A 57,184-nucleotide genomic window follows, 5' to 3' on the forward strand; every position below is an offset into this window, starting at 1 on the left:
CAGTGAACTCTGCGACCATCTCACTGCCACAGAAACCCGCTATCCCGGCACAAACCAAATCCTGCGATTCGAAACCAAAAACCGTGAAACGTCGCCACCAAATTAAATACCTATGTCAAGAGTCCTGGTGCCATAAGCAGGTTTTACCCCATTCATATGGTCTAACTATGCGACTGAGCGGCGTTAGAGTCTTTGTACCTTGTTCTGCCAGTCTGCCGGTCTGTCTGCCGTGGCCGGCAGTCCGCTATTTGAGCAGGTCCCGCATGACGGGTGCGTTTTTGTCGTTATCAGTCAGGGAGGCCAGACCCCACAGGCTTTCAACAGTGTGCAGCAGGGAGTAGTGGTTGTAGGGAAGGGGGGATTTGTAGGAATGTCGGGCCGTTGGTCCGGCAAAAATTGTCGAGACGGTATTGTCCTTGCCTTCGCCTTCGTCCCAAGTGATCACCAGGAGGGACTTCTGGGTCGTGAAGGCCGGTGAGGTCAGAATGTCGGGCACCTGGTGTGCCAGCCAGGTGTCGCCAGCCAACACCGGGCAGTCATGCATGTCATTGCAGAGATTGGGACTGATAAATACGTAGTTGGGCAGGCTTGAGGCGGCTTTCAGATCTTGGCTGAGCTGGGTCAGGGGAACGACGTGGGCCGCGCATGAGTCGTGGCTGTCGGTGACGCTGGGGTAGTACATAAACGGGTTGTGCTTCACCGCGTAGGGATAGGAGTTTTCCGCCGCGCAGGGAGCGGGCATACTCTCGGCATACATCTTCCAAGTTCTCCCGGATTGCCCGATTACATCCGCGATGGTCGGTACCCGCGCAGTGCAGCGGCCGCCCGGGCTGCAGTCGTCCGTGATCCCGGCCGTGGTCCCGCTGGTTAGCGCCAGGTAGTTGGGTAGGCTCGGGTGGGATACGGCCTGATAATTGGTCGCCAGTGCGTTTTCGGCGGCCAGTTTGTTGATGTAGGGGGCGGCAGCGTTGCCCAGAATGCTGGCGGCCGGTTTGTTCTCCTCGACAATAATGACGATGTGGTCGATCCCGGGAGGCGTTCCTCCAACCGGGGCTGGACTGCCTACCGGCAGGGTCGGGGCTGCGGCTTTTTGAGGCGACGGGGCAGGGCTGGCAACGGGTGTCGGGGCGGCGCATCCGGCCATGGAGAGCCCGAGCGCGGTGATGCCAATCGCGAATGCGACGGCAAAGCGGCTCTTTTGGCTCATTACTCGATGCTAACCGTAGGTCTCCCACCCGGCCATGCTTTCCGTGGACCACCGCTTGTGCCGCCAGAATGGGTCCACAGATCGCTGCGTCTCTCGAGGCCACCTAGCCCGCAGAACATCTTGAGGACTTTGCGCTGGGCTTGCGCGGCCGACGTCCATTCCCTTCGGACGCGGAGAACGTTCTATAAGAGTTAGCGGGAGATTTGTTGCAGAGCCCAGGAGTTGCCGTCGGGGTCGTTGAAGTACGCGTACCGGACGCCTCCGCCCATGTCGCTCACCTCGGAGACGTCAATGCCGTTGCCAAGCAGTGCTCGCCGGACGGCATCGAGGTCTTCCACCACTAGATGCAGTCCGTGGACGGGTGCGGCGTCGGGGTCACTGATTCCCACGCCAATGACAATCGAGCAGGCTGACCCCGGTGGTGTTAGCTGGACCACTCGCATGCCGTTGCCCGGCTCAATGTCGTGGTCGAGGTTGAAACCGACTTGGTCCAGGTAGAAGGCTTTGCTCCGGTCAACATCGGTCGACGGTAGCGGAACCAATTCCAAACGCATGTCCAAGGGGACTCCTTCTTCCCGCACTGTTCGCGGATAATGGCAGGCCGGCGACCTGTACAACTGCCATGATACTCACCATTGCGTTAGCCGCTGAGTTGAAATTTCCCCGGTAATCAGTGCCCCTTTCCCGGCGGTGGTCTTGACCTCGCCGCCGGTTGGATACACGCTAAAGTATTTTCATCTAAACCATCGGCACGACTGTCAGGAGCCCTCAATGCCAAAGCCCGATATCGCCCCAGGTGATCCCTGCTGGATTGATCTGATGACCTCGGATCCCGAGAAGTCCCGCGATTTCTATGCCGGTCTTTTCGGCTGGACCTACGAAATTGGTGATGAAGAAATGTATGGCGGCTACGTCACTGCATTTGTCGAGGGCGCTCCCGTAGCGGGCATGATGAAGAACGACGGCGAGTCCGGGTATCCGGACGTGTGGACGACGTATCTGCGGGTAAAAGACATCAACACGACCGCCGAGTCGGTCGTGGCAGCCGGTGGTCAGGTATTGATGCCGCCCATGGAAGTTCCGGACCAGGGACACATGGCGATGTTCAGCGACGCAGGAGGCGCAGCCGTCGGTGCCTGGCAGTTCGGCGGCCACACCGGTTTTCAATTGAAAAACGAGCCCGGAGCCCCGTTTTGGCATGAACTTCACACCCGGGACTACGCACCCTCCGTGAAGTTTTACCAGGACGCTTTCGGCTGGGACACCGCCGTCATGAGCGACAGCGAAAACTTCCGCTACACGACGCTCGGATCCGGAGATAACTCACGCGCCGGCATTATGGACGCTGCTTTTTACCTCCCTGACGGGGTTCCGTCGAACTGGCAGATCTATTTTGGGGTAGCCAATGCCGATGCCGTCGTGGAAACAGCGAAGACTCTTGGCGCCCAGGTGATCCATCCCGCTGAGGATTCCCCCTTCGGCCGTATGGCTACGTTGACAGATCCGACGGGTGCGGTTTTCAAGATCGCCCAACGGCCCGAAGAGGCCGCCTAACCACCACCGCTCGTCAACTGGAACCACGATTTTCCGGGCATCGTGTGACTGGGAACATCAAGGCAAAATTAACGGTGGTCCTCGTGCCGGAAGGAAATCAAGAGTCCAGGGCCGGGGACGACGACGTAGGCGCTCGACTTCGAGGAGGGTCATGCTCGTGCCGCGACCGTGGCCAATACGCTGAGAATGGTCAGCCAGGTGGGGGCCGAAATCGGCGCCACGCGCTGACCGCTTACTGGGGGATCACCTTACGATTTTCTGTCGCATCCCAGCGGACGATGGCAGGATTGGGACATGACTCCTGCCCACGGTTTTTCCGGCCTCCCCCGGCGTCCCCAGCCCATCAAACCCAAGGCCGGCCAAGAATCGGTGTGGGACTACCCGCGGCCGCCCAGGGTCGAGCCGCGATCGGAACGCATCATCGTCCGCCTTGGCGGCCAGGTGATTGCCGACACCACCGATGCAGTGCGCGTCCTGGAGACGAGTCATCCGCCCGTCTACTACCTGCCATTGGACTCATTCCCGGCCGGTGTACTCGTCCCGGTCCAGGGCACCAGCTTCTGCGAGTTCAAGGGAGAAGCGCACTACTTCGACGTCGCCGCCGGCGGAGTCGCCGTTTCCCGGGGCGGGTGGACCTACCCAGAACCCACCCGGGGTTTCGAGGCGCTCAGTACCCGCGTGGCCCTCTACCCGGGTCACCTGGGCTCCTGTGAGGTCAACGGGGAGCAGGTGACCTTCCAGGATGGTGACTTCTATGGCGGTTGGATCACCACACAGATCGTCGGTCCGTTCAAGGGTGGTCCGGGCACGGCCGGGTGGTGAGAGGTTGCCTCTGCCCGCTCTGCCCGCTCTGCCCGGTGCTCAGGGCTTTACATGTTCCGAAATTCATCCGTGTCTCTTAGCGCCGCCACGAACTTCTCGGCCAGGTCTGCCGGAGCGTCTTCTGCGCACAGCGCCATGAGCTTACGGGTCGGGCTTCAACTCCGCACTTGCTGAACTGGCTGTCCACGCTCTACATCTGGAACCTCGCCGCGTATTTTGCCGAGACCGTCCGCGCCGGCATCCAGGCCGTGGACGCGGGCCAGACCGAGGCCGCCTACGCCTTGGGCATGACACCGGTCAAACGCATGCGTGTCATTGTCCTGCCGCAGGCGCTGCGTATTATCATCCCACCCACGGGCAACGAGTTCATCTCCATGCTCAAAACCACCTCACTGGTTTATGTGGTGGCGGGTAACGACCTCATGACCAACGCCAGCCAGATCTACAAGCAAAACAACCTGATTATGGAACTGCTGATCGTAGCGTCCCTGTGGTACATGGTGATGACAGCCATTGCCACGTTCTTCCAATCTAAGTTGGAGGCCCGCTACGGAGCCGAAGCCGTCCGTCTGGTGCGACGGCCCGGTCTCATACAGCGGATGTTTCTCAAGCGCAGTACGCCGCAGCTGCGCACCGGCGCTGCGGCCGCAGTATTAGGGGAAGACGACTCTGTCAAGGTAGGGAAGGAACGCTCATGAGCCACAAATTACACGTTCAAGCCACCGGGGTCACCAAGTCCTACGGCAGCCACCTGGTACTGGCCGGCGTGGACTTCACTGTCCGGACCGGGGAGGTGAGCTGCATTGTGGGACCGTCCGGATCCGGTAAGTCCACATTCCTGCGCTGCCTGAACGCACTGGAGTCCTACGACGACGGAACGCTCCTGGTGGAAGATCGTCACGTGGGGTACGAATACCGGGACGGGCGCTACTACGAATGGAACACGAAGCAGTTCGCCGGATTCCGATCCAGGATCGGAATGGTGTTCCAGCGCTTCAACTTGTTTGGGCACCTGAGCGCGGAGGAGAACGTGGCCTGTGCCCTGGTTCAGGTGCGTGGCTGGGGAAAGGCTGCGGCCAGGGCCCGTGCCGGTGAGGAACTGGCCCGCGTAGGCCTGACCCAGCATGCGCACAAGCGTCCCCACCAGCTCTCCGGCGGCCAGCAGCAGCGCGTCGCGATCGCCCGGGCCCTGGCCTTGGACCCGGAGATTATGCTCTTTGACGAGCCGACGTCTGCTTTGGATCCGGAGCTTGTTGACGAGGTGCTGGAGGCCATGAAGGAGCTCGCCCGCCAGGGCATGACAATGGTGGTGGTCACGCATGAGATGGGCTTTGCCCGCGAGGTCGCCGACACCGTGCATTTCTTCGACGCCGGTGTCATCGTCGAATCGGGGACCCCGGCAGAGGTTCTGGGAAATCCTCAGAGGGACCGAACCAAGGCATTTTTAGCTAAGGTGCTCTGACTGGAACGGCCATAAGGACCAGCGGTACAGCGGTTGGCGCTAAGCAGTCCCGGCCCCCGGCACAATGCCCGCTATAGGCTCGCCCACGGAGGTACGAAAAGAGCCATCGAGGGTGCTGTCGAGGCGACAGCACCGACGACTGCCGAGGGGACTCGAGACGAAAGGTCCAATGCTTGGGCGCGGGCCGACGGCGTATCCGAGAAATGCCTCCCTAAAGACACGGTATATAAGGGCGGCCGAAGCGCCGAGTCCGGGGCCGGAACTGGAGATGATTGTGAACGCATGAATGAGTGTGTGTGGCAGGGAGATATCTCCGGCAGGCCCCAACAGACACAACTCTGTACATCTAAAGTGTCAGGGTGCCAGTATGTATGGTCGGCCATTTTGCCCCACAAGCGGTCACCTGTCGCCCCCGCACCATGAAGCGCGGCGGGGCTTTTCGCGTTGGTCGTGATGGATCCCGATGCTCGGGCTACTATTCGTGACGCCTTCTCCAGCCGCGACAAAGTAACAAGCGCTGTTTGTCCGTGGAACGCTTCGCGGTGCTGATCAGCCTGGTGGCCATAAGGATCTCGAAAAGGTCCAGGGCATCGCCGATCGCCTTGGCCTCCAGCTGGCGGATCACCGCGGTGAGTATCGCGGCGCGTTTGGGCTCTGCCGTCTGCTCCAACTTCGGGGCCTTGGTGCCCAGCCCGTACAAGGCAAGCACGGAGAGCCGGTTCGGCGGTATCTGCTCCAGCTTCAGCCCGCCCAGCCCGAAGACGGCTATGTCCTCAACCCGCTGCAACGCACCCTTCATCGCGGTTCCAGGGGTCCGCGTTAGTGGACGACGCATCTGCTCCAGTTCCGAGTACAGCGTGCCCGCAGGCGTCGTCAGCGCGGCAACCAAGTTGCCAGGTAGCGCCGGATCCGCCCGCAGGGCAGTCTAGGCGACCTAAACTTCCGACCGAGGGCAGCGTCCTCATACTGGTGAGCCGTACACATCGCGGATCTCCCACGCGTCCTCATACGCCGTCTTTGGCCGCTCGGTGTACTCCTTCACGCAGGAGACATCCTCAATTTCCAGCTGCTCTGCCAGATGCTCAAAGACCACCCACGGCACAGCCAACGGATTCTCAAGAAAAGCCGGGTATACCGGACCGTGCACCTGTGCAGGGCAAAACCAAGGCGATTGTGGTCACCGCGCCGCTTCGCGATCAGGTTCCGGTCCTCGTCGTCAAGGAAGAAAAAATGCTCCAACTCAGGCCGCGTCGGCTCCTCGATAAATCGTCCATAGGCCTCAGCCTGCTGCTGTCCCGGCGCTGCGGTTTAGCTAATCGGGCTGTAACAATCAACCCTGGGTGGGGTGGGAGCTAGCACCGGGGGAGGACAGCCAACACAACTGCTCAAGGGCCACGGTCAAGCGCATGGCCACGGTCAAAGATGCTAATTCGATGCGGTGAGCCAGATCCGCAGATGAGTGCCCCGTCCAGGCTGGGCATGATCGGGTTCCAACCCTTTTCGTTACGTGTCCGTGTTTGTAGACTAGAGGAAAATTGACCAGTTTGTTTGGCACGGGACGGGCGCGACGATGGCCACTTTTCTAGAGCTTCACCACATGGGGGTGCCACTGCTGCTGCCCAATGCATGGGATGTTGGCTCCGCTCTGGCTTTTGCGACGGCAGGCTTCCCCGCCGTCGCCACCACTAGCTTTGGCATTGCGGCGAGTGCCGGTCTGCCCGACGGCGGCCGGTCCAGTAAGACCGGAACCGCCGCACTTGCGGCACAGCTGTGCCGCCTGCCAGTGCACATCACGGCGGACGTCGAGGACGGCTACTCCGACGACCCTGCCGAGGTTGCGGATTTTGTGGCCCGGCTGGCGATCCAGGGCGTGGCCGGCGTCAACATTGAGGACAGCCGAGACGGACACCTGGTGGATCCAGCGGTCTGCGCGTCTAAGATTGCTGCCATCAAGGCAAGCGGCCCTGGCGTGTTCGTCAATGCACGGGTGGACAACCTCTGGTTTGACGAAGAAGCCACAGTGGACGCTATCGTGCTCCGTGCCCGCATCTACGCCGAAGCCGGGGCGGACGGGATCTTTGTTCCCGGATTGGTGGCCCCGGAGGAGATTCTGAGCATCACCGAAGGGATTAAACTGCCTGTGAACGTGCTGGCACATCCCTCGCTGACTGTTGCCGAATTGGGCGAATTGGGGGTCAGGCGGGTGAGTTCCGGCTCCCTGCCCTATCGGACAGCCGTGGATGCGGCGGTGGATAGTGTCAACGCCCTGCGCGACGGCAAGCAGATTCCGGTCGCCACCTCGTATTGGGAGATGCAGAAGCGCCTCCAAACCTTCAGCCCCGGCGCCGCGGACTGACCGCGGTCAACGCGAGCCTGACCAGCAGGGCGCGGCAACCGCACGCCGAAGGTGCTGGGCCCGGCCCGCCCATTAGCGACAACATGGTGAGGCCGCCCGCACCGGCACGTACATGGGAGACTGCGGTGCCCCGCAGCAGTGCGGGCAGCACCAATGCGCTCGCTGGGAGGAACGCCGCGACACCTGGTCGATCGCCGAGCAGTCAGGTGGGGCCTGCTTTGAGTGCCGGGATCGCCGCTGCCGCGGTGATCACTGCCATGGCGCAGATGGGCAGGGACGTCGTATGCATCCAAACGGCATCCTCGCTCGATGCCACGCCGAACTCACGCCGATGACCGCGGGCAACCCGAACCCGGGCACGATGGTGAGGAGCCGGGTCAGCCGCTCAGGTCCCCATGTCCCTCGGCGCGCCCGAACCGTCGTCCGGGATCGGCATGTTCATAGCTCAAGGGCGGCCTCCTTTACCAGGGATGCGATCGCATCGGGGGAGAGCCCCAGGCCCCGTGCGGAGCGGGACAGCGCGAGGATCTCGGAGTGCAGGGATGCTAACGGCCCGGCGGCATCGGTGACCACCGCGCCGCGGCCGCGGCGCATATCGACCAGCCCTTCCGCACGCAGGTCCTGGTAGGCGTGAAGCACGGTGTGCAGATTGACTCCCAGGGATGCCGCCATCTCCCGTGCCGCCGGGAGCCGATCACCTGGCCGTAACCTGCCGGCGGCGGCAGCCGTGCGAACCGAAGCGGCCAACTGCGCGAACAGTGGCGCCTCGCTCAAGGGGTCAATACGGAACATAATATGATTATTCTATAACATTTATAACAGTGCTAGTGTGCGGATATGAGAAATGTTCTCGTGTGGGTCTCTGGTTCCGGTGTTGTGCAGGGGGTCATCATCGGCGCTGCGCTGGCATTCTTGACAGCGATCATCATCATGAATTTGGTGGGCAGACGGATCACAACCACGGTCAATGGATGGAGTGCCATCCGGCAATGCGGCCAGCCCGGCAACGGGATCCTCGTGCGGGCCGCCTGCGCCAAAGCTCTGCCGGTCGTCAACGTGTTTGAAGAGGCCGCCTACTGGACAACCGCCAAGGATGCCTCACGGCAGGCGCTCAGCGGAAGGCATGAGTACAGCTTGCATTTTCCAGCCGGGGAACTCCCGCCGAGTGACGCCTTCTGGTCCCTCACTCCCACCGATGTCGCCGGATACATGGTGAACAATCCTACTCATCGCAATAGCGTTGGCGACCGTTCGAATCTGGCCAAAAACGTCGACGGTTCAATCGATGTCTACCTCCTGCCAACGTCACCTGGAGAGCACCAGCAGAACTGGCTCCCGACTCCCTCCGGCGCCTTCAAGCTGATACTTCGCGCATATCTGCCCGGCGCAGCGATTCTCAATGGAAGCTACCGCCTGCCGCCAGTCGTGAGGGCGCAGTGATATGAACCGCCTCATCATGAAATATGCGTATCCCATGACCGCAGTGATACTGGCGATTTTCGTCTGGGTCATCTACCGGCGGATCTCGCACGGATGGAGTGACGTCGTTGTCCTGGCCATGGCGGCAGGCATCGCCTACGCGCTCGGCGTGCCCGCCATCCTTTACCTCTGGCCGCGCCTCGGGGTCAGTGGCTACAAGAGGGCGATTCTCAAGCGTGGGCTTGGTGACGGCCCGATCCCCATCAACACGTTATACGCCGTGCCCAGCACTTCCTCCCCTGGTGTGCCCGGTGGGAGTCTCATGGCAACCGGAGCCGATGACCTGCTTTATATCGGTGGCTGGCTCGACTTGAGGAAGGGTCCGCAGGGTTCTGCACGTGCCCGAAATGGCCGGGCGGTACTACAGCGTGCAGTTCACCGACCCGGCGAAGAATTTCAATTTTGCCTACGTCGGCAAACGCACCACGGGAACCAAAGCCGGCGACTATGTTCTCAGCGGTCCCGGCTGGACGGGAATCGTACCGAGCGGGATGATTCAGATTTCGTCACCATGCGCGTGCGCACTCGTACTTGGGCGAGTCTTCGTCGGCAGTGGCGGTGATCTTCACAGCGCATACGAACTTGCGAAACAAGTAAACCTTGAACCGCTCACACTCTAGCGGTCGATCATTCCATATTGCGCCTCGCGGCTGTCGCCCAAGAGCCGTCGTTGCCCAGTTGCGCGAAACAAAAGGAGAACAAAAATGTCCGCAACGCTGAAGCTGACACATAAAACCATCGGGGTGGAGGTTCGCCGCGGCACTTACGACGTCATGGTCGACGGGAAGCCTGTCGGGAGCCTCGAACTGAACCAGACCATCGACATCCCAGTCAACCCCGGGCGGCACTCACTGCAAGTGCTTGAGGGTCGAAACACGAGCCGAACGAAGACCTTCGACGCTGTCGACGGGGAAACCGTCAGCTACCGATGCAGTGGAAAGAGCGTTTTACCGATCTTTCTTCTATCCTTTCTGGTGCCCAGTCTGGCACTCTCACTCAAGCGCGAGTAGGAGCAGTAAGGCAAAAATAGGCCGGGGAGCTCGGACGAGCTACGGCAGCGGGTTTCAGGATTGTAATTTGGTCCAAGGTGAACGGAAAGGCTCAGGCGGCAACAGTCAGCGTCCGGTACGTCGTCCACGGCCTGGACGACGTCATCGCGTTCTTCGGCCGGCATCCCGGTTTTCACGAAGTGATGCGCCCTGCTCCGGCCCTCGCCATGCTCTCCAGCGGTGATCTGGGCCTCGTGCTTGGCCGGCCCGGAGCCGGGCCGGGAGTGCCTCCGTTAATGGACGGTTTCGCTGACGGATCCTCGGATACCGGGAAACCGAACGGACTCTCCTGTAAGGGAACCTCCTGCAGGACGCGACCGCGGGTGCCGGTTTTACCCGGGCGTTTCCCCAAGGGCCCTTCGCCACGTTGCTGCGCGGGTTCGATCAGCGGCTACAGCGCTGTGTCCTCGCGGGAGGTTTTCCAGCCTTCCGGACCGTTGGAACCCGCCGGATACTCCTGGATCGGCACGTCATTGGTGGCCCACCCTTCAACCCCCGGTTCGATGATCCGCCAGCACTCCACGACGGTGTCGCCGCGGACAAAGAACATGGCACTGTGCGTCAGCACCGCCCTGAGCACTTCGCCGTAGGTGAGCAGATCGGTGCCATCGATGGCAAGCTGCAGTTTCGCCGGCACAGTCCCATCCGGACCCGGGTCGCTGTTTTCCGTTCCGGTGAAACCGGCAGGCAGGTAGCGAGCGGCTTGCGCGATCCGCCCCTTACATCCTGTTGAGTCCTTGCCGCCGTCCTGGTAGTTGGTGGGCGAGTACCCGGTCAGTCGATATTTTCCATGCTAGAGCGCTGCCAACGAGGTGGCTAGACGGGATGAGACTGGGCTGCGGCGAGTGCTACAAGGGCGTCGGCAACGGTCTGCGCCAGAACGGCTGCGGAGTCGGAGATCGTCTGCGGCACGCTGGCGGAGAGTTGCGCGATGGGGTGATTTCCCCGTGAACGTTCCGCTAGCACCGTGCTGAGCGTGCCGACGTCGTTCGCTGCCGCGACAAGGAAGCCGGCCAGCCCGTCAGGCTTCTCTCCTGTGCCGGAGCGGGTTCCTTCCGTAGAGGCGTAGGTGAGCAGCAGGACGGCAGCCACCAGCACGTCCAGGTGGTCGAGCCGGTCCTCAAGGTGGCGCAGCCGGGCTGCGCGGCGCAGCCCCCGGAGCGTCCTGGTCCGGATCCGCCGAGCAATAACGCGCTGAGCGGCCAGATCGCTCAGGTCACTTCGGGCGTCGCGGGCCCGTTCGACGGCGTTCTCTGCCAGGATGGTGTCCTTGCGCTCAAGGCCTGCAGCGCTTCCACGAAGCGCTGCCTCAAGGCTGTCCAGGACGCGCTGCGCTGCGACGGAAACCAACATCACCGGATCGGGCGTGAAAAGAATCTGGCTGCCGATGAGACCCAGGACCCCGCCGATCCCCGCGTCCACAATGCGGCTCCCCGGGTTCTGCAGGGGAGGCAGGACCAGCACAAAAAGCGCGGACGCGGCGCCCTGGATGTAGGCAAGCCGACGGGAATCCAGAGCCGCAGCTGCGCTCATCCCCAGGACAACGGCGAGCACAGCCTGCAGCAGGCTGCTGCCTGGGTTCCACCAACGAATCAGTTCGCCGACCGCGACTCCCGCGATGACGCCGGCCAGCAGGTCCACCGCCTGTCGTCCCCTTTCGCCCTTGCCGCCGCCGAGGCAAATGATCGCCGACGTCGCTGCAAATACAGGATTCCGGTGGCCCAATAGAGCCGTTGCCAGCAACCACGCCACCCCGGCCGCGAGTCCGCACTGTGCGATGACGGGAAGCCCCGTCCTCAGCCGACGCCAGGTGGAGGTGGGGCCTGCTACCTTGGCCGTGGTCCTCACTACGCGCTGGAGCGGGACCCGCTGCTTCTTCATCCGCGCACTCTCCGCCCTCTCCGCCGTCCGCTGCCACCGCAGCCGAACTTCATCACATCATGTCATTGCGGCCCGGTGTAGGGCGTGCGTAGGGTAGGGGAAAAGCAGCAGGCTTATCATTCCGGGAGGTTTGTGGTGGAGAACCAAAAATCGGAGCAGGGCGGAGACGGCGACGAGCCGTACACCTCAATTGACCGCAGACACACCACACGCGTGGTTCTGATCTCGATCGGCGCCGCTGTGGGTGGATTCATCTTCGGGTTTGACAGTTCGGTGATCAATGGCGCGATCAACGCGGTCACTGACCAGTTTGCACTCTCCGCAGCCGTCACTGGATTCGTGGTGGCCATTTCCCTCCTTGGCGCCGCGGTAGGTGCATGGTTTGGTGGCCCGGTCGCGAACAAGTGGGGCCGAACAAGGGTGATGCTGCTCGTGGGCATCCTGTTCTTGGCCGGTTCGGTGGGCTCCGCGTTCGCCTTTTCTGCCTGGGACCTGGCGGCTTGGCGTGTTATCGGCGGGTTAAGCATCGGTGCGGCCTCTGCCATTGTTCCGTCCTATATTTCAGAAATTTCACCGGCCAAGCTCAGGGGCCGCCTGACGTCTTTGCAGCAGATGGCCATTGTGCTCGGTATTTTCGTGGCGCTGTTGATGGATGACGTCCTTACCGGTGCCTCCGGTGGCGCCGGTGCCGAATTCTGGTGGGGCCTGGAGACTTGGCGCTGGATGTTCCTTGCCGGAGTTGTTCCCGCCGTCGTCTATGGGGCGCTGGCGCTGAGGTTGCCGGAATCCCCGCGCATGCTGGTCTCCAACGGCGACTCGGACAAGGCTATCGAAGTGTTGAAGCATGTTCACGGACGCAGTGAGAGCGAAACAAAGACCCTGGTCGACTCCATCCGCAAGTCCATCCGAAGTGATTCCAAGCCTTCCTTCAAGGACCTTAGGGGCGGCACGCTGGGCCTGGTACCCATTGTGTGGGTCGGCGTCATCATTGCGGCCTTCCAGCAGCTGGTCGGCATCAATGTGATTTTCTACTACTCAAACTCGTTGTGGCGATCGGTCGGATTCAGTGCGGACTTCGCTTCCAATGCGTCGGTGATTACGGCGATCACCAACGTGGTGATAACTGTGGTGGCGATCTTCCTGATCGACAAACTTGGCCGCCGTCCACTGCTGTTGATCGGTTCCTCAGGCATGACCATCAGTCTGGTGCTCATGGCAATCAGCTTCACTCAGGCATCCATTGTCAACGGTCAACCGGAGTTGCCGGAGCCATGGGGGCCGGTGGCACTGGTGGCTGCGAACGCGTTTGTCGTTTCTTTCGCTGTTTCCTGGGGACCAGTGATGTGGACGCTGCTGGGCGAAATGTTCCCGAACCAGATCCGCGGGCTCGCGGTTGGCATTGCAACGGCGGTGAACTGGCTTGCTAACTTCGCCGTTACCGTCACGTTCCCGGCGCTGAGCCAGATGTCGTTGCCGTTTACGTACAGCATGTACGCGTTCTTCGCCCTGGCGTCGCTGGTGTTCGTATTCTTCAAGGTTCCCGAAACCAAGAACATTCCGCTGGAGAAGATGTCGGACAGGTATAAGCGGGAGCGCCGCAAGGCTGGTAAGTCCACTTCCGGATCTTCCGACGGGTCCTCCGGGTCTTCCGGTAAGGCCGAGGCCCGGGGCTAGCCCGCCGGTCGGCAGCAATCTAAATTCCGCGTGTTTTCAAGGAGATGAACTTATGGCTTACGTCCCGGCAGTCATTGTCTTTGACGTCAATGGCACGCTCTCTGATATTGGTCCACTAGGGGCTGCTTTCACGCGCTGCGGAATGCCTGCTGATTCGGCGCAATTGTGGTTCACGGAAATTCTCCGGGACGGATTTGCCCTGGCTGCAGCGGGTGACAACGTGGCCTTTGCCGATATAGCCAGCGATAGTCTCCAGCGTATGTTAAACAATAAGAGCGCCACGAGCGCCCGGAACAACACCGGTAACACCACGGAGCAGGCGAAGCGGATCATGACGGCGCTCAATGACCTGGCGCTCCACCCCGACGCAACTGACGGAATCGTGGCGCTCGGCCGCATCGCAGAGCTGGTCACGCTCAGCAATGGCGCCGCCTCAGTGGCGGAAGCGCTTCTGACACGCGGCGAAGTGCGGGATACGTTCTCCCTGTTACTGAGCGTTCAGGATGCACCGCGATGGAAACCGGCGCTTCAGGCTTATGAATACGCTGTCCGGAAATGCGGGAAGACGGCTCAGGAGATGCTGCTGGTGGCGGTTCATCCGTGGGATATACACGGTGGGCACGCCGCCGGCATGCGCACAGCCTGGATCAATCGGTCCGGCGCTGCGTATCCGTCCTATTTCGCGGAACCAGACATCGTAGCAAACGACTTGGTATCCCTGGCTGAAGGTCTCTGTGCTACTCGGTAGCTTCGGCGCAAGGGCTGAACAGACGTAGCCTTAGACGAGGTGGTCGCTGGCTCAGCGTCCCGCGTTGGACGGAACGTTCCAGGTTCCGAGTCACTGGACCGAAGGCAAATTTGGGTACGGGAAACCAACCGTACCAACCGGGGCTTAGGAGCACACCCGTGGTGCCCCTTGCCAGGCCCGAGCATCTGGGTAGGCTGGGGGTCAGAGGACCTGGTTCCCTCTCCCGACCGGTCTCGTCCAGGCCGGGCGCCGTCAGTTCCAGGCATTTATCCATTTCAAGTACACGAGCGTTGAAATCCGTAACCCCGGGAGGAATGCCAGCGTGGATACTGAAAGCGTCCGTACAGCCGAACAAATCATGAGCACACCGGTCATTACCGTCCCCCCGGATACCCCGGTCGCGGACATTGCAGGGCTGCTGCGCCGACACCATATCAGCGCGGTCCCGGTCGTCGATCCGGCCGGGCATGTGCTGGGCCTCGTCAGCGACTATGACCTGCTGGCCAGGACGGGCGACACGGCGGCGTTGGTCATGAGTACGGCCGTGATCAGCGTCAGCGCCGACACGGAAATTTCGGACATCCGCCGATTGTTGATTGATCAGCGATTCGGCCGACTGCCGGTGTTGGCTGGTGGTCGGCTGGCAGGCATTGTCAGCCGCGGCGACTTGGTGGCGATGCTGATCACCGAGTGGGTATGCGCCGACTGCGGCGAGCCGGTCCGCGGGGAGAGAGCGCCGGATAGCTGCCCCAAGTGTGGTGGAAGCAGTGCCGGATTTACCTTTCAAGAGCAGCCTCCGGGCCCGTAAACACCGGCCGGCGCCAACGAGAGCAGGAGGAACAAGATGGCTGAACGACGCAGAGCGGCAGCGGTGCAGGTGTCAGAACCTGCGGCGCCAACAAAGGCAGAAACCACCGGGGCATTCCCCGCGGACGAACCTGCCGAACGGCTCGTGGACTACTACGCTGACATGGTTCTGATCCGCAGGTTTGAGCTCAGCGCGGACCAGATGTACAAACGCGCCAAGATCGGTGGTTATTGCCACCTAAACCTCGGCGAAGAGGCCACCGTCGTCGGACTGATGGACGCGCTGGCGCCTACCGATTATCTGTTCACCAACTACAGAGACCACGGGTATGCCTTGATGCGCGGTCTGGAACCCGGACGGGTGATGGCCGAGTTGTTCGGCAAATCAGCAGGGGTGTCCAAGGGGCGCGGCGGTTCAATGCATATGTTTGACGCCGGAGCGCGGCTGATGGGTGGTTACGGCATTGTCGGAGGCCAGATTCCTCCAGCGACGGGCGCCGCCCTTGCCCTGACCTACCGGGGCAAGCCCGGACCGGATGCTGAGGTCGTGATGTGTCAGATGGGCGATGGCACCACCAACATTGGTGCGTTCCACGAATCCCTGAATCTGGCCGCCGTTTGGCACCTGCCTATCGTTTACGTGATCGTCAACAACCGCTTAGGGATGGGGACCACCGTTGAGGCGGCCGCCGGCGAACCAGACCTGTATAAGCGCGGCTGTTCCTACAGAATTCCGGGCGAGCGCGTTGACGGCACGGATGTCGTGGCAGTGCGCGAGGGCGCCCGGCGTGCCTTGGATCGTGCGCGGCTGCAGCGCGAGCCGGCGCTGCTTGAGGTGATGAGCTATCGGCTGCGGGGGCACTCGGTCGTGGATCCGGCGCGGTATAGCTCAGCTGCCGACGTCGAAACGGCCCAGGCCGCTGATCCGGTGCCGGCCATGCGGCGCCGTCTGCTGGCGGCGGGGCTGCTCAATGACGCGAAGGCACGGCACATCGAGGCCGACGCCGACGCGAAGGTCGCAGCCGCCGTCGCCTTCGCCGATGCCAGCCCCGATCCAGCACCCGGCCGGCTTTTCGACTATATATACGCCACACCGGTGGCGAACACCTCCCACTCCCTGCCTGGCGATCCCGCGGTGGTGATCCCATGACCAGTGATCCCATGACCAACCATCCCATGCACGTTGAGGGAGCGGCCACGCCCGTGGTCACCTACCGTCAGGCACTGAACGACGCCCTGCGTGCTGAGCTGACCCGCGATAAGAACGTCATCCTGCTGGGCGAGGAGATCGGAATCTTCGAGGGCTCCTACAAGATCACCGCGGGGCTGCTCACCGAGTTCGGACCGGAGCGCGTCCGCGATACGCCAATCGCCGAGGAAGGCTTCGTCGGCGCTGCGATCGGCGCCGCGATGCTGGGCATGCGTCCGGTGGTGGAGATCATGACGCTGAACTTCAGCCTCATCGCCATCGATCAAATCGTGAACCACGCAGCGAAAATCTACGGCATGTTCGGCGGCCAGACCCCGGTGCCCATGGTGATCCGGATGCCCGGCGGCGGCGGCCAGCAGTTGGCCGCGACACACTCGCAGAACCTGGAGGTATGGTTTGCACACATCCCCGGGCTCAAGGTCGTAGCGCCCGCAACCCCTGCCGATGCCAAGGCACTGCTCCTGGCCGCCATCCGGGACAACGATCCGGTGATCTTTCTGGAGAACCTTTCGCTGTACAACACCAAGGGTGAGGTGCCGGAGGGCGACCTGCCCGCCGAAATCGGCAGGGCCGCCGTTGCCCGGGAAGGGACCGACCTGACGGTGATCACCTATTCGCGCGCGACGACGGTGGCCCTCCAGGTGGCACGCCAGCTGGCGGAGGAGGGGATCTCCATCGAGGTAGTGGACCTGCGCAGCCTCCGTCCGCTTGACCGTGAAACGGTCTGCGCCTCCGTCCGCAAGACCAGCCGGGCAGTGGTCCTGGAAGACGACTGGCTCAGCTACGGGGTAGGCGCGGAGATTTCCGCCACCCTCATGGAAGGTGCCTTCGATTATCTGGACGCGCCGGTGCGCCGTGTGGCAGCCGCCGAAGTTCCGCTGCCGTATGCCAAACCCTTGGAACTAGCAGCATTGCCGGATGCGAACGACCTGATCAAGGTCATCCGCGAGCTCCTCGACGCCACCCGCTTCACCCGCCAGCAGCAGAATCGATAGACATTGTTACCCGATAGGGGGATTCCATGCCCGAAGTAGTTATGCCCAGGCTTTCCGACACGATGGAGGAGGGCATACTCAGCCGCTGGCTCAAAAAGGAAGGGGACGCGGTCCGGCAGGGCGACGTGATCGGCGAGATCGACACCGACAAGGCCACGATGGAGTTGGAAAGCTTTGACGACGGAATCCTGGAAAAACTGCTGGTTCAGGAGGGCACCACGGTCGCGATCGGCCAGCCGCTGGCCGTGATCGGTAACGGCACCGGCAGCCCGGGCCCTGCGTCGACCGGTGACGGCACCGCGACTGCTACCGCGGCCGCGGCGGCACCGGATGGTACAGCCCCGGAGATGATGACCGCCCCCGCTCCAGATCCGGCGGTCCCAGCCCCGCTGCCTTCGAAAACTGTCGCGGCTTCCGACCACGCGCAGCCGGATGCCGGTTCGCAACGGCTGTTGAGCTCCCCGCTCGCACGGCGCGAGGCTGCGCGGCATGGACTGAATCCGGCAACCATCATCGGCACCGGCCCAGGAGGACGGATTGTGCGTGCGGATGTGGAAGCCGCAATAGCCGCGGCGGAAGCGGCCCCCTCGCGGCCTGAACGGCAAGCACAGCAGACGGGACCGGGAGCGCAAGCTGAGCAGCCGCCGTCGTCGGCCCCGGAATCCGTCGAAGTCCCGCTGACGCGGATGCGCAAGGTGACAGCGCGCCGACTCACAGAAAGCGCGGCCGTGCCGCACTTCTACCTGACCGTCGTTGTGGGCGTCGACGCTCTGTTCCGCTTCCGAAGGGAGGTCAATGAACGATTCGCCGACCAAGGTCTCAAGGTGAGCGTCACAGACCTGCTGGTGCGGGCCTGCGCCGTCACTCTGAGGAGCTACCCGCAGGTCAACTCGTCCTGGGGCGAAGACAGTATCTTTGCGCACCGACGGATTAACATCGGCGTGGCGGTGGCCCTGGATGACGGTCTGATCGTCCCCGTGGTGACCGACGCTGATGCCAGGAGCTTGGATCAGACAGCCGCGGAAACCCGCTCTCTGGCGGAAAAAGCCCGTGCCGGAACACTGAAGCTGAAGGAACTCAGCGGCGGTACTTTTACCATTAGCAATCTGGGCATGTTCGGCATTGATAACTTCACCGCGGTGATTAACCCACCCGAGGCTGCCATCCTCGCCGTCGGGGCGGCCACCAAGGAACCGTTCTTACAGGATGGGGAGCTGCGCAGCCGGAGCATCATGAAGATCACCATGACTTCCGACCACAGGGTACTGGACGGTGCAACCTCCGCCGCCTTCCTGCGGGATCTCAAGCGCACCCTCGAGGAACCGTTGAGGATGGTCCTGTGAAGGGACGATTGTGAGTGCCGGTCGCTGCGTTACGGAATACAGCCATGCGGTTCCATAGTCGTCCCGAGCACGTTGTTGGCGTGTGTACGAATCAATGCCTTCGCCGGTGAAGGGGCGCATAATGAAGCCAGGGGCACACCGTGCGCGTCGTGTCGACTGTTACGTACTTCGCAGCGACACGGCACGTTTTGGCACGGGGGCCGCGTCAGCGAGGAGGCTGAACAATGGCAAAGACAACGGACGTCCAAGTACGCCGGGTTTATGACGCGGTTAATGACGACGACGGAGCACGGGTCCTGGTTGATCACATCTGGCCCCGTGGGATGACCAAGACCAAGGCTGCACTTGATGAATGGTGCAAGGACGTCTCCCCGTCAACGGAACTTCGCAAGTGGTACAACCACGACCCCGCTAAGTTCGACGAATTCACCAAACGCTACAAGAGCGAACTCAAGGACCCCGCCCGCGCGCAGGCGCTGGAACACCTGCAGGAACTTGCCACCTCCGGGAAATTGACACTCCTGACCGCCACCAAGGCCGCCGACATCAGCGAGGCCACCGTCCTGGCCGGCCTGCTCCGCCGATAACGGTCCGGAACTGCCAGCACCGAAATGAACTTTTGGAAGGAAGCGAACCATGACTGCGAAGGAAAACACATTTGTGACGGCCCAAACAGACAGAGACGATGAGGTGATTCCTGCGCACGGGCAAAGGGTGGTGGTCGGAGTGGACAGTTCGGAAGGATCACAGGCAGCGCTGCATTGGGCGGTGTCCGAAGCACGGCTGCACGGGGCTGGCCTCCACCTCGTGATGGCCTGGCAGCAGCCCCAATATTACGGTGCCGGCAACGGTCTGGTGCTGGGCATGGATCCTTCCGGCGATACGGGATCAATACTGGCTGATGCTGCCGAGACCGAACTTGCCCGGCTCGGATCCGAGGCAGGAGCGGGCGAGCGCCCAGCGATCACGTGGGAAGCTGTTGAGGGACACCCCGCAGAGGTCCTCGTTCGTGCCAGCGAAGACGCGGCCATGGTGGTGGTGGGTTCCCGGGGCCACGGTGGTTTCATCGGAGCGCTGCTGGGCTCGGTGAGCCAGCATGTGGTGGCACACGCCCGCTGCCCGGTGGTTGTGATCCCGGATTCCCGGCGGCATCGGCCCGAAGACACGCGGTGAGTGGCACCTGTGGCGTTTTCTCACGGCACCCACAGACCCAGGACCGCGGCGGTGCCGCGAGGCCCCAGCCAAGCCTGCCCGCAGGCCGGCGGCCGCTGCCGCTGCTGAAGGACGGAATGTGCGCCGCAGAGAAAAACCTGTAGAAGGAACTGCAACGATGAGTGAAAACCAGTCTGCAAGGGAGCCGGAGGCAACCGACTCCGGCACGGATCCCGACGCCTCCTCCGGCGCTGGGAGGATCGTGGTGGGGGTCGATGGCTCGGAAGGATCGCTGGCGGCACTGGGATGGGCCGTGGCTGAGGCAAAGTTGCGTGGCGTCCGCGTTCACGCCGTTCTGGCCTGGCAGCCCCCGGAGTTCTACCCGGCCCCGAATGGCTGGACTCCACGGAGGGGACCGTCGGGGGAATCGGCGCAACAATTGGCCGATGCTGCGCTGGCAGAGGTGACCGGACATGGGGAGGCGGCCGTGGTCGGAGAGGGCGTGAAGATCAGTTGCGAGGCACTTGAGGGCCATCCGGCACAGATACTGGTGCTCAGCGCGGAAGGCGCGGCCATGGTGGTCGTGGGTTCCCGGGGCCATGGCGGATTCGTCGGGGTGTTGTTGGGCTCGGTGAGCCAGCATGTGGTGGCGCACGCGGACTGCCCAGTGGTTGTCATCCCGGAGCCCGCTGCCGACAGGATCCGGTCTTGACCATCACCCCAGGTTGGGGCTCCGGCACGTCAGCAGTGGCCGGGCTGGCGGCCGCCCCGGTCCACGCCGCGGCATGGATGCAAATGTTCGACGCCTACCTGCTCGCATCCGCAGAAGGCACCGGCACATCCTTCGTGCCTTTCGACCCCGGTCTCCGTGCGGTTCGTTCGGACGGGCTGGGGGGTCGACGCCGGGGCTTGCCCGACTCGCGTTCGGCCTGCTCGCGGCCGGGCGCACGCTCCGGATGGAGATCAGCCACACGAGGACGGCGTACGCCCTGGGGGAGGCGAGCCGTTGCAGATCGTCCACCACGGACAACCTGTCACGGACCCTGCCCCTCCACCAGGCTGAAACCGTCGATTGTTTGGCGCGTCACTTGGTTGGAGTGCTTCCGCCGGACCTGCTCGCAGCGGTGCCACGGATTCATCGTGGACAGCGACATCCCACACCCAAAACTCCCGGTAGAAGGCCTCGGAGCGGTCGGGTTGGGCCAGGGACATGACGGCCGATGCCAGTTGCAGAGGATGCCCTCCGCCCTGACCGGTATGAACGCCGTCATCTGGAACGGTCTCCCAGGACTTGCCCGGCTGTCCGCAGGAGCCTCGACCGTATGGCCGGCTTCATCTACGATGAAATGGTGACCACGGACCAGGAGATGGTGGGCGGGAGACGGATCGTCGTGGCGGTTGCCACCACGATCGAACCGGGATGGGTGGCCGCCATCAAGGCGGTCGATGACCGGCTTGATGTGCGCTATGAGCCGCAGCTGGTGCCGGCACCGCGGTTCCCCGGACACGACAGCGGCACCGGCGCCATTCAACGGACCCGGGACCATGATTTCCACTGGCCAACGACGCTGGCCGAGGCGGAGATCATCCTCGGTTGGCCCCAAAACACTGCGGAAGGCCTGGCGGACCTGGTGCGTTCCAACACAGGGCTACGGTGGGTGCAGGCAACGGTTAGCGGGCCGGGCGGATTGGTGCAGGCCGCCGGGCTGACCGCCCAAGAACTGGACAGGTTACAGATCACCGGGGTGGACGGCATCCAGGCCGGACCGCGGGCGGAGTTCGCGATCTTTGCCCTGCTCGCCTTCGCCCAAGGGCTTGCGCCCCTGCGCTCTGCTTCCCTGGGCCACTCGGAGCAGTCCGCTATGGCCGAGCTCGCCGGGCAGACCTTGCTTGTTCTCGGACTGGGCCCGGCCGGGGCGGAAGTAGCCCGGCTGGGCAAGGCGTTCGGCATGCATGTACTGGCCGTCACCCGGACAGGGAACGGGCGGGCGCCGAACGTGGACCAGCTGCGGCCCGCACGGTTTCTGGGGGACATGCTCCCTGTCTCCCCCGCCGTCGTGCTGGCCTTGCCCCTGACAGAAAAGACCACTGGCCTGATCGGGGACAGCGCGATCAGCCGGATGCGCGCCGACGCGGTCCTGGTCAACATCGGACACGGCGCCGTCATTGACGAGCGGGCGCTGGTCACAGGTCTAGAGCACGGCCAGCCGGCGGCAGCCGTTCTGGACGCCTTTGCTGCCGAAACGTTGCCGTCCCAGAGCGTGCTCCGGTCCCTGCCCAACGTCTTGATCAGCCCCCGCGCTGCCTCCGTGTCGCGGAGCGGGAACGAACGGCTCATCGCCGCTTTTACGGCAAATCTCCGCCGCTATCTGGACGGGGAGGAACTTGTTGGCCTGCTCCGACCGTCCTTGCACTACTGAGTGTTCGGGGGTTCGGCGGCGCTGACGTCCGACAACGGGGTGCCGGTGTCAGCCAGGTGCGCAGGGTCGACAGGCTGTCCGCCGCGCACCAATGCCTTGATGGTGTCGGTCTGGTCCCAGACATTGATATTCATCCCGGCCAGCACCCGGCGGTCCTTGAGCCAGAAGACAATGCACTCCAGCTTCTCCTTGTCCCCGCGAAAGACCACCTCGTCGTAGCCTCCCGCTCCCACGTAGCCGGAGTACTCCATCCCCAACTCGTACTGGTCGCTGTAAAAGTACGGGACCTCATCATAGGCCGCGTCCGCACCCAGCATGGACCGGGCGGCCACGGCCGGCTGGCTCAGGGCGTTGAACCAGTGCTCAATGCGGATGTGCTCTCCCAGCAGTGGGTGGAAGGCATTGGCCACATCTCCTGCGGCGTAGATATCCGGAGACGAGGACCGCAGGTGCTCATCTACCACGATCCCGTTGTCGACGGCCAGGCCCGCCGCCTTGGCCAATGAGGTGTTGGGCACGGCGCCGACACCGACCACCACAAGGTCCGCGTCTATGCGCGACCCGTCGGCGAGTTCCACGCCTGTTGCGCGGTGGGGATCATCGCCGGTGATCTGTGCAACCCGGGCGCCCAGGCGCAGGTCCACCCCATGGGCACGGTGCAGGTCGGCAAATAGTTGTGCTGCTTCCCTACCCAACACGCGCAGCAGCGGCAGTTCGCCGCGTTCGAGCACCGTCACCTGAAGTCCGGCGGCCCGCGCGGCTGCGGCGACTTCCAGCCCGATCCAGCCGGCTCCGACGATCACCACACGCGAGGCGGTCGTGAAAGCGAACTTGAGCTGCTCGCTGTCCTCAATCCGCCGCAGGTAGTAGACGCGGTGTGGGTCTGCGCCGGGCAGGGACAGAATGCGTGGTGACGCACCGGTGGTGATAAGCAGCTTGTCGTAGGACACCACCGGGTCCCCGACGGCCAGGCTGACCAAGTGGTTGGCGGGGTCAATTGCCGTGACCGTTTGGCTGGTCCGCAGTTCGACGTCGTGTTCGGCATACCAGGCCTTGGGGTGGACGTAGATCTTTTTCTTTTCTGATTTGCCCTGCAAATAATCCTTTGACAGCGGGGGGCGCTCATAGGGGCGCTCTGGTTCCTGCCCAAGCAGCACGATGCGGCCTGTAAAGCCCTCGGTCCGCAACGCTTCGGCCGCTTTCGCGCCGGCAAGCCCAGCACCGACTATGACAAAGGTCTCCAGGGTTTCCATTTAGCGATCCTCCTAATGGCGGCTGTGCAGCCAGTGTGTGGGTTGTTCAGATGGATTGGCTGTAGCCGAAGAACTCGTGGTCGTTGTTGTAACCGCCCTCGCCACCGCCGACCTCGGAGAAGCTTTCAACAAACTCGATGCCCTTGATCCACTTGACCATTTTGAAGCCGAGTTCCACCTCGTTACGCAACCGCAACGGGGCGCCGTGGCCGAAGGAGAGGGCACCGTCGTTCATGTCATAGGCGAGCATGGTCAGGTCGTAATGCATTTGTTCGATGGCTTGGGCATCGTAGTAAATGCCGCCGTCGGAGCCGTCGGCGAAGGAATAGAAGATCACCCATTTCGCCTCCGGCTTCGGTTTAACCAAATCCATGATGGTCTGCATTGACACACCACCCCATTTCGCCACCCCTGACCAGCCCTGGATGCAAAAGTGTTGGGTGATCTGCTCGTGGTGGGGGAGCGCGCGCAGCTGGCCCAGATCCAGTTCCACAGGGTTCTCCACCAGTCCGTTGATCCGCAGGCGGTAGTTGGCGAAGTTGCCGTCCCGCAGGCCCTGGTACTCCCGTGATTCGGGGTATTTGCCGTTGTGCCAGAAATACGGCGAGATGTCCTTTTCCGTGTACTGGCCCGGTTTGGAATCAATATGTTCAAATAACCGTTGTGCCGGACCGATTAAGGCATACCCGATACGTTGCACCATCCGTGGGTAGCGGTAAGTCAGGGGGGTGGCGGCAACCCAGCCAACAATGACGACGACCATGGACGCCGCGAAGATCCAGAACCCGGTCCAGGACTCAGTGTTCTGTGAGGCGTACATGTGGTTGAGGTTGTTCAGCGCTCCCGTTGTCAGGACCAGGGTGACGTGGATGATGATGAAGAGCACAAACCAGCACATGACCAAAAAGTGCAGCGACCGGGCCACCTGGATACTGAACACAGAGCTGACCCAGCTGAACTTGGTCGATAATGCCGGCGACATGCCCAATCCGGTGATCATGGCCAGCGGGGCGGCGATGAAGACCGTGACGAAGTACGCGATGAGCTGCAGGCTGTTGTAGTTGGTCCATCCGGTTTCTACGGGCCAGTCCAGGGAGAGGTATTGGATGGCGACCGAGATGGAGTTGGGAATGACGTCCCAGTGCAGCGGGATCAGACGCAGCCACTGCCCGGTGGAAAAGAGCAGGATATAGAAGATCAGGCCATTGAGCAGCCACAGCGTGTCAACGCCGAGATGCCACCATCGTGCCAGCCCGATGGTATGGCGCCGGCCCGGTAAGCCGACCCCGGAGGGCAGCGTGATCGAATCCTGCTTCGCGGTATAAAGGGGGTCTTCGGGGACAGGTATCTGCATCCGGAACCAATTCCGGCCGGGACCGCTGTGACGGGTCCAGTACAGCCGGGGATGGTCGGCCAGGATCTGCCAGCCGGAGCGGATGATGAAAATCATGAAAAACAGGTTCAGGAAATGCTGCCAACCCAGCCAGGCCGGGAAACCCACCGGCGCGCCGGCCGGACGGCTGGACGCCCCCGGATACTCGGCCATGAAGGTTTGTACACCAGGGAGCCCTCGGATTCCCTTGGCCACAGCGATCCCGATGACCAGCAGCACGAAGCCGATCGGGATCAGCCAGAGCAGGTTGAACCACTTGCGTTCACCAATTCGCACACGGGGGGCCACACCGTACTGCGCCGGAATAGAGCCGGCCCACTGGGCGTCAATGACGTCGTCGTCCTTGCGGGTCAGCTCTGACCGGAAACTTCTGTACGCGTGCGGTCCCTCATCAGCCGCGGGCGGGGGAGGCTGCTTGGTGGGTGCACCGTCCGAGGGGAAAGACTGTGGATCTGTTGGCGGTTCCATAAAATCGAGCGTAGCCCCCCACGCCCGCATCAGCTAGGCTACGGCGCCGGCCGGCGATTGGTCTTATCGACCCTCCGGACGAGCGGTAAAGTTGCGTCGCTGCAGTGTCTGGGCAGGGCGGCTGTGCTGACGTCGGGCTTGCGGTACGAATCTTGCCTTCGACGATCGTCCGAGGGCAGAAAAGCGGGAACCGGGCCACAACTGTGCTCCCGAGGTTCCGAACATCGCCGCATGAGCCTCTCATTTGAGCAATGGGGAGCGGTGTGCCGAAGTGCTTGTGGCCGCTACGTAGTCAATGGCTTCTTGTGGCGCACCAGTTTGTTTTTGTCTTCAAGTTCGAGCCCGCTGACCTCCGGAAGCAGGGCTTTGACAAACCAGAAGGACAGGACGGCAAAGAAGGCAAAGCCGGCATAGACATAGCCAAGGCCGACGGCAGCGCTCATGATCGGGAAGAGCAGCGTCACGATGAAGTTGAAGATCCAGTTGAAAGCTGTCGCGATGCCCAGGGCCAGGCCGCGGATCTTGTTCGGGAAGACTTCCCCGAGGACCACCCACATCACCGGCCCCCACGTGGCGGCGAAGAAGATGACGAACAGGTTCGCGCCAACCAACGCAATCGGCCCCCACGGCGCCGGGAGGGAGACTGAGTCTCCCGAACCGGTGGCTTGGGAAAAGGATATTGCGGCCGCGATGAGTCCCACGAACATGCCCGCTGAACCGACCAGCAGCAGGCGCTTGCGTCCGACCTTGTCGACGAAGAAAATAGCGACAAACGTCAGCAGCACATTAATGGTGGCGGTGATGACGGACGTTGTGAACGAGTCCCGCTGGCTGAAACCCACTGATTCCCACAACGTGGTGGAGTAGTAGAAAATCGCGTTGATGCCGACGAGCTGTTGAAAAGCAGCCATTCCGATGCCGATCCACAGGATGGGTTGAAGCCCGAATGCAGGACCGCGCAAATCACGGTAGGTGGAGTGCCGTTCGTTTTCCAGGCTCTCCTCGATTTCTTTCAGGCGCTGGTCCGGATCTACTGAACCAGTGACGCGCCGGATGACTGCCAGCGCATCCCGGTTGCGGCCTTTGCGGATCAGGAAATGGGGTGACTCGGGAATCGTCAGTGACAGGACGCCATAGACGACGGCAGGAATGACACCGACCAGTAGCATCCACCGCCAGGCAGGCATGCCCCACCACAACTGGTTCCCGGCTCCACCGGCGGCCCTTGCCAGGCCCGCGTCTGAAAGCAGCGCCAGGAAGATGCCCAGCGTGATGGCCAATTGTTGGAGCGAGCTGAGCCCGCCCCGTATCCGTGCAGGAGCCATTTCACCGATGTAGGCAGGGGCTATCACTGAGGCGATGCCAATGGCCAGCCCGCCAATAATCCGCCATGACATCAGGTCCCACACGGCGAAGGCATAGGCCGAGCCGATGGAGCTGATCACGAACAAGGACGCGGCCAGAACCATGACGGGCTTGCGGCCCCAGACATCGGCAAGTTGGCCAGCGAACCAGGCTCCGATGGCGCATCCGATCAAGGTGATGGCCACGGTGATTCCCACTGCTGCAGAGCCAAGACTGAAGTCGGACTGGATCGAATTGACCGCCCCGTTGATCACAGAGGTGTCAAAACCGAACAAGAGACCCCCCAAAGCGGCTGCGAGGGTGATGATGAGGATTTTCCCGCGATGGAAAGTGCCACCGCCTTCGGGAGGAACTGTCTTATCTGCTGGACTTGTTCCCACGGTGCACCGCGATCCTGGCCCCCTTGGGTGGTCAATAGTGCAGCCGGGCCGATGCTGACACCGTGGCCGTCAGCTGCCCTGCGTCGCGGCAACCTTGTGAGGAAACCTACCACTGTGCCGAACAGCGCAACAGGGGGGCCGCTCTCACCGTGGCGACACCATAGGAAAGAGGTTCTCTGGCCGCGCTCTGGCCGGTCGGGGTGCGCGGGTGTAGCTTGGAAAGAGGTGCCGCCTGGACCCTGCAGCTCCCTGTCTTCAATACTCATGGAAGATTTCCACGAGTTCCCGTTTAGCAGGAGCACAACCATGAATGAAGATCAGCTTGACCTGTGCCGGAGGCTGGCTGGCCAGTTGCGGGTGGATTCCATCCGCTGCAGCACTAGTGCCGGCTCCGGGCATCCCACCTCGTCCTTGTCTGCGGCGGATCTGATGGCGGTCCTGCTGGTCGGGCATCTGTGCTACGACTGGGGCCAGCCCCATTCCCCGGCGAATGACCATTTGATCTTCTCCAAGGGCCACGCCTCTCCGCTGCTGTACTCCATGTACCGGGCCGTTGGGGTGGTTGATGAGGACGAGCTCGTCAACACCTACCGAAGGCTGGGGGCGCGCTTGGCCGGTCACCCGACCCCGGCACTGCCGTGGGTCGATGTGGCCACCGGGTCCCTGGGGCAGGGCCTTCCGGACGGAGTCGGGATCGCCTTGGCCGGAAAATACCTCGACAAACTGCCATACCATGTGTGGGTATTGTGCGGGGACAGCGAGACGGCCGAAGGCTCGATCTGGGAGGCGTTGGACAAGGCCAGCTACTACAAGTTGGGGAACCTGACCGCGATCGTGGACATCAACCGGCTGGGCCAGCGCGGGCCTACCGAACTTCAATGGGATGTGGAGCGGTATGCCGCCCGGGTGGAAGCGTTTGGGGCCCGCGCCATTGTTGTTGACGGCCACGACCTGGCCGCCATCGATGCGGCACTGGGGCAGGTCCGCGACGGCACCGACCAGCCGACGGTGATCCTGGCCAGGACTATCAAGGCCAAGGGCGTGCCGGAGCTGGAGGACAAGAATGGCTGGCACGGCAAGGCCCTCCCGGCGGAGATGGCCGAACGCGCCATCGCGGCGTTGGGCGGGCCCACGAGTTTGCGGGTCACGACACCTTCCCCGTCCGCGGGACCGGCGGTCCCGGCCATCACTGCGGACCCGGGTGCCGCCGTCGTTCTTCCGGGTTATGAACTCGGTGAGAAGGTGGCCACCCGGGTGGCCTTCGGGGCCGCCATCGCCGCCTTGGCGGTCCGCCCGGAGGTCGTGGTCCTTGACGGGGAAGTTGGGAACTCCACGCACGCCGAGGAGTTCGCGAAGGTGTGTCCGGAACGGTACTTTGAAATGTTCATCGCCGAGCAGCAGCTGGTCGCATCGGCCGTGGGCGTCGCGGTGCGCGGATACATCCCCTTTGCCTCCACCTTTGCCGTGTTCTTCTCCCGTGCCTATGACTTCATCCGCATGGCCGCGATCTCCCGGGCCAACATCCGTTTGGTGGGTTCCCACGCCGGGGTTGAGATCGGGGAGGACGGGCCGTCCCAGATGGCCTTGGAGGATCTTGCCGCCCTGCGCGCCGTGTACGGCTCCATCGTCCTGTACCCGGCCGACGCGGTCTGCGCTGCCAAGCTCACGCTGACGATGGCAGACACCGACGGAATTGTGTATTTACGCACCACAAGGGGCGCCTACCCGGTGATCTACCCCGCTGAGGAAACGTTCCTGATCGGCGGCTCCAAGCTCCACCACGCCGGACCCGAGGACCAGGTGGCTCTGATCGGGGCTGGTGTGACACTTCATGAGTGTCTGGCCGCGGCCGAGGAACTCGCGGGACTGGGCATCAAGGCCCGGGTCATTGACGCCTACTCGGTCAAACCCATCGACAGGGCAGCCCTGGTTGAGGCCTGCAAGGTCACCGGCAGCCGCCTGGTTGTTGTGGAGGACCACTATCCCGAAGGGGGACTGGGCAGCGCCGTGCTGGAAGCACTGGCCAACGCTTCCGTGCCGCCACTGCGGATCGCGCACCTGGCCGTCCAGGGACTGCCCACCTCGGGGAGACCCGCCGAACTCCTTGACGCTGCCGGCATATCGTCCCGGCATATTGTGGCCGCCGCGCAGGGACTGGCGGAGCAGTGACCCCCAAAATCCGGACCTGACAAACAAGGAAATACGATGAAACCCACACAGCAACTTCACGCGGCCGGCCAGAGCCTCTGGTTGGACAACATCACGCGGAACCTGCTCGATTCCGGCACGCTTGAGCGCTATATCAGCGACGACTCGATCACCGGGCTCACGTCCAACCCGACCATTTTTGACAAGGCCATCGAGGCGGGTGCGGACTATGACGAGGACATTGCCGCCGGAGAGGGTGCCGGGACGGACAAGGAGGAGGTCTTCTTCGACCTCGCATTGGCCGACCTGCGGCGGGCAGCAGACCTTTTCGGGCCGGTCCATGAGCGCACTGACGGGGTCGACGGCTGGGTCTCCTTGGAAGTCTCGCCGCTGCTGGCCCACGACACCGGTGCAACAGTGGAGCAGGCCAAGGCGTTGCATGCCAGATCGGAACGTCCGAACATCTTCATCAAGATCCCTGGCACGGCCGAGGGCCTTCCTGCCATTGAGGAGTGCATCTTCGCGGGGGTGCCCATCAACGTGACCCTGCTTTTCTCGGCCGGACAGTATCAGGACGCTGCCGAGGCGTACCTTCGTGGCATCGAGCGGCGGGTGGCCGCCGGGTTGAATCCCGTGGTCCCCTCGGTCGCCTCCGTGTTCGTCAGCCGGTGGGACAAGGCCGTTGCCGGCCGGGTCCCGGGCCACCTTGAGGACCGGTTGGGCATCGCCGTGGCAACGCTGGCCTACCAGGCCTACCGTACGCTTCTGGAGTCCCCACGCTGGGGCCGGCTCGCCAATGAGGGAGCCAGACCCCAGCGCCTGCTCTGGGCCAGCACCTCCACGAAGAACCCGGCTGCGCCCGATATTTTGTACGTCCAGGCCCTCGCCGCGCCGTTCACCATCAACACCATGCCCGAGGCGACGCTTGCCGCCTTTGGGGACCACGGAGAGGTGGGGGATCTACCGGCGTCCAAGTCCCGGGCCGCGAAGCAGACCCTGTCATCCTTTGCCGAGGTCGGGATTGACCACCAGGAGCTGGCCGGGCAACTCCAAAGCGAAGGGACGGAGTCCTTTGACGCCTCATGGAAGAGCCTGCTGGCGAGCATCGCCACCAAAGGCGACAAACTGGCCGCTGGCCGCCAATAGAAGCCCGCCTGCGGAGGATGAGCGTGGGACCGCGCTGTTGAAACTGAGTGACATGGGCGAAACCATCAAGTCCGGTGATGAGAAGATCCGCAGGTACGCCGGGAAAGATACGGCCGGCAACGGCATCGGGAAGGTCCACGACCTGTTGATCGATCCGCCAGGAACTGTGTCCGCTTCCTGGTGGTGGAATCCGGCAGGTTTCTGGGGATGGGGGAGGGCAAGTCCTTCGGGCCCGCCGATGCCGTCACCGGCCTCACCAAGGACGAGGTCCACATCAACCAGACGCGTGAGCCTGAGCCACAGCCCGGCCCCGCCCCGACCGGACTTGGACCGGGCCGGTCACCGTGAGGGAACCCTTCATTGCCGGAGCCTGCGGGTACAGCCAATAAACATGTTCATGCACCACGATCACAGGAAAAAGGGGTTCCACGATGTCACTGCCAAGAACCAGACTCGTCAAGAAGGATGAAGTAGCCGAAGGAACCATGTTGTTCCAGTTCGAAAAGCCCGAAGGCTTCACGTACAAGGCCGGCCAATTCGCTGACTACACTTTAATCGAACCGGCGGACACCGATGCTGAAGGAAACACCCGCGGGTTCACCCTCTCCAGCGCCCCGTTCGAGCCCAACCTGATGTGCACCACCCGCATGCGCGACACGGCATTCAAACGCGTGCTCAAGGACATGCCTGTCGGGACCGAGGTGGAGCTGGACGCCCCCTACGGGTCCTTTACCCTGCATAACAAAGTCGCCAGGCCCGCAGTCTTTCTCACCGGCGGCATCGGAATCACACCCGCCCGCAGCATCACCCTCCAATCGGTTCACGACAAGACGGGGCACAGGATCATTGTGTTCTACTCCAACAAGCGCCCGGAGGATGCGGCGTTCCTGGACGAACTCGGCCGAGTCGCCGGGGCGCAGCCCAACGTTACCGTCGTGGCTACCATGACCGAACCCGAAAAATCACGACGGACCTGGACCGGGGAAACCGGGTTCATCGACAAGGACATGCTAGCCAGATACGTCGAGGACCTGACCGTGCCCATCTACTACCTCAGCGGCCCCGCCGGCTTGGTCACTGCCATGCGCAGCATCCTCAACGGTGCAGGCGTCGACGACGACGACATCCGCACGGAAGAGTTCACCGGCTACTAAAACCCGGCTGACCGGAGATGCTCGAACTGCCGGCGCCCTCAGAGTCCGATCAGCGCGTGGGGTCAGGCCCGGGCCGGAGACCATGAAATGTCTTTGAAAGGTGCACTATGACCGGGAAAGTCTCAACAATACTTATTCTCGGAGCCCGCGGGGATCTGGCCTCACGTCTGCTGCTCCCCGCTGTGGGCCAGCTACTGATGACGGAGCCGGGCCGCACCCTGCACCTGATCGGCTCCGGCAGCGGGGAATGGACGGATGATACTTGGCGACAGCGGGTCAAGGAGTCCTTCGACAGCGCCTCCGTCACAGGTGAGGCGGCAGCCTCCGTGCTGAAGTCAACGACCTACCTTAGCGGTGACGTCACCGCCCCGAAGGACCTGCAGAAACTGATCGATGCCTGCGAGGGCGCACCAGCGATTTACTTTGCCCTGCCCCCGGCCGTCGTCGTCCAAGCGTGCGCCGCGCTGGAAAGGGTGAGGTTGCCTGCAGGGACGGTGTTCGCCCTGGAGAAACCGTTCGGTACCGATGAGGCAAGTGCGCATGCGCTTAACCAACAGATTTTGAGACTCGTCCCGGAGGAACAGATCTACCGGGTTGACCATTTCCTGGGCCGGTCCACGGTGTTCAATCTGCTCGGTCTGCGTTTCGCCAACGGAATTTTCGAGCCGCTGTGGAATTCAAAATATATAGAGAAGGTCGAGATTGTCTACGACGAACAGCTGGCGTTGGAAGGTCGGGCCCGGTATTACGACAAGGCTGGTGCACTTATTGACATGATTCAAAGCCATCTTTTGCAAGTCATGTCCGTGCTGGCCATGGAACCTCCAGCCACGCTTGGCGCCGGCGACCTGCGCGATGCGAAGGGGCTTGTACTTCGCGCCACGCACGTGTTCGACGACGATCCGCGGGCTTCCAGCAGGAGGGCGCGTTACACGGCCGGAAAAGTTGGGGAGCGTGCGCTGCCGTCGTATGTGGATGAGGCCGGTGTTGACCCGGCCATGATGACGGAAACCCTGGCCGAGGTGACCCTTGACATCGCAAACTGGCGGTGGGCCGGTGTGCCCTTCACCCTGCGATCCGGCAAGGCGCTGGCGAAGCGGCAGCGCGAAATCATTGTAACTTTCAAACAGGTTCCACATCTGCCCACCGGTCTCACCGGACTGGACACACCAACGGTCCTGCGCATTGCCCTGGCTCCCGATGAGATGTCTCTCGAACTGAACATCAACGGTCCCGGTGACCCACGCGTCCTTAAACGGGTGGACCTGCACGCTGGCTTCGGTCCGGGGCACCTGCTGGCCTACGGCGAAATCCTCTCGGCCATCCTCGATGGCGACCCGTCACTGTCGGTCCGCGGTGACACTGCTGAACAATGTTGGCGCATCGTCGCCCCAGTTCTTGCGGCCTGGGGAAAAGAGGAGGTCCCCCTTGTCGACTACGCGGCCGGCTCCCAGGGGCCAAAGGAATGGAACGACACTCCACTGAAAGGGCGCAATCAGTTCTAGAGAAGGCCGTCGAGGACCGAGCGTAGCCTTTGCTGCTGGCCGGGGTGGGCGATGACCACGCGGATGCCTCGAGGAAGTAGGCGATTTCACAGGCCCCGCCTGGCACCTAGCAGTCGGAGAGGTGGCCAGTGGTTGGCGCAGAGGAATGCTGCTCCCTGAACGTCAGGGTGCCTGGAATCGATCCTCGTCCGGTGCTAACATCGGACGCCGTGAGTGCACGTCCCATGTGACCACTGTAGGCCGGAAAAGCCTGTCGCTGACCTAGATTGGGTGAGACGCGCCGAACCGATGCTTTAAGTGAAGTGAGATTGCCCCACCTTGAGACAGGACACTTAGATGACATGACATACATGACAAAGGACAAATACGGAACACCGAACGCAGCTTGAAACGAGCTACTTGACATAATGTAGATTATCGGCGTTCCACCATAAGTTTGAAACAAAACGATAAAACTAGCTTTACTCCATCCAAATGACGTCTATCAGGTGCAGACATATTCAGCGAGGTACTGTCCGGTAAGCGTTGAACGGGCAGCGACGAGGTCGGCCGGTGTGCCCTCGAAGACTATTCGGCCGCCGTCGTGGCCAGCGCCGGGGCCAATATCTATGATCCAGTCGGCGTGCGCCATGACCGCCTGATGGTGCTCGATGACGATGACGGACTTTCCGGAGTCAACGAGCCGGTCGATCAGACCAAGAAGGTTATCAACGTCGGCGAGGTGAAGGCCGGCGGTTGGCTCGTCAAGAACGTAGATCCCGCCCTTCTCCCCCAGATGCGTGGCGAGCTTGATCCGCTGCCGCTCACCTCCGGACAGTGTGGTGAGCGGTTGGCCCAGGGTCAGGTAGCCAAGTCCGACGTCGGCGAGCCGCGCGAGGATCCTGTGGGCGGCAGGCAGCTTCGCCTCACCGTCGCCGAAGAATGCCCCGGCTTCGGCGACCGGCATCGCGAGCACCTCGCTGATGTCTTTGCCGCTGAGCCGATATTCCAGCACCGATGCCTGGAACCGCTTCCCGTCGCAGACCTCACAGGGTGCGGAAACGCCGGCCATCATCGCCAGGTCCGTGTAAATGATCCCGGCTCCGTTGCAGTTGGGGCAGGCGCCCTCGGAGTTGGCGCTGAACAGCGCCGGCTTCACGCCGTTCTCCTTGGCGAAGGCCTTGCGGATCGGGTCAAGGAGCCCTGTGTATGTTGCCGGGTTGCTCCGGCGCGAGCCGCGGATTGCCCCCTGATCAATGGACACCACGCCGTCCCGTCCTGCTACCGAGCCGCGGATCAGGGAGCTCTTGCCCGACCCCGCCACCCCGGTGATGACGGTTAGGACCCCGAGCGGGATGTCGACGTCGACGTCCTTCAGGTTGTTGGCGTTAGCTCCGCGCACTTTCAAGGTCCCTGAAGGTTGCCGCACCGTTTCCTTTAGGGAGGCCCGGTCGTCCAGGTGCCGTCCGGTGATCGTGTCGGTGGCCCGCAGACCGTCGACGGTGCCCTCGAACATCACTTGGCCGCCTTCGGAGCCGGCACGGGGACCGAGGTCGACGACGTGATCGGCGATCGTGATCAGCTCAGGTTTATGTTCCACGACCAGCACCGTGTTTCCCTTGTCGCGCAGTTGCAGCAGCAGGTTGTTCATCCGGGTGATGTCGTGCGGGTGGAGCCCGATGGTCGGCTCGTCAAAGACGTAGGTGACGTCGGTGAGTGAGGAACCGAGGTGCCGGATCATTTTGGTCCGCTGCGATTCGCCGCCGGAGAGCGTGCCGGATGGTCGGCTAAGACTGAGATACCCCAACCCGATGTCCACGAAGGAGTCGAGGGCGTCTCCAAGCGCAGCAAGCAATGGCGCCACCGAGGGCTCGTCGAGTCCGCTCACCCACCGGGCTAAATCGCTGATCTGCATCGCGCAGGCGTCGGCGATGTTGACCCCCTTGATCTTTGACGACCGGGCCTGGGCGCTGAGCCGGGTTCCCTCGCATTCCGGGCATGTGGTGAAGGTGACCGCCCGCTCAACGAAGGCGCGGATGTGCGGCTGCAGCGAGTCAACGTCTTTGGACAGCATCGACTTCTGGATCTTCGGGATCAATCCCTCGTAAGTGAGGTTAATGCCGTCGACCTTGATCTTGGTGGGCTCCTTGTAGAGGAGGTCGTCGAGCTCCTTCCTGGTGAACTTCTTGATCTTCTTATCCGGATCATAGAAGCCACAGCCGCCGAAGATCCGCCCGTACCAGCCGTCCATGCTGTAGCCGGGGATCGTGAGCGCACCCTCATTGAGTGATTTGCCGTCGTCGTACAGCTCGGTGAGGTCGATGTCGTTCACCGTACCCCGGCCCTCGCAGCGTGCACACATGCCACCCAGGACGCTGAAGCTTCGTTTTTCCTTCGTCATTCTGCCGCCGCGCTCGACGCTTACTGCTCCGGCGCCGGAGATCGAGGCGACGTTGAAGGAGAACGCCTGGGGCGAGCCGACGTAGGGCTTTCCGAGCCGGCTAAAGACGATCCGCAGCATCGCGTTGGCGTCGGTGACAGTGCCGACGGTGGAACGCGGATTGGCGCCCATCCGCTCCTGGTCAACCAGAATCGCCGTGGTCAACCCTTCCAGCACGTCAACGTCCGGACGTCCCAATGTAGGCATGAAGCCCTGCACGAAGGCACTGTAGGTCTCGTTGATCATTCGTTGCGATTCGGCGGCAATCGTGCCGAAAACGAGGGAACTCTTCCCCGAACCGGAGACGCCGGTGAAGACCGTGAGGCGGCGCTTCGGGATCTCGACGCTGACGTCCTTGAGGTTATTGACGCGCGCGCCCTGCACCCGGATCAAATCGTGGCTGTCACCAACATGCCGCACAGCCGGCTGCCGTTCCGTCTTCGTATCCGGCCTCATGGTGTCTCATTTCTGTTTGGCAGCCACGGGCCGGACGTACATTGTTGAACGTCGCGGCGCCTGCGCCGTGCAATCATTGACCGGTGATATCCACCAAGCTCATATCCCACGGCGATGTGGCAGCTTTCATTGTTGACGGCACTGGCACGTTGCTTGGCCGAATCACGCTGAACGGCATTGTCCGCGGCACCTTCCAATCGTGCAGCCTGGGCTACTGGGTAGGTGCTGCGGACAACGGCCCCGGCGTAGCTACCGCAGCCGTTGGAAGCATTCTTCGATTGGTCTTCGGGGCATTGGGGCTGCATCGTATCCAGGCTGAAACCCTGCTGCATAATGTCCGGTCGCAACGCATACTGGAGCATAATGGCTTCGTTCGCATCGGGATGGCGCCGAATTACCTGAAAATTGCCGGTGCCTGGCAGGACTTTAACCTGTACCAGATTGTGCAGAACGACGGCGGCAAACTACAGTCGGCGCGCAGCAGGATCAGCTAAACGCCGTGACCATGGCGGCGCTGAAAGCGTCCAGATCGTCGGGCTTCCGGCTGGTCACCAGGGTCCAGCCCTTTTCGGTGCAGGTGAATGATTCTTCATCAACCCAACTGCCGCCCGCGTTGCGGATATCAGTCTGCAGGCTCGGCCAGCTGGTCAGGGTTTTGCCCGGCAATACTCCGGTTTCCACCAGCGACCACGGCCCATGGCAAATGGCGGCGACGGGTTTTCCGGCCGCAACGAAGCTCTTGACGAAGATCATCGCCTCGGGGACGGTTCGAAGTTTGTCCGGATTAGTGGTGCCGCCCGGCAGCACCAACCCTGCATAGTCCCCCGCGGTTGCCTCGGCTGCTCCGGCGGACCCGACGACCTTGTCCACGGGAAACGTGTCTGCCGCTTCGACGTCGTTATTAAACGCCTGTGCCTTGCCGGATTCGGTGGATACCAGCTCGGGGCTTCCGCCGGCTTCGACAACGGCCTGCCACGGACGGGTTAGTTCAACCTGCTCCACTCCACTGGGGGCAACCAAAAATGCAATCTTCTTACCTGCTAGTTCATTAGCCATGCTGCAACGCTATCCCGGTGCGCCCCGGCCGATCAAGGGTTAGCCGATTGGCGGCCTTGTCGGGCACCTAAACTGGTTTCATGAGCATTAGCGATTCCGCCTCCCCCGATGTTTTCCCGCCGCCGGCGGGCTTTAGCAGTACAGGCCTGTCCGACGCAGGCCTGTCCGACGCCGGGATCCGGGACATGGTGCTGACGATGCTTGACTCCGGGGTGCTTGCGCCAATTGTCCAGGCCGGGCATCCGGTGCTCCGAAGTCCGGCGAGGCCCGTGGCCGGCCAGCTGAGCGCCAGCGAACTCGAAGCGCTCATTGAGCTGATGCGCCGCACCATGCATGAAGCCCCGGGGGTCGGGTTGGCCGCTCCGCAGATTGGACTGCCGCTGCAACTGGCAGTGGTGGAGGATCTTTACGACCTGCCGGCGGAAATCGGTGCCGAACGAGAGCGGTCACCGTTGGAGTTTCTTGCCCTGCTAAATCCCCGCTATCAGGCGATTGGCACCGGGACCGCCTCTTTTTACGAAGGGTGCCTGTCGATGCGCGGCTGGCAGGCCGTCGTCGAGCGTCCGTCGCGGGTGCATTTGACGTACGACGACGTCACCGGACTTGCGTGCCATCGGGAGTTCAGCGGGTGGGCCGCACGCATCGTGGCGCACGAAACCGACCATCTGCGCGGAACCCTGTACATCGATAAGGCTCTGACGCGTTCCCTAGCCGACGATGCACAGTACAGCCAGCGCTGGGCCGAGCCCGGTATCTCCCTAGCCCGGCAGGGGCTGGGGTTTTAGGGCTCCGCCACCTTCGGGCCGCATCTGCCGGGCCCGGCCGGAACCGCTGCTAGGCTCCGCAACATGGACCCCACAGGTACGGAACAGCACAGACCCGATGACACCGCTGCCGACAGCGGACAGGAAGTGCTCAGAAGCTTCCGGACCGAGTTGGTCAAGAAGGAAGGCGATACGGTCGATGCCGGCTGGGCCGGCGGCATCCCGGCCCAGTATGGCGTGGCACCGCGTGTCCGGGTGGGACGTACCAAGTGGTTTAACCTGCTCTGGTTGATTCCCATTGGTCTTTTGCTGTTGATTATCGGCATTGCCGTTGCGAAGGGTATCCGGGACTTACCTGGTGTTCAGTCCTTTATGCAGCGGTATCCGGGTATGTCACACCTGCCGGAGAATTCACCGGTGGGATTTCCGGCCTGGCTCGGCTGGCAGCATTTCCTGAACTTGTTCCTAATGACTTTTCTCATCCGCTCCGGCGTCACCATCATGGCCGACCACCCGAGGTTCTACTGGACCCGGCATTCGACCCCCGGCCGGGACTGGTTCCGGATGCAGAAACCCGTTCCACCGGATCCGCTGTATACGGCGAAGCAGGATTCCATCACCCTTCCGGACGGTGTGGGCCTGCCCGGCCGGCGGCATTCAATCGGGCTGGCACGCTGGTGGCACCTTGGCATCGACACCCTGTGGCTGGTGAACGGGATCGTCTTTTTCGTCCTTATCTTCAGCACCGGGCAATGGATGCGGTTGGTACCGATGAGCTGGGATGTCATTCCCAACGCGATTTCCGTGGCCATCCAGTATCTTTCACTTGATTGGCCTGTGGAGACGGGGTGGGTCAATTACAATAGTCTGCAGCTGATCGCGTATTTCCTGACCGTTTTCATCGCCGCGCCGGCCGCCCTGCTGACCGGATTGGGCATGTCACCGGCGCTCTCCACCCGGTTCCGTCGCATCAGTTCCTTGTTCAGTATCCAGGCCGCCCGTTCGCTGCATTTTCTCGTACTGTGCTGGTTTGTCCTGTTCATCGTGGTGCATGTGACTCTCGTTCTGACTACCGGCGCGCTGCGGAACCTCAACCATATGTATGCCGCGGCCGACAATGAGTCCTGGCTCGGATTCTCAATCTTCGCCGTCTCCATGGTGATTGTGATCGTGGCCTGGGTCGCCGCCACTCCCCTGACCTATCGCTACCCACGCAAGGTCCAGAAAGTTGGCTATGCCCTGATCGGTCCGGCGGAGCGGCTTTTTGAACACATTGACTCCAAACCCGGGCAGTACAGCGAAAAAGACATTTCCCCCTATTTCTGGCACAACGGAAAGTACCCGGAAACACAGGAATATCAGCAATTGCGCGCCGGGAATTTCCGCGATTACCGGCTCCGGATCAACGGCTTGGTGGAAAATCCAGTGGAGTTGGATCTGGAACAACTCCGCGCGCTCCCGCAGCACGAACAAATCACGCAGCATTTCTGCATTCAAGGTTGGTCAGGTGTGGCCAAATGGGGCGGCATCTCGATGCAGACCATAATGGACCTCGCCAAGCCGAAGCCGGAGGCAAAGTGGGTTATTTTCTACTCCTTCGCCGAAGGGCCGGACACGGGGATCTACTATGACGCGCAGCCGATCGGGCAAATGGCTTACCGGCTGACGATGCTCGCGTATGACATGAATGATGAGCCATTGTCCTTCGGCCACGGTGCGCCGCTGCGGCTGCGCAACGAGGTGCAGCTGGGCTTCAAACTGGTCAAGTGGATCAAGGGCATCGAGTTTGTGGAACACTTCTCCGAGGTCGGTGGGGGCCAGGGCGGCTACAACAATGACCACGAATTCTTCGGCTACCGGCAGTCCATCTGAGTCAGCTGGTGAGCAGCTGCCACGGGACGTGGGCCGGAATCCCTCCGGATCCCCCTCCTTGCCGCCAATGTCATCAGCCCAGCCGCCTACCGTGACACGGGGAGGGTGCCGTGGGCACGCAGCATCCTCTACTGTTGAACGAATAAGGCCGGCCATGAGGGAGACATATCGTGCAAAAGACTTCTTTGACCGCGTTGGCGCGGCATCAATTGGACATTGCCCGTCGGGCACCCAGCGGCCGCAGCGCGGAAACGGTCTATGGCGGGCACGAGCGGATCCTGCGCCAGACAATGATCGCATTACGCGCCGGATCCGTCCTCAATGAGCATCTTAATCCCGGCGAAGCGACGGTCTATGTGGTGTCCGGTCGCGTCCTGCTGACGTCCGAGGCCGCGCAATGGAGCGGCGCCGCCGGCGATTTGCTCCCCATGCCCGATGCGCGTCATGCCCTGAAAGCGGAACAGGACTCCGTCGTCGTCCTGACGGTGGCCAAGCGTCAGCAGATGGCTGCGCAGTTGGCTGGTCAGTGACCTTCTCAGTTCAGCTGCATCGTGTCGGCCCGCGGTTTTAACGTAGCCGGGTCAGCGGCTCCGGAGCCCAGGCATTAACTTGTCCCCTTTAACACACCTCCTTCGGGGCAGCAGTCGGCACCCGCTTAGACTTGCACCATGAACCGCTCCGGAGTTGCCGCACTTTTGTGCCCGCTGTGCGCCGGCTCTTTTGCCGTGGATTTGACGGCACCGGCGAAGCCAACCGCGCTCGTTTGCGATTCCGGCCACAGCTTTGACATTGCCAAACAGGGCTACGTGAACTTCCTCACCGGACCCGGAACACGCTTCATTCCGGACAGCGCGGCAATGGCTGCTGCCCGCGATGAGTTCCTGGCGGCAGGGCACTACCTGCCGTTGGCGCAGGCCTTGGCCACAACCATCCTGGCTATCTCCCCTGGTGGCGGCGACCCGCTGGTGGTGGATGCAGGAACCGGCACGGGCTATTACCTGAACCAGCTGCACCGTGCCGCCGCCGAGCAAACCCGTTCCTTAGGCCTAGCCAACGAACCGGCCGGCTCGGCACCGGCATCGATCGGGCTGGATATTTCCAAATTCGCCCTTCGCCGGGCGGCCCGGCTGAATCCGGACACGGTGAATGTTGTCTGGGATGTGTGGCAGCCATTGCCGATTGCCGCCGGCACCGCGGACGTCGTCATCGTGGTCTTTGCCCCCCGCAACCCCGCAGAGTTTGCGCGCATCCTGAAGCCGCGCGGTGCGCTGGTCGTTGCCACCCCGCTGCCGGGACACTTGGCCGAGATCGTCGGCGCCGCGGGCTTGCTGGGCATGCAGGAAGACAAACAGAGCGCCCTCCAGGCATCGCTGGCAGCCCATTTTGCGCCAGGCGGGATTACCGATGTTGCGCATCGGTTGTCGCTAAGTCCCGAGGATGTTTTCCGGATTGCCCTGATGGGGCCCTCCGGCCATCACCTTGATCCGGTGCAGCTGCGGGATCGGGTGGCCGCACTGCCGCAGCACACTGAGGTCACCGCGAGGTTCCGGATCAGCACTTTTTGCCCGCACCACACTCCGGCGACCTGACAGGCCTCGTCTTTGTCCGCTAAGTCGCCTTTGTCCGCCGAATCGCCTTAGTGCGCCGGCGCTGTGGCCGTGGCCGTATCTGTGCCCGCCCTGCCTGTGCCCGCCGGATAGTGGGTTGATGCAGATCGACATGAAGCCATTTCAAGGTCACCTGGGTCAACGGGCCGACGGCGACGGCGAAGGCCAGGGTGCCGATGCCGACAACCCCGCCCAGGAAGAAACCAACGACGACGACGACAAGCTCAAGGCCGGTGCGGATCTGCCAGACGGGCCTGCCGGTGACCCGTACGAGCCCCGTCATCAGACCGTCCCGCGGGCCCGGCCCCATGCCGGCGCCGATGTACAGGGCGGTCGCCAGCGCCAAGAGGAACAGCCCGGCGGAGAACATCAGGGCCTGCAGGGCAACGTGCGACGGGCGTGAGATGAACGCCAGCCCAAGATCGGCAAACGCGCCGATTAAGACGGCGTTGGCGACCGTGCCGATGCCGGGTCGCTGACGCAGCGGAATCCACAGCAGCAGCACCGCCGCACTGATGATGATGGTGCACAGACCGAAGCTCAGCGAGGTACTCCGGGAGACCCCCTGCCCGAAAACGTCCCACGGTGAGGCGCCGATATTCCCGCGGATCATCAGGGCGATCGCCACGCCGTAGGCGAACAGGCCTGCGGACAAACGCACCACGCGTGCGAAAACGTTATCCGTGGTCAGGAAGGCTTTCATCGGTAACCATTCATCGAAGGGAGGTAAAAATGGAAAAGCACCTCACGTCTGCCTTCCGTTATTGATTATTGACCAGAAGACTGCCGCGCGGGTGAAAGTTGCGCTGCGGCCTCCCCGCCGGCCGTGATCGGACCCGAAAACGACGAAGGGTAGTAGGCTGAAACTACGTTCACTTCCAAGGGGGCTGCAATGTTTGACTGGTTAGTGCAAAACGGCTGGGCAATCTGGCTCGTCGTCTTCCTTATCCTCGCCGGCATTGAGATGCTGACCCTGGACTTATTCTTCATCATGATGTCCGCAGGCGCGCTCGCGGCGCTGGCCAGTTCCTTCATGGGTGCACAGCTCTGGCTGCAGATCATTGTGTTCTGCGTGGTTGCCCTGGCCATGATCGTCTTCATTAGGCCGGTTGCGCTCAACCACCTGCACAAGGACCACGATGAGCACAGCACAAATATCGACAGGTTGATCGGTCACAGCGCCGTTGTTGTTGAAGCCGTGACCGAACACTCCGGGCTGGTGAAAATCGGCGGAGACACTTGGACCGCCCGCACGCGGGGTCCGGGGGAACTAATGACCGGTCAGGCCGTTGTCGTTGGTGCCATCGAGGGGGCCACCGCCGTCGTATCGCTTCCGGGAACTTTTTTTTCACCCGGCTCCCCCAGCGCGGCGGCCGGCCACTGACCGCTGCGCCGCAGCCACTGTCTTTTCTGAACCATCACACTCGAGACTTGAAGAAACGAAAAGAGGGGAACTATGGGTGAGTCCGCAGGGGCTGTCGCACTATCCATCGTGCTGGTCGTCCTGATCATCTTTGTGATCATCGTTCTTGTCCGGGCGGTCCGCATTATTCCGCAGGCCCGCGCCGGCGTCGTCGAACGTCTTGGCAAGTACGCCCGGACCCTCAATCCCGGGCTGACGCTGCTGATTCCGTTCGTTGACCGGCTGCTGCCGCTGCTGGATCTGCGCGAACAGGTGGTGTCTTTCCCGCCCCAGCCGGTGATCACCGAGGATAACCTGGTGGTCTCCATTGACACCGTGGTTTATTTTCAGGTCACGGATCCGCGCGCGGCCACGTATGAAATTGCCAACTATATTCAGGCAGTAGAGCAGCTGACGACGACGACACTGCGTAACGTCGTCGGCGGTCTGAACCTCGAAGAGGCGCTGACGAGCCGTGACCAGATCAACGGCCAGCTGCGCGGAGTTCTGGACGAGGCCACCGGCCGGTGGGGAATCCGGGTCAGCCGGGTCGAGCTCAAGGCCATTGACCCGCCGCTGTCTATCCAGGATTCAATGGAAAAGCAGATGCGCGCCGAGCGGGACCGGCGTGCGGCTATTCTGACCGCGGAAGGCACCAAGCAGTCGGCCATTCTGACGGCCGAGGGTGAACGGCAGTCCGCCATCCTTAAAGCCGAGGGTGACGCCAAGGCGGCGATCCTCCGGGCGGACGGCGAGTCGCAGGCGATCCAGAAGGTCTTCGACGCCATCCACAAGGGAAATCCCACGCAGAAACTGCTGGCCTACCAATACCTGCAGACGCTGCCGAAACTGGCCAACGGTTCGGCGAACAAGCTGTGGATTATCCCGAGCGAAATCGGCGAGGCGCTCAAGGGCATTGGCGATGTCCTGGGTAAGAGCACCCCGGATAAACCCTCTGCCGAACCACCGGTACATCTGTCCAAGGCGGGCACCGAAACCGCTACGGGTCTGTAGCATCACCGCAGGTATGGCAGGAGGCGGCCGGGGCGGTCGCCTCCTGAGCGGTCCAGGGGATCTTAACAGTCCGGAAATCGGTCAGCTGGGCCGCCGTATTTGGGGCCTCCTGACGGACTACCGTGGGAAACTTGCCGGCACATCGGTTCTGGTGGTGCTGGGTTCGTCTTTGGGTGTGGCGGTTCCGCTGCTTACTCAGCGCGCCTTCGACGAAGCGCTTTTCCCGCACGACGGCGGGGTGAGACTGCCGCTCCTGGCGCAGCTGGTGGCGCTGATGGTTCTATTGAGCATTCTGGTTTCCGCTCTGAACGTGTGGCGGACTTATCTAACGACCAGCGTGGGAAATAATGTCATGGCCGATGTCCGCAGTCGGCTGTTTTCCCATCTGCAGAAGATGGAACTGGCCTTCTTTACGCGGACCAAAACAGGCGTGATTCAATCCCGGCTGGCCAATGACGTTGGCGGGGTGGCCAGCGTGCTGACCAACACGGTGCCCTCGATCCTGGCCAACACCGTTACCGTTATTTCATCCTTGGTGGCCATGCTGCTGCTGTCCTGGCAGCTGACGATCGTCGCCCTGATCCTCCTGCCGTTCCTGATTTTCCTGCAGATCCGGATTGGACGGGTCCGTCAAGCCATTGCGCGGCGGACCCAGGAATCGCTCTCTGACATGACGTCCATCACGCAGGAGGCACTGTCGGTTTCCGGGATTGTGCTGAGCAAGGTCTTTAATCAGGAAACCGGCGAAACTGCGCGCTACCGGCTCGAAAATGACAAGCAGCTCAAACTGCAGATCAAGCAGCAGATGACCGGGCAGTGGTTCTTCGGTTCCGTCCAGATCGTCATGAGTGTGACCCCGGCGATTGTGTACCTGAGCGCCGGTTGGCTGCTGACCCAAAATTGGCCGATCACGGCCGGGACACTGGTCGCATTCACCACCTTGCAGGCGAGGATCAGCATGCCGATCCTTTCACTGATGCGCGTAGCCCTGGATGTGCAGACCTCCAAGGCGCTCTTTGCACGGATCTTTGAATACTTGGATCTTCAACCGGCCATCGTTGACCACTCCGGCGCCCGCAGCCTTACGCCGGGCACCGTCCGCGGTGCACTGACGCTGGATAACGTCTCTTTCTCATACTCTCCGGGTTCAGCACCGGTGACGTGGGCCCTGGACGAGGTCAGTCTGCACATCGAGGCCGGCCAGTTTGTTGCTTTTGTCGGCGCATCCGGTGCAGGGAAGACAACCCTGTCCTACCTGATCCCCCGTCTGTACGAGGCCACGTGCGGTCGGATTTTGCTTGACGGAAACAATATTCAGGACCTGACGATGGAATCGCTGCGCCAGAACATCGGGATGGTGACGCAGGAGACATACCTTTTTCACAGCACCATTGCGGAAAACCTGCGGTACGCGCGGCCGTCGGCGACGGATTCCGAGCTGGTCCGCGCTGCCAAAATTGCCAATATCCATGAACGGATTTTGAGCTTCGAGGACGGCTACGAAAGTGTAGTCGGAGAACGTGGCTACCGCCTCTCCGGTGGCGAGAAGCAACGCCTGGCCATTGCACGTGTGGTGTTGAAAAACCCGCCGCTGCTTATCCTGGATGAGGCCACGAGTGCCTTGGACACCACGGGCGAGCGTCTGGTGCAAAGTGCATTGGAAGCAGTCATGGCCGGGCGGACCACCATCGCCATTGCGCACCGCCTCTCCACCGTGGTCTCCGCGGACCGGATCTTTGTCCTGGATCACGGCACGCTGGCGGAGCAGGGCAGCCATGAGCAACTTCTCGGCGCCGGCGGCATCTACGCGCGCCTGAACGCAGTAGGACTTGACCGGGCTGACGCGGGGAACACAAGCGGGTAGACTAATCAGTTGGGAACAATGCCGCATGCCCGGGCGTTGTACCCAAAGAACTTAGTTCCCGTGAATCAACCGGGAACGGACACGAAAAGGGAGAAACGATGAGCGATCGCAGCCTGCGGGGAATGCGTCTGGGTGCCCAGAGCATGGAAACTGAATCCGGTGTCGAACCGGCACCGCGCCAGCGCGTGGAATACCGATGCACAGACGGCGAACAGGTCTTCGTGACGTTTTCCGCCGAGGCGGAGATTCCTGCCGTCTGGGTTTCCAAGACCGGCAAGGAAGCACTGCTGGTCGACGGCGAGAAGCCCGTGGATTCAAACGAAAAGCCGGTCCGCACGCACTGGGACATGCTGCTGGAACGCCGTTCCCTACCGGAGCTGGAAACCATTCTGGCCGACCGCCTGACCATCCTTCGGGAGCGCCGCGGAGAACGCCGCAGCGCCTAGAGAAGGCACAAGACCGGCAGTGGCATCAGGGCTTAAACACTGGGAGCCGGCGACCACCACGGTCACCGCCTCCCAGTGTTGTTTAAGCCTGGTAGTCAGCTCTTTCCGGTCAGCTTCTTCCACCGGGCGCTCAAACCCCACTTAGTGACGTTAATCATGGCCTCCTGGACAATGTTGCCGCTCATCTTGGATGCTCCGAACTCACGCTCCACGAAGGTGATCGGGACTTCGACGATCTTCAGTCCCAACTGGGCCACCCGCCAGAGCATATCCACCTGAAAGCCATATCCCACCGAATCAACCTGGCTGAGGTCAAGAGCCTCAAGGGTGCTGCGGCGGAAGGCGCGGTATCCTCCGGTGATGTCCTTGATCCGCACGCCCAGTAAAACGCGGGAATAGAAGCTCCCGCCGAGGGAGATAAGTTTGCGCCGCAACGGCCAGTTGACCACCTCGCCGCCTTGTACCCAACGGGAGCCGAGCACCAGATCAGCACCGGCCTCTACCGCTGCAAGGAGCGTCGGAAGCTGCTCCGGCTGGTGGGAACCATCGGCATCCATCTCGACGAATACGTCATAGCCGGCGGCCAGGCCCCAGGCGAACCCGGCGAGGTAGGCGGCGCCGAGGCCCTCTTTGCCTGCCCTGTGCAGAACGTGGACCGCCGGGTCTTCCGCGGCGAAGCCGTCGGCCAGCTGTCCCGTCCCGTCCGGGCTGTTGTCATCTGCTATGAGGACATCCGATGCGGGCACCGCAGTTCGCAGCCGGCGCAGCGTCTTCGGCAGGGACTCGAGTTCATTGTAGGTAGGAATGATGGTGAGGACACGCACTAATGAGTGCCTTTCCTTGCAGGATCTGCCGGCGAACCAGCATTCGGGACTATCCGTGAACCGGCGCTTTGAGCGCCCCGTACACAAAGCTCCATTATACGTGGGAAGAAAACAGGTAGGTTCACGCGCCTTCGGGCCAGCCAGGCGCGCACCGTCGCGGTGAGCGCAAAACTGTTTTCTACTGACGCGTGAACCTACCCACTACTGGGGCCGCCTTGGGCCCGTTTTTTCACGGCACACTGCATCACAACGGACGTGCTCATTTTGCGGTGTGAGGCCGTGCAGCCTTGTGCGGCGATGCAGGCCAAGTCTTTCGCTCTGGACGGAAGAACCCGTTGAGATAAAAGCCTACGTCCTGTGGAGGAGGTGTCAATCGCACTCTGACCTGCAGTTTCTAACGTTTACGCAGGTCAGAGGGGGAGCGGTTAATAACAAATAGTGACAAAAAGTGTTGGAATTTTGCGGTAATTTTTGCTCCTAAACCGGCCGGGCGTACTCATTGCCCGCTGGAAGTCTCAGCCCGGGACTCCGCGGTCCCCGGGCTCTGCGGTCCCGAACCCTGCGGTCCCGAACCCTGGAACGGAATGCAGCTGCACGCCGCGGTGCACCGTCTGCAGGCACTGCGGGTCCTCCCCTGCATCCAGCGCCGGGAGCAGCGGTGTCCGCGCACGGGGGTCCGTGCTCCAGGACTGCACCCGGTCGTCGGCAACCTGCACCATTAGCTCGGCAACGTCCCAGACGGCGAAGCTTGCGGGCGCTCCGGGTACCAACTGGCCCAACAACGGATCGCTCTCCCGCACAGCCCGCCAGCCGGCCCGGCTGTGCCCGAGGAAAGCAGCACGGGCCGAAATACGGGCGGTACTTTGGTGGTGCGATAGCGCCGCCCGCACACTGGCCCAGGGGTTCATCGGTGTGACGGGTGCGTCGGAGCCGAAACAAACAGGCACACCGGCCGCGTAGAACGCTGCGATGGGATTGAGCGTCGCGGCACGTGCTTTACCGAGCCGCGTTTGGTAGAGCGCTCCTGGGCCGCCCCAGAGCGCGTCAAAGGACGGCTGTACCGAGACGGTAACAGAATGTGCGGCGAGGGCAGCAATTGCGTCGTCGTCGGCCATCTCTGCATGCTCAAAACGATGGCCGGCCGCGCGGACCTTTTCTATCCCCACCCGTGCGGCGGCCCTGCGCAGGCCTTCCACCGCGATGTCCATGGCGGCATCGCCAATCAGATGGAAACCCCCTTGGATTCCGAGCTCCGAGGTCACAGCCAGATGGTCGGTGACCTGGTCAACGGAGAGGTATTGGGTTCCCCTGCTGCCGGCCGAGTCCGCATACGGTTCCCGCAGCAGCGCCGAGTGAGAGCCGATCGACCCATCGATATTCAGGTCCCCGGCGAGGCCGAGAACTTCGGTGCCCAAACCCGCCAGCACACTGCGCGCCTCATCGGCCGAGCTGACGGCCTGTCCCCAGTAGGGCAACACCTGCGGCAGAGCCAGCCCCGCTCCCGCTTGTGTTCCTGATGGATTCCTTGGACCGCAGGTAAGACCGGCGAGTAGCTGCAGGTCTTCCGCCGAGCCTACGTGGGGGGCGCTCATTTCCACCACTGCCACGTAACCGGCCGCCGCAGCGGCATGCAGGGCCCGCAGCTGGTAAGCGGTCCGCTGCGCCGTCGAAAACGTCCGGGTGGCATCCCTCGCCGCAGCGTGGGCGCTCCGGGCCACCAGACCCTCACCAAGCCAGCCATCCAGGCCGTGCAGGCGCGCCCGTGCCGCGAGGGCCGATGACACGACGCCGGAATGAACGTCGATGCGGGACAAATAGACTTCCCTGCCGCCGGTGGCGCGGTCCAGCTCGTCGGCGGTCGGGGGGCGTCCTTCCGGCCACCGCGTTTCATCCCAGCCGTGTCCCCGGATCGGAACCGCGCCGGAACCTGCCGCCCGTAGAGAGGCCCGCACGGCCGCGGAACCGGCTCCGGTCGCCACCGCGTCCGTGGACGCAGCGGCGAGCAGGGCCAGCGCTTCGGCTAATGAACGGGCAGCGGTCAGGTCGACTGAGGCCAGCGCAATGCCGGTCTCCGTGACATGAACGTGCGAGTCGATGAATCCGGGGGTAATCAGTGCACCGTCCAGATCCACCTGGTGCATGCGCTGATCAGCCAGCGACGCGGCGGCGTGTTCGGTACCCACCCAGGCAACGGTGTCGCCATCGACCAGCATGGCGGTGGCGAACGGGTCGGCTGCACTGTAGACAGAGCCGTTGCGGTAAAGGGTCAGGGTCATTGGGAATTGGTCCTTTCAAGGGAAATCAGCAAAGTACAAGGTGCCGGTGAAGCGTTGGACTGCGCTATTGAACCACGGCCGAATAGGCCACCACGCCGCGGCGTACGGAGTTGATGGCGGCGACGCACAACCGTGCAAACGCGGGGTTCAGGGCAGGCACCTTGGCCAGTTGGTCGAGCGAGTCGATGACCTGTTTGGCCCAGCGGACAAAATCCCCGGCGGCCAGATCCGTCCCGGACAGCACATCCTTCAGTCCGCGGCCCTTGGCCCACTTGTACATCGGCCAGACAAGGCCCAGCTCCGGTTCGCCGGTGAGCGGGAGTTTGTGGGCCTCCTCCACATCCGCAAGGGCTGACCACTGTCGCATCACCGCGTCCACGGCCGTCTCCAAGCTGACACTTGGCATCCGCGGACGCAGCCCCCGATCATCGCGCTTGGCCTGGTACACCAGCGTGCAGACCAGTGTGGCCAGCTCCGCAGCGTCAAGGTCATCCAAGGCGCCGTCCCGAAGGCACAGCGAGACGAGCAGGTCTTTTTCGCCATAGATGCGCCGCAGCCGTTGCCCGTCGGTGCTTGGCCGCAGATCGCCCTCGGGTGTCGGCTCCAGATACCCATATCCGCAGAGCACGTCACAGACCCGGTCAAATGTCTTTGCAATCGTGTTCGTCCGACCCTGAATCTGCCGCTCCAAGGCATCAGTTTCACGGCGCAGCGTCCACCACCGCTCCGACCAGCGCGCATGACTCTCGCGCTCGCCGCAGCCATGGCACGGGTGGGCCCGCAGCCGGCGCCGCAAGTCGGTAATGGCCCGCTCCTGCCCGGTCGCGGCGTCGGAGAGCTGGAATTCAGGAGCCCTGCGTCCGGCCCCTGTGGCGTGCTCCGGCGCGCGCTCGTTCGATGCAGCCAAAGCATGGCGCACCGCTGCACACAAGTCCCGTCGGTCCTTCGCCAGTTTGACGTTGAACGCCTTCGGAATCCGGAGCTTTGTCACGGGAGCAATCGGACCGGCCAGATCATGAATACTCAGCCGTCGTATCTGCTTCTCCAACGTCAAAATGGTCGGTCTCGGTACATGCGCTGACGCATCGGCGCTGACGACGACGGCGATCCCTGGTGTGCCACCGCCGGGTACGGCCACCACATCCCCGGGCCGGAGCCGCTCCAGCGACTCTTCCGCTGCCGAACGGCGCAGGTGGGACTTCTGCCGGTCTGCGGCATTCTCCAGGTCCGTCAGCTCGCGGAGCATTCGCGCGTATTCACTGAAATCCCCCAAATGGCAAGTCATCGACTCCGCGTAGCCTGCCAGCGATTCCTGCCGCGACCGGACCTGCCTGGCCAGTCCGACGACGGACCGGTCGGCTTGGAATTGCGCAAAGGAGGATTCGAGGATTTCCCGTGCCCGAGGGCGGCCAAACTGCGCGAGCAAATTCATGCTCATGTTGTAGGTGGGCTGGAAGCTGGAGTTGAGCGGGTAGGTGCGCTTGGATGCGAGCCCCGCTACGGCGGCCGGGTCCGTTCCTGGCTGCCAAAGGACGACGGCGTGGCCTTCCACATCAATGCCGCGGCGGCCTGCGCGCCCCGTCAGCTGGGTGTACTCCCCCGCGGTGATGGCGACGTGGGCCTCGCCATTGTATTTATCCAGCTTTTCCAGCACCACCGAGCGCGCGGGCATATTGACCCCCAGTGCCAAGGTCTCGGTGGCAAATACCGCCCGGACCAGACCGTCCACAAAGAGCTGCTCGACGACTTCCTTGAAGGTCGGCAACATGCCGGCGTGGTGCGCAGCCAGACCCCGAATTAGTCCGTCCCGCCAGCTCCAGTACCCCAGAACCTCAAGATCATCCGCCGGGACTTCCCGGCAGGCCTCGTCGACGCGGCGGGCGATTTCCCGCTGTTCGTCCTCATTGGTCAGCCACAGCCCGGACTCGGCGCACTGCTTTACGGCTGCGTCACAACCTGCCCGGGAAAAGATAAACGTGATCGCAGGCAGTAGACCCTGCCGGTCCAGAGCGGTAATGACCTGGGTCCGGCTGGCCTTGCGCACCACTGAAAGCTGCTGCCCGCGCGCCGCAGCAGCAGCGCTGCCGGCCTGCGCACCTCTGTCCTGGTCCCTCAGCTGGGAATCACGCAGTCTGCCCCTGCGTTGGCCATTGCGCCCCGCGCCGTGGGCGTAGCGTCCACGCCCCGCGCCGGCCTCGGATCTCGCCAGCTTGGTCAGCTCGGGATTGACCTCAAAGGGATCGGGGCCTGACGGACCCGGGGCGGCGTCCGGAAGCTGATCGAACGGGGTGTCGGAGGCGAAGAGATCCACAATATCCCGGCCAACCATGACGTGCTGCCAAAGGGGCACCGGCCGGTGCTCGGTGACGATCACATCCGTATCCCCGCGGACGGTGTCCAGCCAAGCGCCAAATTCCTCAGCGTTGGAGACCGTGGCGCTGAGCGAGGCCAGTTGCACCTCGCTGGGCAAATGGATAATGACCTCTTCCCAAACAGCCCCGCGGAACCTGTCCGCCAGATAATGCACCTCGTCCATCACTACATAGGCCAGGTCGTCAAGAGCCTCAGAGCCTGCGTACAACATATTGCGCAGTACCTCGGTGGTCATCACGATCACCGGTGCGTCCGGATTAATGTTCGTGTCGCCGGTGAGCAGCCCGACATTTTCGGACCCGTACTTGTCGGCAAGATCGCTGTATTTCTGGTTGCTCAGCGCCTTGATAGGCGTGGTGTAAAACGCTTTGAGGCCGCGGGCCAGCGCCAGATAAACGGCGAACTCGCCGACAATGGTCTTACCGGACCCGGTGGGCGCAGCCACCAGAACTCCGCGGCCGGCCTCCAGAGCGGCACAGCCCTGCAGCTGGAATTCATCAAGGTCGAACGCGTTGGTCCGCTGGAATTCACCCAACCGGGTCCGGGCGCGTGCAGAACGGGCCTTGGCCGCCTGATATCTCTGTGCTGGCGAGGACATATCCCTAGCCTACGGTAGCTATAGCTGCTCCAGATCCGTTCCCAGTTCCTGGAAAGGTGTCGCGGTATCCGCAGTGGCTTCGGTTTCCGCTACCCGCTTGGAGGTTTTCCTGGCCCGGCGTTTGTCGTTAAGAATGCACAGCCCAATGGCGCCAAAATAAAGCACCAGCAACGGGGCGCCAAGGAAGAACATGGAGAACGCGTCGGAGCCGGGCGCTGCCATCGCCGAAACAACCGTGACTGCCAAAATGGTGATCCGCCAGGCCTTCAGCATCGTCCTGCCTGCGATGATTCCGGCCATATTCACGGCAACCAGCACCACCGGGACCAAAAAAGCAATCCCCATAAACAGCATCAGTTGCATGACGAAGGTCAGATAGTCGGTGGCATGAATGATATTGGATCCGCCGACCGGAGTGAAGGAGGTCAGCGCAACAACAATATTGGGCAGGATCAGCCACCCGGTCCAGATGCCGGCCAGAAACAAAGGAATTGCCGAGAACATATAACTGAGCGTGTACCGGCGCTCTTTGCTCGTCAGCCCGGGAGTGATGAAGGCCCACAGCTGATAGATCCACACCGGCGACGAAAAGATCGCCCCGAGGAAGAATGCGCTCTGGATTTTCAGGTCGAAGGACGTGGAGACACCGTCGAAGTTCAACGAAGCCACAACGCCGCGCTGCTTGCTGATTTCCATCAGCGGCTGTGCAACGTCGGTAAAAAGCCGGTCATACAAAATCCAGCCAATAACCGCACCGACAACAAGGGCAATGGCGCACTTGAAGAGCCGATTGCGCAGCTCGATCAGGTGCTCTTTGAGGGCCATCCGACCCTCAGGATTGGATTTGCGCCCCGTCTTTGAGCTCACCGGCCCTAGCTAGGAGGGATTACCGGTGCCCGGCGTCCGGCCGTCACCTTTGTATTGACCTTCGGCACCGTAGTGGCCTTCGGGGCCGTAGTGTCCCCCCGCCTGCGGCGGGTTGTTGACAATCCTGCCTTCGACCGGCGGCTCTTGCGGTGTCATAGGCGCTGCATTCGGACCGGGGTTGGGAGCATCCGTTTTCCCGTCCGTCTTCATTTCCTTGACCTCGGACTTAATGATCCGCATGGACTGGCCAAGACTGCGGGCCATTCCCGGAAGCTTGGGGGCCGCAAAGAGCAGCACAATCACGATGATGATAATGAGAACAACCCAAGGGTTCTCAAACAATTTGCCCACGATACGTCCCTTCCTTTTGGTACATCCTACGTCTTATCAGAGGACTCTGCTGCAATGCGTCAGTCCAGCAGCACTTCGATGTCGCGCCAGGATTGGAGTTGACCGCGTTCGCTCCGGCGGGCCACCCGCATCCGGCGGCGCCTGTTGACCCGCTCGGCCTTCGCCGAGGTGTAATCATCCTTCATTTGATCCGGGGAAGCAAAAACCGCCCAACCCGGAAGCTTGCCCGTTGCCTGCCCCCGGGCCACAGCCTGCGTGTCACCGTCCCGGGCACTGTCCCCTTCACCGGCACTGTCCCCTTCACCAGCACTGCGCGCGGCGCTGAGCTTTTGTTCCGCACCGGCGCGGTATCGGGTCAGCTCCTCACCTGCATGGTGGAAGGCGTCGAGGGTTGCTGAAAACCCGCGCCACGTCCTGATGCCGAGCAGCAGCAGGTACACAAGGGACAGCGCGACCAGCGCAATCCAAATGACAATCCACGACCACCAAGGCATACCCGCAGTCTATCGGTCCCTGTCCGTGTCGCCGTCCCCGGCACCGCCCGTGTTGCTGCCGGCAGACGCCGCGCGGGCATACCCGGCCACGGCGTCCTGGAGGAATGCCGTAGTTTCCGCCCGCAGATCTGCCGGCTCCAACACCTGACCGCCTCCGGCGAGCCGTGCCATCAGCGCGGGGACCGCCGCAGCCCGCCCCACTTTGATGCGCACCGCGGTCCTGCCATCGGGCAGGGAGGCCTGCTCCCGTGCACTGTAGGCCCCCGCGACCCACTGCGCGGAACCATCCAAAGCGATCACTACGTCCAGATCCTTAGTCCCCGGTGTAAAGGCGCTTTCCGGCAACGGCGCGTTCACCGGCAGCTCGTGCGCAGCGGCGGCCTCCCCGGTGGGATAAGCGGTCCGGATATTATCCAGCCGGAAATTGCGCAACCCGTGGGCAGAGGTGCACCACGCTTCCACGTACCAGTGCGAATCCAGGGAAAAAATCCGTAACGGCTCAATCACCCTGTCCGTCAGTTCGTCGCGGACGGGAACAAAGTAGCTGATCCGCACCCGCGCACCGCCAGTGACCGCCCGCTGCAGGACGGACAGCGTGGGCAGGGACGCCCGCGGGGTAATCCGGGCCTGCACCACCTCCGCAAGCCAGGCGTCCGAGCCCGCAATATTCCGCACGCTCTCCAGCACCGACCGCAGTGTCTGATTGCCGCCGTCGTCCGGAAGCGCGCCGTCGTCCGGGAGCGACTGCAATGCTTCCAGCCCGACCAAAAGCGCGCAGGCTTCCTGCTGTGTCAGGCGCAGGGGTCTGGCCAGTTCGTCAGCGTCCCGGATGAAGACCGATCCCTCGTCCCATCGGACGTCAATCAACTCCCCGTGTTGGTAACCGGGCAGGCCGCAGACCGAGAGCAGCGCCAGGTCCGCCTCCAGCTCAGACAAACCGATGCCGAATTCCTCGGCGACGGTGGCTGCTTCGATACCGGAGTTCTGCACGAGAAAGGGCACCAGATCCAGGAGCCTTCGCAGCCGGTCTTCGCTGGTTGGCTTTGGCCGGCGCGGCACCGGCGGCCGGGAGAAGTCGGCCGCCGGAGCGCCGTTGGCGGCGATCTTGGCTGCGCCTTTGAGCCGACGCAGCACCGCAGCGCGCAGAACGGGTGGTGCAAGAACGACGACGGCGGCACCCATGGCGGCAAGGTCGTCGGCCAGCAGCTCCGGCTCACGGTAGGGAACCGTGACACGGTCCCAGCCTTCCCGCTGCGCCGGCTCGCCGGTTTCGGTTGGCTTGGGGTCGGTTGGCTTGGGGTCGGTTGGCTTGGGGTCGGTTGGCTGACCCGCTGGATGGCTGGCGGCCAGTTCGCGAAGCAGCCGGCCGCGTCCGTCCGGCAGCTCCAGGACGGCCTCGCTTAGCGGCCCGGATCCCAACGAGTCCAGGACCGCTGCCATATCAAAATTTTCCGGTCGACTAAACGTCGCCTTACGGTCAATGCGGACGTTAGAGGTGATTCGGGACAGGCGATAGAGCCGTTGTTCGCTCCGCCTGACGTCCCGTCCGCTCAGATACCACTGACCGTATTTGTTGCCCAGCCCCCAGGGCTCCACCTGCCGCTGAACTGTCCGGACATCCTGAGAGCGCCGATAGGAAAAGGTCACGCGTTGATGATTGAGCAGGGCATCCCACAGCGGATCGAAGGCAGCTTCCGTGGTGCGCATCCGGGTCGCAATCACCGGCGCCGAGGCCGCCGGCTGGGCCTGGGCCACCGTCTCGAGCTTACGAAGCGCCCGGGCCGCAGCCGAGCCCAACGATGCCTGCTCCCACACTCTGGCAGCCAGCGAAAGGACGGCCAGGCCTTCGGGGTCCAGCCGGATCTGCGGCAACCGGTAGTCCTGCGGCCGGATCAGATACTTCCAGGCATCATCGCCCTCACCATGCGGGTCCCGCAGACTGGTAATTGGAATCCCGAGGTTCTTCAGATGCGTCTTATCCCGTTCAAACATCCGGCCAAAGGCATCGTCAGAAGACGTTGGATCGTAGCCGTTGATCCGGTTGCGCAGGAAATCGCGGCTGCGCCCGTACTTGGTGCCGAGCAGCGCGATTACCAGATTCATCAGGCGTTCAGTGGAAGATACAGACACACCCGCCAGAGTACTAGATCAGCGCAGAAAAGCGGCGCCCCGGACGACCGGGACACCGCCTTGCACGCCGCAAGGGCCTTGCGGCTTGGCCTTAGGCCCGTAGCCCCACCAGATCCACCACAAAGATCAGTGCTTCGTTCGGGCCAATTGCCCCACCTGCACCGCGTTCACCATAGGCGAGCCCGGAGGGAATCTCCAGCCGGCGCCGACCGCCTACCTTCATGCCCAGCAGCCCCTGATCCCAGCCCTGGATGACTTGGCCTACGCCGGCCTTGAAGTCCAGAGGCGCTCCACGGCCCCACGATGAATCGAATTCCTCGCCGCTGGAGAACGCCACTCCCACGTAGTGTGCGGAGACCGTATTTCCCGCCTGGACCTCAGGTCCGGAACCCTCGATCAGATCCTCAATCAGCAGATCCGTGGGGACCTCGTGGTCCGGAAAATCGATTTCCGGCTTCTGGCGGTCATATTCGCGCTGTCCAAAAGACATGGTGCTCCTTCTAATAATGGGGGATGAGTGCGGGGGCGGCCCGGAAAAAGTGCAGCCGTTACTGAACGCCGAGAATGTCGACTACGAATACGAGATCGCCATCCGGCTGGCCGGCGGTGGGATTCGGGTAACCCAGAGCCTTGGGGATGACCAGCAGAACGCGTGATCCGACGGTCTTGCCGGTCAGGCCCTGCGTCCAGCCCTGAATGACCCGGTTGAGAGGGAACGTGGCCGTCTGACCGCGGGCAAAGCTGGAATCGAAGGTTTTGCCATCCTTGTACGTCACGCCGACGTAGTTGGCAACGATCGTGTCGGTCGCCTTAACTGCCTGGCCCTTGCCCACAATCAAATCCTGTGCCACGAGCGAGGTCGAGGCCGGAGTGGTGGGAATCGTGATCTGTGGAACGCCCTTGTCATCGTCCTTGACCGCAGGCAGGCCGGCTGGCGGAGTGACCGCATCCCCCTCCGGCTTGGACAACGGCTTGGCGACATCTTTTGCCGACTCGATCAGGAAGACGACCAGCTGGGCCGGAGCTGCCGGCTGGCTCGGTGCTGCGCTGCTGCCCGGAACTTCCGGCGTCGCAGGCCGGGCATAAGCGATCTGGGAACCGACGTTGGCACCGACGAAGGTGTTGTAAACAAGCGGATTATTCTGTTCGAACGCGGCGTCAAAAACGTACGGGGCGCCGGTGGGGTCAGCGTAGCTGTTGCCCGGAGAGGTTCCGTCTTCGGCGTTGAAATCTATTTCCCGCAGGGTGAGGGACTGTCCGGCGTTGATTTTCGCGCCGTCACCCTCGGAAACAACCTTGATTGACTCGGCCGTGACCTTCAGCGGTTTGTCGAACTCCACCTTGGGAGCCTCGCCCTTGGCACCCGGTGTGACCTTGACGGATGCCAAGTCCTCAGCATG

Annotated in this window: 53 protein-coding genes and 1 pseudogene (1 of these 54 cut by a window edge); 32 read left to right on the top strand and 22 right to left on the bottom strand. The window is 62.5% G+C overall.

Annotated elements, in window-relative coordinates; all coding sequences use genetic code 11:
• Positions 1-244: 244 nt before the first annotated feature.
• A complete protein-coding gene (locus tag IV500_RS08990; RefSeq protein WP_196396478.1) occupies positions 245-1,207 on the bottom strand; it encodes an alkaline phosphatase family protein in 963 nt (320 codons plus the stop codon).
• A gap of 191 nt (positions 1,208-1,398) precedes the next feature.
• A complete protein-coding gene (locus tag IV500_RS08995) occupies positions 1,399-1,761 on the bottom strand; it encodes a VOC family protein (RefSeq protein ID WP_312875873.1) in 363 nt (120 codons plus the stop codon).
• A 217-nt stretch (positions 1,762-1,978) separates the two neighbouring features.
• Here IV500_RS08995 and IV500_RS09000 point away from each other — a divergent pair, with 217 nt between their 5' ends.
• From IV500_RS09000 to IV500_RS09015, 4 genes are all read left to right on the top strand, one after another.
• Positions 1,979-2,761, top strand: coding sequence for a VOC family protein (locus IV500_RS09000; protein ID WP_196396480.1), 783 nt, complete (start codon positions 1,979-1,981; stop codon positions 2,759-2,761).
• Between the two features lie 294 nt (positions 2,762-3,055).
• Positions 3,056-3,583: a DUF427 domain-containing protein gene (locus tag IV500_RS09005; RefSeq protein WP_196396481.1), complete on the top strand. Its 528-nt coding sequence runs from the start codon at positions 3,056-3,058 to the stop codon at positions 3,581-3,583.
• A gap of 167 nt (positions 3,584-3,750) precedes the next feature.
• A complete protein-coding gene (locus IV500_RS09010; protein ID WP_230854735.1) occupies positions 3,751-4,281 on the top strand; it encodes an amino acid ABC transporter permease in 531 nt (176 codons plus the stop codon).
• The gene (locus IV500_RS09015; protein ID WP_196396482.1) at positions 4,278-5,045 is read left to right on the top strand and encodes an amino acid ABC transporter ATP-binding protein; all 768 of its coding nucleotides are present in this window, start codon (positions 4,278-4,280) and stop codon (positions 5,043-5,045) included. Before IV500_RS09010 ends, IV500_RS09015 begins: the two co-directional genes overlap by 4 nt.
• A gap of 475 nt (positions 5,046-5,520) precedes the next feature.
• Here IV500_RS09015 and IV500_RS21435 read toward each other — a convergent pair whose 3' ends face one another.
• Positions 5,521-5,934, bottom strand: coding sequence for a hypothetical protein (locus tag IV500_RS21435; protein WP_230854736.1), 414 nt, complete (start codon positions 5,932-5,934; stop codon positions 5,521-5,523).
• 72 nt (positions 5,935-6,006) lie between these two features.
• Positions 6,007-6,284 (bottom strand): annotated as a pseudogene (locus IV500_RS21440) (DUF4158 domain-containing protein).
• 331 nt (positions 6,285-6,615) lie between these two features.
• Here IV500_RS21440 and IV500_RS09025 point away from each other — a divergent pair.
• Positions 6,616-7,401, top strand: coding sequence for an isocitrate lyase/PEP mutase family protein (locus tag IV500_RS09025; protein ID WP_196396483.1), 786 nt, complete (start codon positions 6,616-6,618; stop codon positions 7,399-7,401).
• A 438-nt stretch (positions 7,402-7,839) separates the two neighbouring features.
• On the opposite strand, the gene IV500_RS09030 is transcribed toward IV500_RS09025, so the two are convergent.
• Positions 7,840-8,196: a GntR family transcriptional regulator gene (locus tag IV500_RS09030; RefSeq protein ID WP_196396603.1), complete on the bottom strand. Its 357-nt coding sequence runs from the start codon at positions 8,194-8,196 to the stop codon at positions 7,840-7,842.
• A gap of 42 nt (positions 8,197-8,238) precedes the next feature.
• Here IV500_RS09030 and IV500_RS09035 point away from each other — a divergent pair, with 42 nt between their 5' ends.
• From IV500_RS09035 to IV500_RS09045, 3 genes are all read left to right on the top strand, one after another.
• The gene (locus IV500_RS09035) at positions 8,239-8,841 is read left to right on the top strand and encodes a DUF1214 domain-containing protein (RefSeq protein WP_196396484.1); all 603 of its coding nucleotides are present in this window, start codon (positions 8,239-8,241) and stop codon (positions 8,839-8,841) included.
• Between the two features lie 377 nt (positions 8,842-9,218).
• A complete protein-coding gene (locus IV500_RS21445) occupies positions 9,219-9,500 on the top strand; it encodes a DUF1254 domain-containing protein (protein ID WP_312875875.1) in 282 nt (93 codons plus the stop codon).
• Between the two features lie 84 nt (positions 9,501-9,584).
• On the top strand, positions 9,585-9,890 hold the full coding sequence (locus IV500_RS09045) for a hypothetical protein (RefSeq protein ID WP_196396485.1): 306 nt from the start codon (positions 9,585-9,587) through the stop codon (positions 9,888-9,890).
• Positions 9,891-10,320: 430 nt separating this feature from the next.
• Here the strand turns inward: IV500_RS09045 and IV500_RS21450 are convergent, their stop codons facing one another.
• Complete coding sequence (locus IV500_RS21450; RefSeq protein WP_196396486.1) at positions 10,321-10,566, bottom strand: hypothetical protein; 246 nt, start codon at positions 10,564-10,566, stop codon at positions 10,321-10,323.
• Between the two features lie 179 nt (positions 10,567-10,745).
• Positions 10,746-11,810: an FUSC family protein gene (locus IV500_RS09055; protein ID WP_196396487.1), complete on the bottom strand. Its 1,065-nt coding sequence runs from the start codon at positions 11,808-11,810 to the stop codon at positions 10,746-10,748.
• Positions 11,811-11,942: 132 nt separating this feature from the next.
• Between IV500_RS09055 and IV500_RS09060 the strand changes: the two genes are divergently transcribed.
• The 10 genes from IV500_RS09060 (at position 11,943) to IV500_RS09105 (ending at position 22,159) form a co-directional block, all read left to right on the top strand.
• Positions 11,943-13,484, top strand: a complete 1,542-nt coding sequence (locus tag IV500_RS09060; protein WP_312875876.1) for a sugar porter family MFS transporter — start codon at positions 11,943-11,945, stop codon at positions 13,482-13,484.
• 52 nt (positions 13,485-13,536) lie between these two features.
• Positions 13,537-14,232: a haloacid dehalogenase type II gene (locus IV500_RS09065; protein ID WP_196396488.1), complete on the top strand. Its 696-nt coding sequence runs from the start codon at positions 13,537-13,539 to the stop codon at positions 14,230-14,232.
• A gap of 322 nt (positions 14,233-14,554) precedes the next feature.
• Positions 14,555-15,040 (top strand): CBS domain-containing protein, encoded by a 486-nt coding sequence (locus IV500_RS09070; protein ID WP_312875877.1) that lies wholly within the window; start codon positions 14,555-14,557, stop codon positions 15,038-15,040.
• 36 nt (positions 15,041-15,076) lie between these two features.
• The gene (gene pdhA, locus IV500_RS09075; RefSeq protein WP_196396489.1) at positions 15,077-16,189 is read left to right on the top strand and encodes a pyruvate dehydrogenase (acetyl-transferring) E1 component subunit alpha; all 1,113 of its coding nucleotides are present in this window, start codon (positions 15,077-15,079) and stop codon (positions 16,187-16,189) included.
• On the top strand, positions 16,186-17,244 hold the full coding sequence (locus tag IV500_RS09080; RefSeq protein WP_230854739.1) for an alpha-ketoacid dehydrogenase subunit beta: 1,059 nt from the start codon (positions 16,186-16,188) through the stop codon (positions 17,242-17,244). Before pdhA ends, IV500_RS09080 begins: the two co-directional genes overlap by 4 nt.
• A gap of 26 nt (positions 17,245-17,270) precedes the next feature.
• Complete coding sequence (locus IV500_RS09085) at positions 17,271-18,587, top strand: dihydrolipoamide acetyltransferase family protein (protein WP_196396490.1); 1,317 nt, start codon at positions 17,271-17,273, stop codon at positions 18,585-18,587.
• A 224-nt stretch (positions 18,588-18,811) separates the two neighbouring features.
• Positions 18,812-19,174, top strand: coding sequence for a DUF488 domain-containing protein (locus tag IV500_RS09090; protein ID WP_196396491.1), 363 nt, complete (start codon positions 18,812-18,814; stop codon positions 19,172-19,174).
• A gap of 49 nt (positions 19,175-19,223) precedes the next feature.
• Positions 19,224-19,760 (top strand): universal stress protein, encoded by a 537-nt coding sequence (locus tag IV500_RS09095; RefSeq protein ID WP_196396492.1) that lies wholly within the window; start codon positions 19,224-19,226, stop codon positions 19,758-19,760.
• Positions 19,761-19,917: 157 nt separating this feature from the next.
• Entirely contained in the window at positions 19,918-20,451 is a 534-nt protein-coding gene (locus IV500_RS09100; RefSeq protein WP_196396493.1) for a universal stress protein, read from the top strand.
• A 610-nt stretch (positions 20,452-21,061) separates the two neighbouring features.
• The gene (locus IV500_RS09105; RefSeq protein ID WP_196396494.1) at positions 21,062-22,159 is read left to right on the top strand and encodes an NAD(P)-dependent oxidoreductase; all 1,098 of its coding nucleotides are present in this window, start codon (positions 21,062-21,064) and stop codon (positions 22,157-22,159) included.
• Here the strand turns inward: IV500_RS09105 and IV500_RS09110 are convergent.
• From IV500_RS09110 to IV500_RS09120, 3 genes are all read right to left on the bottom strand, one after another.
• Positions 22,153-23,412, bottom strand: coding sequence for an NAD(P)/FAD-dependent oxidoreductase (locus IV500_RS09110; protein WP_196396495.1), 1,260 nt, complete (start codon positions 23,410-23,412; stop codon positions 22,153-22,155). The two genes, IV500_RS09105 and IV500_RS09110, sit on opposite strands and share 7 nt — an antisense overlap.
• Positions 23,413-23,458: 46 nt before the next feature.
• Positions 23,459-25,273 carry a molybdopterin-dependent oxidoreductase gene (locus IV500_RS09115; protein ID WP_196396496.1) on the bottom strand — a complete coding sequence of 605 codons (1,815 nt, stop codon included), beginning with the start codon at positions 25,271-25,273 and terminating at the stop codon, positions 23,459-23,461.
• 284 nt (positions 25,274-25,557) lie between these two features.
• A complete protein-coding gene (locus tag IV500_RS09120) occupies positions 25,558-27,018 on the bottom strand; it encodes a sugar porter family MFS transporter (RefSeq protein ID WP_196396497.1) in 1,461 nt (486 codons plus the stop codon).
• A 306-nt stretch (positions 27,019-27,324) separates the two neighbouring features.
• Between IV500_RS09120 and IV500_RS09125 the strand changes: the two genes are divergently transcribed.
• The 5 genes from IV500_RS09125 to IV500_RS09145 all read left to right on the top strand — a co-directional run bounded on the left by IV500_RS09125 (position 27,325) and on the right by IV500_RS09145 (position 32,971).
• Positions 27,325-29,187 (top strand): transketolase, encoded by a 1,863-nt coding sequence (locus IV500_RS09125; RefSeq protein ID WP_196396498.1) that lies wholly within the window; start codon positions 27,325-27,327, stop codon positions 29,185-29,187.
• A 36-nt stretch (positions 29,188-29,223) separates the two neighbouring features.
• The gene (gene tal, locus IV500_RS09130; RefSeq protein ID WP_196396499.1) at positions 29,224-30,312 is read left to right on the top strand and encodes a transaldolase; all 1,089 of its coding nucleotides are present in this window, start codon (positions 29,224-29,226) and stop codon (positions 30,310-30,312) included.
• A 207-nt stretch (positions 30,313-30,519) separates the two neighbouring features.
• Entirely contained in the window at positions 30,520-30,660 is a 141-nt protein-coding gene (locus IV500_RS09135; RefSeq protein WP_196396500.1) for a hypothetical protein, read from the top strand.
• Between the two features lie 83 nt (positions 30,661-30,743).
• Complete coding sequence (locus tag IV500_RS09140) at positions 30,744-31,466, top strand: FAD-dependent oxidoreductase (protein WP_196396501.1); 723 nt, start codon at positions 30,744-30,746, stop codon at positions 31,464-31,466.
• 107 nt (positions 31,467-31,573) lie between these two features.
• Positions 31,574-32,971, top strand: coding sequence for a glucose-6-phosphate dehydrogenase (locus tag IV500_RS09145; RefSeq protein ID WP_196396502.1), 1,398 nt, complete (start codon positions 31,574-31,576; stop codon positions 32,969-32,971).
• Between the two features lie 484 nt (positions 32,972-33,455).
• Here the strand turns inward: IV500_RS09145 and IV500_RS09150 are convergent, their stop codons facing one another.
• Positions 33,456-35,846: an ATP-binding cassette domain-containing protein gene (locus IV500_RS09150; RefSeq protein WP_196396503.1), complete on the bottom strand. Its 2,391-nt coding sequence runs from the start codon at positions 35,844-35,846 to the stop codon at positions 33,456-33,458.
• Between the two features lie 83 nt (positions 35,847-35,929).
• Between IV500_RS09150 and IV500_RS09155 the strand changes: the two genes are divergently transcribed.
• Complete coding sequence (locus tag IV500_RS09155; protein ID WP_196396504.1) at positions 35,930-36,340, top strand: GNAT family N-acetyltransferase; 411 nt, start codon at positions 35,930-35,932, stop codon at positions 36,338-36,340.
• Here the strand turns inward: IV500_RS09155 and IV500_RS09160 are convergent.
• The gene (locus IV500_RS09160) at positions 36,333-36,902 is read right to left on the bottom strand and encodes a type 1 glutamine amidotransferase domain-containing protein (protein ID WP_196396505.1); all 570 of its coding nucleotides are present in this window, start codon (positions 36,900-36,902) and stop codon (positions 36,333-36,335) included. The two genes, IV500_RS09155 and IV500_RS09160, sit on opposite strands and share 8 nt — an antisense overlap.
• An 80-nt stretch (positions 36,903-36,982) precedes the next feature.
• Between IV500_RS09160 and IV500_RS09165 the strand changes: the two genes are divergently transcribed.
• The 4 genes from IV500_RS09165 (at position 36,983) to IV500_RS09180 (ending at position 41,127) form a co-directional block, all read left to right on the top strand.
• On the top strand, positions 36,983-37,687 hold the full coding sequence (locus tag IV500_RS09165) for a peptide deformylase (RefSeq protein ID WP_196396506.1): 705 nt from the start codon (positions 36,983-36,985) through the stop codon (positions 37,685-37,687).
• A 63-nt stretch (positions 37,688-37,750) separates the two neighbouring features.
• Entirely contained in the window at positions 37,751-39,538 is a 1,788-nt protein-coding gene (locus IV500_RS09170) for a molybdopterin-dependent oxidoreductase (protein ID WP_196396507.1), read from the top strand.
• Between the two features lie 170 nt (positions 39,539-39,708).
• Positions 39,709-40,068, top strand: coding sequence for a cupin domain-containing protein (locus IV500_RS09175; protein WP_196396508.1), 360 nt, complete (start codon positions 39,709-39,711; stop codon positions 40,066-40,068).
• 138 nt (positions 40,069-40,206) lie between these two features.
• A complete protein-coding gene (locus IV500_RS09180; RefSeq protein ID WP_196396509.1) occupies positions 40,207-41,127 on the top strand; it encodes a putative RNA methyltransferase in 921 nt (306 codons plus the stop codon).
• A gap of 19 nt (positions 41,128-41,146) precedes the next feature.
• Here IV500_RS09180 and yczE read toward each other — a convergent pair whose 3' ends face one another.
• Positions 41,147-41,848 (bottom strand): membrane protein YczE, encoded by a 702-nt coding sequence (gene yczE / locus IV500_RS09185; RefSeq protein ID WP_196396510.1) that lies wholly within the window; start codon positions 41,846-41,848, stop codon positions 41,147-41,149.
• A 189-nt stretch (positions 41,849-42,037) separates the two neighbouring features.
• Here yczE and IV500_RS09190 point away from each other — a divergent pair, with 189 nt between their 5' ends.
• The 4 genes from IV500_RS09190 to IV500_RS09205 all read left to right on the top strand — a co-directional run bounded on the left by IV500_RS09190 (position 42,038) and on the right by IV500_RS09205 (position 45,871).
• Entirely contained in the window at positions 42,038-42,529 is a 492-nt protein-coding gene (locus IV500_RS09190; protein WP_196396511.1) for an NfeD family protein, read from the top strand.
• 72 nt (positions 42,530-42,601) lie between these two features.
• Positions 42,602-43,561, top strand: coding sequence for an SPFH domain-containing protein (locus IV500_RS09195; RefSeq protein ID WP_196396512.1), 960 nt, complete (start codon positions 42,602-42,604; stop codon positions 43,559-43,561).
• A gap of 13 nt (positions 43,562-43,574) precedes the next feature.
• Positions 43,575-45,425, top strand: coding sequence for an ABC transporter ATP-binding protein (locus IV500_RS09200; protein ID WP_196396513.1), 1,851 nt, complete (start codon positions 43,575-43,577; stop codon positions 45,423-45,425).
• A 98-nt stretch (positions 45,426-45,523) separates the two neighbouring features.
• Positions 45,524-45,871 (top strand): RNA polymerase-binding protein RbpA, encoded by a 348-nt coding sequence (locus tag IV500_RS09205; protein ID WP_196396514.1) that lies wholly within the window; start codon positions 45,524-45,526, stop codon positions 45,869-45,871.
• Positions 45,872-45,966: 95 nt separating this feature from the next.
• Here IV500_RS09205 and IV500_RS09210 read toward each other — a convergent pair whose 3' ends face one another.
• The 9 genes from IV500_RS09210 to IV500_RS09250 all read right to left on the bottom strand — a co-directional run.
• Entirely contained in the window at positions 45,967-46,695 is a 729-nt protein-coding gene (locus IV500_RS09210; protein WP_196396515.1) for a polyprenol monophosphomannose synthase, read from the bottom strand.
• Positions 46,696-47,210: 515 nt separating this feature from the next.
• Positions 47,211-48,971, bottom strand: a complete 1,761-nt coding sequence (locus tag IV500_RS09215) for an amidohydrolase (RefSeq protein ID WP_196396516.1) — start codon at positions 48,969-48,971, stop codon at positions 47,211-47,213.
• Between the two features lie 64 nt (positions 48,972-49,035).
• Positions 49,036-51,942: a DEAD/DEAH box helicase gene (locus tag IV500_RS09220; protein WP_196396517.1), complete on the bottom strand. Its 2,907-nt coding sequence runs from the start codon at positions 51,940-51,942 to the stop codon at positions 49,036-49,038.
• 18 nt (positions 51,943-51,960) lie between these two features.
• A complete protein-coding gene (tatC, locus tag IV500_RS09225) occupies positions 51,961-52,767 on the bottom strand; it encodes a twin-arginine translocase subunit TatC (RefSeq protein WP_196396607.1) in 807 nt (268 codons plus the stop codon).
• Between the two features lie 51 nt (positions 52,768-52,818).
• The gene (tatA, locus tag IV500_RS09230) at positions 52,819-53,160 is read right to left on the bottom strand and encodes a Sec-independent protein translocase subunit TatA (protein WP_196396518.1); all 342 of its coding nucleotides are present in this window, start codon (positions 53,158-53,160) and stop codon (positions 52,819-52,821) included.
• Positions 53,161-53,219: 59 nt separating this feature from the next.
• The gene (locus IV500_RS09235; RefSeq protein WP_196396519.1) at positions 53,220-53,654 is read right to left on the bottom strand and encodes a hypothetical protein; all 435 of its coding nucleotides are present in this window, start codon (positions 53,652-53,654) and stop codon (positions 53,220-53,222) included.
• Between the two features lie 9 nt (positions 53,655-53,663).
• Entirely contained in the window at positions 53,664-55,784 is a 2,121-nt protein-coding gene (locus tag IV500_RS09240) for a helix-turn-helix transcriptional regulator (RefSeq protein ID WP_196396520.1), read from the bottom strand.
• Between the two features lie 91 nt (positions 55,785-55,875).
• A complete protein-coding gene (locus IV500_RS09245; protein WP_196396521.1) occupies positions 55,876-56,274 on the bottom strand; it encodes an FKBP-type peptidyl-prolyl cis-trans isomerase in 399 nt (132 codons plus the stop codon).
• A 58-nt stretch (positions 56,275-56,332) separates the two neighbouring features.
• Positions 56,333-57,184, bottom strand: the 3' portion of a protein-coding gene (locus IV500_RS09250) for an FKBP-type peptidyl-prolyl cis-trans isomerase (RefSeq protein ID WP_196396522.1). It continues 114 nt past the right edge of the window; 852 of the gene's 966 nt are visible here — the last part of the coding sequence; the start codon falls outside the window, past its right edge; it ends in the stop codon at positions 56,333-56,335.

Source organism: Arthrobacter terrae (genome assembly GCF_015708085.1).
Taxonomy (GTDB): domain Bacteria; phylum Actinomycetota; class Actinomycetes; order Actinomycetales; family Micrococcaceae; genus Arthrobacter_M; species Arthrobacter_M terrae.

Bases quoted from the DNA above. Each gene is read 5' to 3' on its own strand.
- IV500_RS09170 (WP_196396507.1), top strand. From the start codon at position 37,751: ATGGACCCCACAGGTACGGAACAGCACAGACCCGATGACACCGCTGCC.
- IV500_RS09125 (WP_196396498.1), top strand. From the start codon at position 27,325: ATGAATGAAGATCAGCTTGACCTGTGCCGGAGGCTGGCTGGCCAGTTG.
- IV500_RS09190 (WP_196396511.1), top strand. From the start codon at position 42,038: ATGTTTGACTGGTTAGTGCAAAACGGCTGGGCAATCTGGCTCGTCGTC.
- IV500_RS09245 (WP_196396521.1), bottom strand. From the start codon at position 56,274: ATGTCTTTTGGACAGCGCGAATATGACCGCCAGAAGCCGGAAATCGAT.
- pdhA (WP_196396489.1), top strand. From the start codon at position 15,077: ATGGCTGAACGACGCAGAGCGGCAGCGGTGCAGGTGTCAGAACCTGCG.
- yczE (WP_196396510.1), bottom strand. From the start codon at position 41,848: ATGAAAGCCTTCCTGACCACGGATAACGTTTTCGCACGCGTGGTGCGT.
- IV500_RS09200 (WP_196396513.1), top strand. From the start codon at position 43,575: ATGGCAGGAGGCGGCCGGGGCGGTCGCCTCCTGAGCGGTCCAGGGGAT.
- IV500_RS09195 (WP_196396512.1), top strand. From the start codon at position 42,602: ATGGGTGAGTCCGCAGGGGCTGTCGCACTATCCATCGTGCTGGTCGTC.
- IV500_RS09110 (WP_196396495.1), bottom strand. From the start codon at position 23,412: ATGGAAACCCTGGAGACCTTTGTCATAGTCGGTGCTGGGCTTGCCGGC.
- IV500_RS08995 (WP_312875873.1), bottom strand. From the start codon at position 1,761: ATGCGTTTGGAATTGGTTCCGCTACCGTCGACCGATGTTGACCGGAGC.
- IV500_RS09180 (WP_196396509.1), top strand. From the start codon at position 40,207: ATGAACCGCTCCGGAGTTGCCGCACTTTTGTGCCCGCTGTGCGCCGGC.
- IV500_RS09220 (WP_196396517.1), bottom strand. From the start codon at position 51,942: ATGTCCTCGCCAGCACAGAGATATCAGGCGGCCAAGGCCCGTTCTGCA.
- IV500_RS09065 (WP_196396488.1), top strand. From the start codon at position 13,537: ATGGCTTACGTCCCGGCAGTCATTGTCTTTGACGTCAATGGCACGCTC.
- IV500_RS09090 (WP_196396491.1), top strand. From the start codon at position 18,812: ATGGCAAAGACAACGGACGTCCAAGTACGCCGGGTTTATGACGCGGTT.
- IV500_RS08990 (WP_196396478.1), bottom strand. From the start codon at position 1,207: ATGAGCCAAAAGAGCCGCTTTGCCGTCGCATTCGCGATTGGCATCACC.
- IV500_RS09115 (WP_196396496.1), bottom strand. From the start codon at position 25,273: ATGGAACCGCCAACAGATCCACAGTCTTTCCCCTCGGACGGTGCACCC.
- IV500_RS09145 (WP_196396502.1), top strand. From the start codon at position 31,574: ATGACCGGGAAAGTCTCAACAATACTTATTCTCGGAGCCCGCGGGGAT.
- IV500_RS09205 (WP_196396514.1), top strand. From the start codon at position 45,524: ATGAGCGATCGCAGCCTGCGGGGAATGCGTCTGGGTGCCCAGAGCATG.
- IV500_RS09235 (WP_196396519.1), bottom strand. From the start codon at position 53,654: ATGCCTTGGTGGTCGTGGATTGTCATTTGGATTGCGCTGGTCGCGCTG.
- IV500_RS09095 (WP_196396492.1), top strand. From the start codon at position 19,224: ATGACTGCGAAGGAAAACACATTTGTGACGGCCCAAACAGACAGAGAC.
- IV500_RS09085 (WP_196396490.1), top strand. From the start codon at position 17,271: ATGCCCGAAGTAGTTATGCCCAGGCTTTCCGACACGATGGAGGAGGGC.
- tatC (WP_196396607.1), bottom strand. From the start codon at position 52,767: ATGGCCCTCAAAGAGCACCTGATCGAGCTGCGCAATCGGCTCTTCAAG.
- IV500_RS09100 (WP_196396493.1), top strand. From the start codon at position 19,918: ATGAGTGAAAACCAGTCTGCAAGGGAGCCGGAGGCAACCGACTCCGGC.
- IV500_RS09160 (WP_196396505.1), bottom strand. From the start codon at position 36,902: ATGGCTAATGAACTAGCAGGTAAGAAGATTGCATTTTTGGTTGCCCCC.
- IV500_RS09055 (WP_196396487.1), bottom strand. From the start codon at position 11,810: ATGAAGAAGCAGCGGGTCCCGCTCCAGCGCGTAGTGAGGACCACGGCC.
- IV500_RS09035 (WP_196396484.1), top strand. From the start codon at position 8,239: ATGAGAAATGTTCTCGTGTGGGTCTCTGGTTCCGGTGTTGTGCAGGGG.
- tal (WP_196396499.1), top strand. From the start codon at position 29,224: ATGAAACCCACACAGCAACTTCACGCGGCCGGCCAGAGCCTCTGGTTG.
- IV500_RS09135 (WP_196396500.1), top strand. From the start codon at position 30,520: ATGGGGGAGGGCAAGTCCTTCGGGCCCGCCGATGCCGTCACCGGCCTC.
- IV500_RS09150 (WP_196396503.1), bottom strand. From the start codon at position 35,846: ATGAGGCCGGATACGAAGACGGAACGGCAGCCGGCTGTGCGGCATGTT.
- IV500_RS09105 (WP_196396494.1), top strand. From the start codon at position 21,062: ATGGCCGGCTTCATCTACGATGAAATGGTGACCACGGACCAGGAGATG.
- IV500_RS09215 (WP_196396516.1), bottom strand. From the start codon at position 48,971: ATGACCCTGACCCTTTACCGCAACGGCTCTGTCTACAGTGCAGCCGAC.
- IV500_RS09015 (WP_196396482.1), top strand. From the start codon at position 4,278: ATGAGCCACAAATTACACGTTCAAGCCACCGGGGTCACCAAGTCCTAC.
- IV500_RS09165 (WP_196396506.1), top strand. From the start codon at position 36,983: ATGAGCATTAGCGATTCCGCCTCCCCCGATGTTTTCCCGCCGCCGGCG.
- IV500_RS09045 (WP_196396485.1), top strand. From the start codon at position 9,585: ATGTCCGCAACGCTGAAGCTGACACATAAAACCATCGGGGTGGAGGTT.
- IV500_RS09005 (WP_196396481.1), top strand. From the start codon at position 3,056: ATGACTCCTGCCCACGGTTTTTCCGGCCTCCCCCGGCGTCCCCAGCCC.
- IV500_RS09080 (WP_230854739.1), top strand. From the start codon at position 16,186: ATGACCAGTGATCCCATGACCAACCATCCCATGCACGTTGAGGGAGCG.
- IV500_RS09025 (WP_196396483.1), top strand. From the start codon at position 6,616: ATGGCCACTTTTCTAGAGCTTCACCACATGGGGGTGCCACTGCTGCTG.
- IV500_RS09140 (WP_196396501.1), top strand. From the start codon at position 30,744: ATGTCACTGCCAAGAACCAGACTCGTCAAGAAGGATGAAGTAGCCGAA.
- IV500_RS09000 (WP_196396480.1), top strand. From the start codon at position 1,979: ATGCCAAAGCCCGATATCGCCCCAGGTGATCCCTGCTGGATTGATCTG.